41 protein-coding genes and 3 tRNA genes (1 of these 44 only partly in view) are annotated in these 43,519 nt (G+C 64.7%); 27 read left to right on the top strand and 17 right to left on the bottom strand.

What is annotated here, in order from left to right; translation table 11 throughout:
- Positions 1 to 187: 187 nt before the first annotated feature.
- The 4 genes from WCE05_RS12135 to WCE05_RS12120 all read right to left on the bottom strand — a co-directional run bounded on the left by WCE05_RS12135 (position 188) and on the right by WCE05_RS12120 (position 3,543).
- Positions 188 to 883, bottom strand: a complete 696-nt coding sequence (locus tag WCE05_RS12135) for a GntR family transcriptional regulator (protein WP_225790133.1) — start codon at positions 881 to 883, stop codon at positions 188 to 190.
- Between the two features lie 16 nt (positions 884 to 899).
- A complete protein-coding gene (locus tag WCE05_RS12130; protein ID WP_225790134.1) occupies positions 900 to 1,610 on the bottom strand; it encodes a FadR/GntR family transcriptional regulator in 711 nt (236 codons plus the stop codon).
- Between the two features lie 66 nt (positions 1,611 to 1,676).
- Positions 1,677 to 2,990: a C4-dicarboxylate transporter DctA gene (locus WCE05_RS12125; RefSeq protein ID WP_253091345.1), complete on the bottom strand. Its 1,314-nt coding sequence runs from the start codon at positions 2,988 to 2,990 to the stop codon at positions 1,677 to 1,679.
- 217 nt (positions 2,991 to 3,207) lie between these two features.
- Positions 3,208 to 3,543, bottom strand: a complete 336-nt coding sequence (locus WCE05_RS12120; protein ID WP_225790136.1) for a helix-turn-helix domain-containing protein — start codon at positions 3,541 to 3,543, stop codon at positions 3,208 to 3,210.
- A 407-nt stretch (positions 3,544 to 3,950) separates the two neighbouring features.
- On the opposite strand from WCE05_RS12120, the gene WCE05_RS12115 reads away from it, so the two are divergent.
- Positions 3,951 to 5,633, top strand: coding sequence for a putative bifunctional diguanylate cyclase/phosphodiesterase (locus tag WCE05_RS12115; protein WP_368815988.1), 1,683 nt, complete (start codon positions 3,951 to 3,953; stop codon positions 5,631 to 5,633).
- Positions 5,634 to 5,855: 222 nt separating this feature from the next.
- Here WCE05_RS12115 and WCE05_RS12110 read toward each other — a convergent pair whose 3' ends face one another.
- Positions 5,856 to 7,634, bottom strand: a complete 1,779-nt coding sequence (locus WCE05_RS12110; protein WP_368815987.1) for a sigma-54-dependent Fis family transcriptional regulator — start codon at positions 7,632 to 7,634, stop codon at positions 5,856 to 5,858.
- 223 nt (positions 7,635 to 7,857) lie between these two features.
- Between WCE05_RS12110 and WCE05_RS12105 the strand changes: the two genes are divergently transcribed.
- Genes WCE05_RS12105 through WCE05_RS12080 form a run of 6 tightly spaced genes read left to right on the top strand, consistent with a single transcriptional unit; the run spans position 7,858 to position 13,769 of the window.
- On the top strand, positions 7,858 to 8,952 hold the full coding sequence (locus tag WCE05_RS12105) for an ABC transporter ATP-binding protein (protein WP_368815986.1): 1,095 nt from the start codon (positions 7,858 to 7,860) through the stop codon (positions 8,950 to 8,952).
- On the top strand, positions 8,952 to 10,049 hold the full coding sequence (locus WCE05_RS12100) for an ABC transporter ATP-binding protein (RefSeq protein ID WP_368815985.1): 1,098 nt from the start codon (positions 8,952 to 8,954) through the stop codon (positions 10,047 to 10,049). The genes WCE05_RS12105 and WCE05_RS12100 overlap by 1 nt, the downstream gene beginning before the upstream one ends.
- Positions 10,046 to 10,909: a carbohydrate ABC transporter permease gene (locus WCE05_RS12095; RefSeq protein ID WP_225790141.1), complete on the top strand. Its 864-nt coding sequence runs from the start codon at positions 10,046 to 10,048 to the stop codon at positions 10,907 to 10,909. The genes WCE05_RS12100 and WCE05_RS12095 overlap by 4 nt, the downstream gene beginning before the upstream one ends.
- A 3-nt stretch (positions 10,910 to 10,912) precedes the next feature.
- Positions 10,913 to 11,713: a carbohydrate ABC transporter permease gene (locus WCE05_RS12090; RefSeq protein ID WP_225790142.1), complete on the top strand. Its 801-nt coding sequence runs from the start codon at positions 10,913 to 10,915 to the stop codon at positions 11,711 to 11,713.
- A gap of 12 nt (positions 11,714 to 11,725) precedes the next feature.
- Positions 11,726 to 11,998 (top strand): DUF2160 domain-containing protein, encoded by a 273-nt coding sequence (locus WCE05_RS12085; RefSeq protein WP_225790143.1) that lies wholly within the window; start codon positions 11,726 to 11,728, stop codon positions 11,996 to 11,998.
- 34 nt (positions 11,999 to 12,032) lie between these two features.
- The gene (locus WCE05_RS12080) at positions 12,033 to 13,769 is read left to right on the top strand and encodes an extracellular solute-binding protein (protein ID WP_368815984.1); all 1,737 of its coding nucleotides are present in this window, start codon (positions 12,033 to 12,035) and stop codon (positions 13,767 to 13,769) included.
- 325 nt (positions 13,770 to 14,094) lie between these two features.
- Here WCE05_RS12080 and WCE05_RS12075 read toward each other — a convergent pair.
- The 3 genes from WCE05_RS12075 to WCE05_RS12065 form a co-directional block, all read right to left on the bottom strand.
- A tRNA-Leu gene (locus WCE05_RS12075) sits at positions 14,095 to 14,179 on the bottom strand.
- Between the two features lie 57 nt (positions 14,180 to 14,236).
- Positions 14,237 to 14,312 (bottom strand) — tRNA-His (locus WCE05_RS12070).
- 50 nt (positions 14,313 to 14,362) lie between these two features.
- Positions 14,363 to 14,439, bottom strand: a tRNA-Arg gene (locus WCE05_RS12065).
- A 289-nt stretch (positions 14,440 to 14,728) separates the two neighbouring features.
- On the opposite strand from WCE05_RS12065, the gene folD reads away from it, so the two are divergent.
- The 8 genes from folD to WCE05_RS12025 all read left to right on the top strand — a co-directional run bounded on the left by folD (position 14,729) and on the right by WCE05_RS12025 (position 25,244).
- Positions 14,729 to 15,583 (top strand): bifunctional methylenetetrahydrofolate dehydrogenase/methenyltetrahydrofolate cyclohydrolase FolD, encoded by an 855-nt coding sequence (gene folD, locus WCE05_RS12060; RefSeq protein WP_368815983.1) that lies wholly within the window; start codon positions 14,729 to 14,731, stop codon positions 15,581 to 15,583.
- A gap of 642 nt (positions 15,584 to 16,225) precedes the next feature.
- The gene (locus tag WCE05_RS12055; RefSeq protein WP_225790146.1) at positions 16,226 to 16,525 is read left to right on the top strand and encodes a DUF6388 family protein; all 300 of its coding nucleotides are present in this window, start codon (positions 16,226 to 16,228) and stop codon (positions 16,523 to 16,525) included.
- 250 nt (positions 16,526 to 16,775) lie between these two features.
- Entirely contained in the window at positions 16,776 to 18,089 is a 1,314-nt protein-coding gene (gene tig, locus WCE05_RS12050) for a trigger factor (protein WP_225790147.1), read from the top strand.
- Between the two features lie 90 nt (positions 18,090 to 18,179).
- Positions 18,180 to 18,821 carry an ATP-dependent Clp endopeptidase proteolytic subunit ClpP gene (gene clpP / locus WCE05_RS12045; RefSeq protein ID WP_225790148.1) on the top strand — a complete coding sequence of 214 codons (642 nt, stop codon included), beginning with the start codon at positions 18,180 to 18,182 and terminating at the stop codon, positions 18,819 to 18,821.
- A 108-nt stretch (positions 18,822 to 18,929) separates the two neighbouring features.
- Positions 18,930 to 20,213, top strand: coding sequence for an ATP-dependent Clp protease ATP-binding subunit ClpX (gene clpX / locus WCE05_RS12040; RefSeq protein ID WP_043213487.1), 1,284 nt, complete (start codon positions 18,930 to 18,932; stop codon positions 20,211 to 20,213).
- A 153-nt stretch (positions 20,214 to 20,366) separates the two neighbouring features.
- Complete coding sequence (gene lon / locus WCE05_RS12035; protein WP_368815982.1) at positions 20,367 to 22,763, top strand: endopeptidase La; 2,397 nt, start codon at positions 20,367 to 20,369, stop codon at positions 22,761 to 22,763.
- A gap of 153 nt (positions 22,764 to 22,916) precedes the next feature.
- On the top strand, positions 22,917 to 23,189 hold the full coding sequence (hupB, locus tag WCE05_RS12030) for a nucleoid-associated protein HU-beta (protein WP_011533117.1): 273 nt from the start codon (positions 22,917 to 22,919) through the stop codon (positions 23,187 to 23,189).
- A gap of 183 nt (positions 23,190 to 23,372) precedes the next feature.
- Positions 23,373 to 25,244 (top strand): SurA N-terminal domain-containing protein, encoded by a 1,872-nt coding sequence (locus tag WCE05_RS12025; RefSeq protein WP_225790150.1) that lies wholly within the window; start codon positions 23,373 to 23,375, stop codon positions 25,242 to 25,244.
- A gap of 135 nt (positions 25,245 to 25,379) precedes the next feature.
- On the opposite strand, the gene WCE05_RS12020 is transcribed toward WCE05_RS12025, so the two are convergent.
- A complete protein-coding gene (locus WCE05_RS12020; RefSeq protein WP_225790151.1) occupies positions 25,380 to 26,420 on the bottom strand; it encodes a patatin-like phospholipase family protein in 1,041 nt (346 codons plus the stop codon).
- 156 nt (positions 26,421 to 26,576) lie between these two features.
- Between WCE05_RS12020 and WCE05_RS12015 the strand changes: the two genes are divergently transcribed.
- The 3 genes from WCE05_RS12015 to WCE05_RS12005 all read left to right on the top strand — a co-directional run bounded on the left by WCE05_RS12015 (position 26,577) and on the right by WCE05_RS12005 (position 28,536).
- On the top strand, positions 26,577 to 26,855 hold the full coding sequence (locus tag WCE05_RS12015; RefSeq protein ID WP_225790152.1) for a hypothetical protein: 279 nt from the start codon (positions 26,577 to 26,579) through the stop codon (positions 26,853 to 26,855).
- Between the two features lie 14 nt (positions 26,856 to 26,869).
- Positions 26,870 to 27,637, top strand: coding sequence for a CHAD domain-containing protein (locus WCE05_RS12010; RefSeq protein WP_225790153.1), 768 nt, complete (start codon positions 26,870 to 26,872; stop codon positions 27,635 to 27,637).
- Positions 27,638 to 27,738: 101 nt separating this feature from the next.
- Positions 27,739 to 28,536, top strand: coding sequence for an acyl-CoA thioesterase (locus tag WCE05_RS12005; RefSeq protein WP_368815981.1), 798 nt, complete (start codon positions 27,739 to 27,741; stop codon positions 28,534 to 28,536).
- A 94-nt stretch (positions 28,537 to 28,630) separates the two neighbouring features.
- On the opposite strand, the gene WCE05_RS12000 is transcribed toward WCE05_RS12005, so the two are convergent.
- The 3 genes from WCE05_RS12000 to WCE05_RS11990 form a co-directional block, all read right to left on the bottom strand.
- Positions 28,631 to 28,999: an Mpo1-like protein gene (locus WCE05_RS12000; RefSeq protein WP_225790155.1), complete on the bottom strand. Its 369-nt coding sequence runs from the start codon at positions 28,997 to 28,999 to the stop codon at positions 28,631 to 28,633.
- Positions 29,000 to 29,074: 75 nt separating this feature from the next.
- Positions 29,075 to 30,553: a methyl-accepting chemotaxis protein gene (locus tag WCE05_RS11995; protein ID WP_368815980.1), complete on the bottom strand. Its 1,479-nt coding sequence runs from the start codon at positions 30,551 to 30,553 to the stop codon at positions 29,075 to 29,077.
- A 114-nt stretch (positions 30,554 to 30,667) separates the two neighbouring features.
- The gene (locus WCE05_RS11990) at positions 30,668 to 31,465 is read right to left on the bottom strand and encodes a TatD family hydrolase (RefSeq protein ID WP_368815979.1); all 798 of its coding nucleotides are present in this window, start codon (positions 31,463 to 31,465) and stop codon (positions 30,668 to 30,670) included.
- Positions 31,466 to 31,625: 160 nt separating this feature from the next.
- Between WCE05_RS11990 and WCE05_RS11985 the strand changes: the two genes are divergently transcribed.
- The 4 genes from WCE05_RS11985 (at position 31,626) to greB (ending at position 34,748) form a co-directional block, all read left to right on the top strand.
- Positions 31,626 to 33,032 carry a transglycosylase SLT domain-containing protein gene (locus WCE05_RS11985; RefSeq protein ID WP_253081330.1) on the top strand — a complete coding sequence of 469 codons (1,407 nt, stop codon included), beginning with the start codon at positions 31,626 to 31,628 and terminating at the stop codon, positions 33,030 to 33,032.
- 109 nt (positions 33,033 to 33,141) lie between these two features.
- The gene (locus tag WCE05_RS11980) at positions 33,142 to 33,579 is read left to right on the top strand and encodes a DoxX family protein (protein ID WP_225790159.1); all 438 of its coding nucleotides are present in this window, start codon (positions 33,142 to 33,144) and stop codon (positions 33,577 to 33,579) included.
- A gap of 291 nt (positions 33,580 to 33,870) precedes the next feature.
- Positions 33,871 to 34,179: a hypothetical protein gene (locus tag WCE05_RS11975; protein WP_225790160.1), complete on the top strand. Its 309-nt coding sequence runs from the start codon at positions 33,871 to 33,873 to the stop codon at positions 34,177 to 34,179.
- A gap of 86 nt (positions 34,180 to 34,265) precedes the next feature.
- Positions 34,266 to 34,748: a transcription elongation factor GreB gene (gene greB / locus WCE05_RS11970; RefSeq protein ID WP_225790161.1), complete on the top strand. Its 483-nt coding sequence runs from the start codon at positions 34,266 to 34,268 to the stop codon at positions 34,746 to 34,748.
- 17 nt (positions 34,749 to 34,765) lie between these two features.
- On the opposite strand, the gene WCE05_RS11965 is transcribed toward greB, so the two are convergent.
- Together WCE05_RS11965 and WCE05_RS11960 are read right to left on the bottom strand one after the other, a co-directional pair.
- Complete coding sequence (locus WCE05_RS11965; RefSeq protein WP_368815978.1) at positions 34,766 to 37,273, bottom strand: ABC transporter permease; 2,508 nt, start codon at positions 37,271 to 37,273, stop codon at positions 34,766 to 34,768.
- Positions 37,273 to 37,956: an ABC transporter ATP-binding protein gene (locus WCE05_RS11960; RefSeq protein ID WP_225790163.1), complete on the bottom strand. Its 684-nt coding sequence runs from the start codon at positions 37,954 to 37,956 to the stop codon at positions 37,273 to 37,275. The genes WCE05_RS11965 and WCE05_RS11960 overlap by 1 nt, the downstream gene beginning before the upstream one ends.
- A gap of 10 nt (positions 37,957 to 37,966) precedes the next feature.
- On the opposite strand from WCE05_RS11960, the gene WCE05_RS11955 reads away from it, so the two are divergent.
- From WCE05_RS11955 to WCE05_RS11945, 3 genes are all read left to right on the top strand, one after another.
- The gene (locus WCE05_RS11955; RefSeq protein WP_225790164.1) at positions 37,967 to 38,572 is read left to right on the top strand and encodes an arylesterase; all 606 of its coding nucleotides are present in this window, start codon (positions 37,967 to 37,969) and stop codon (positions 38,570 to 38,572) included.
- 58 nt (positions 38,573 to 38,630) lie between these two features.
- Positions 38,631 to 38,912 (top strand): hypothetical protein, encoded by a 282-nt coding sequence (locus tag WCE05_RS11950; RefSeq protein WP_253081328.1) that lies wholly within the window; start codon positions 38,631 to 38,633, stop codon positions 38,910 to 38,912.
- A gap of 106 nt (positions 38,913 to 39,018) precedes the next feature.
- Positions 39,019 to 39,996, top strand: a complete 978-nt coding sequence (locus tag WCE05_RS11945; protein ID WP_225790166.1) for a L,D-transpeptidase family protein — start codon at positions 39,019 to 39,021, stop codon at positions 39,994 to 39,996.
- A 235-nt stretch (positions 39,997 to 40,231) separates the two neighbouring features.
- Here the strand turns inward: WCE05_RS11945 and oprI are convergent, their stop codons facing one another.
- The gene (gene oprI / locus WCE05_RS11940; protein WP_003259780.1) at positions 40,232 to 40,483 is read right to left on the bottom strand and encodes an outer membrane lipoprotei OprI; all 252 of its coding nucleotides are present in this window, start codon (positions 40,481 to 40,483) and stop codon (positions 40,232 to 40,234) included.
- Between the two features lie 505 nt (positions 40,484 to 40,988).
- On the opposite strand from oprI, the gene WCE05_RS11935 reads away from it, so the two are divergent.
- The gene (locus WCE05_RS11935; RefSeq protein WP_225790167.1) at positions 40,989 to 41,270 is read left to right on the top strand and encodes a GNAT family N-acetyltransferase; all 282 of its coding nucleotides are present in this window, start codon (positions 40,989 to 40,991) and stop codon (positions 41,268 to 41,270) included.
- A gap of 70 nt (positions 41,271 to 41,340) precedes the next feature.
- On the opposite strand, the gene WCE05_RS11930 is transcribed toward WCE05_RS11935, so the two are convergent.
- Together WCE05_RS11930 and WCE05_RS11925 are read right to left on the bottom strand one after the other, a co-directional pair.
- Positions 41,341 to 42,417 (bottom strand): 3-deoxy-7-phosphoheptulonate synthase, encoded by a 1,077-nt coding sequence (locus WCE05_RS11930; protein ID WP_225790168.1) that lies wholly within the window; start codon positions 42,415 to 42,417, stop codon positions 41,341 to 41,343.
- Between the two features lie 167 nt (positions 42,418 to 42,584).
- A complete protein-coding gene (locus tag WCE05_RS11925; RefSeq protein WP_253081326.1) occupies positions 42,585 to 43,010 on the bottom strand; it encodes a PilZ domain-containing protein in 426 nt (141 codons plus the stop codon).
- Positions 43,011 to 43,137: 127 nt separating this feature from the next.
- Here WCE05_RS11925 and WCE05_RS11920 point away from each other — a divergent pair, with 127 nt between their 5' ends.
- Positions 43,138 to 43,519 carry the 5' portion of a putative 2-dehydropantoate 2-reductase gene (locus WCE05_RS11920; protein ID WP_225790170.1) on the top strand. The gene runs 560 nt beyond the window's last position, so only the first 382 of its 942 coding nucleotides appear in the window; it begins with the start codon at positions 43,138 to 43,140; its stop codon lies off the right edge, out of view.

Here is a 43,519-nt window from a genome sequence, read left to right as displayed (position 1 = left end):
GTATAGGTGGGGGGAGGTGGGGGCTGATCAGTTAAGCGGGGCCTTGTCATGTTGGGGCTGCTTTGCAGCCCATCGCGGGCAAGCCCGCTCCTACAGGTTCGGCGCCGCTCTGAAGAATGGCGCAGTCTCTGTGGAGCGGGCTTGCCCGCGATGGGCCGCAAAGCGGCCCTGAATGGCTCGCCAGGGGTTACGCCTGGCCGCTCTCATCCAGGTCGAGCTTGGCCTCCAGGCGGTCCAGGTGTTCGTTCATCAGCGCCTGGGCCGTTTCGACGTCACCGCTTTCCACGGCATCGATGATCGCCGCATGCTCCTGCCAGGCGCAGTGCTCGCAGCAGGGCGACTCGTAGCGGGCGATGATCAGCGAGGTCATCGGCACCAGCCCGTTGAGAAAGCGCGCCAGCGGCGCATTGGCCGCCACCTGGGCCAGCTTGAGGTGGAACTCGCCGCCCAGGCGGATCGCCGCGCAGCGTTCGCCGTGTTCGTGGTGCAGGCGCTCGCGTTCGACCAACTGGCGCAATTGGCGGATCTGCGCCGGGCGGGCGCGCTGGGCGGCCAGGCTGATCAGCGTGCTCTCGGCCAGGCGCCGGGCGCTGAGCACCTGGCGCGCCTGCTGCGGATCGGGGGTGGCCAGGTGCGCGGTGTGGCTGGGGCGCTGGACCACCACCTGCTGGTCCGACAAGCGTCCCAGTACCCGGCGGATCACCGTGCGGCTGACCCCGAAGGCATTGCCCAGGGCCTGTTCGGGCAAGGCGCTGCCGGGCGGCAGGCGCTGCTCGAGGATGGCGTCGAACAGGCGCGGGTAGATCTGCTCGGCCGACAGGCGGGTCTCGCCGGCGGCGAGCAGGGCTGGCAGGTGAGGGGCGGCGTGGGCGCAGGCGGTCATGGTCGCTCTCCTGGGGTCATGGGCCCGGGTGTTCGTCGGGGATGTTCAGTTCGATGCCCATGCGCTGGCCCTCCTCGAGGATGTGCCGGCGCATCTGGGCACTGGCCTGGGCGCTGTTCTTGTCGCGGATGGCACGCACCACGGCTTCGTTCTCGGTCAGCCGCGCGGCCAGGTGTTCAGGCGAGTTGCGCAGCATCTCGGCGCTCTGCTTGAGGGCATTGCCGGTCTGCTGCACCACGCTCTGGAAGATCGGGTTGGTGGTCAGGGCGAACAGCGCCTCGTGGAAGGCGATGTAGGCGTTGACGCCGGCCTCGCTGTCACCGGCCTCCAGGGCCTCGCGCATGTCCATCAAGGTCAGGCGCAGTTGGCCGATGTCCTGGCTGTTGGCCGATTGGGCGACCAAGCCGACGATGAAGGGCTCGAGGGTGTAGCGCAGTTCCAGCACGTCGGCCAGGCTGGCCGTGGCCAGGGTGTCGGCGGCCTGTTCCTGCTCCTGGGCGGCGACCTCGGCCTCGAGCACCAGCACGCCCTTGCCGGGCAGCGAGCGTACCAGGCCCTGGGTTTCCAGCACGGTCACCGCTTCACGCAGGCTGGGCCGGCTGATGCCCAGCTGTTCGGCCAGCTCGCGTTGGCCGGGAAGCATCTCGCCGCTGCGCCACTGGCCGCGGGCCAAGGCCTGGCGGAGTTTTTCCACCACCGAATTGACGACGGTCGATGAGCTGATCACGGTTCGCTCCCTTGAAGTTGCATCGGGTCTCCTTGCGGCCGGCGCATCGCACCGGCCGCGGGTCATTCAGAATTCCTGCTGGTGGGCCTGGGGGGGCTGCTTGCGTGGCGTCGGGGCGAAGCCAGGCTTGCCGGACAGTACATTGTGCGCACGCTCCAGGTCGATGTCCTTCTCCCAGCGGGCGATGGCCACGGTGGCGACGCAGTTGCCGATCAGGTTGGTCAGCGCCCGGCCGATGCCCATGAACCAGTCCACCGCCAGCACCAGCACCAGGCCCACCACCGGGATCGCCGGCACGGCGGTCAGGGTCGCGGCGAGGATCACCAGGGCCGAACCTGGGATGCCATGGGCACCCTTGGACGTCACCAGCGACACCAGCAGGATGGTCAGCAGGTCGGTCATGGCCAGCGGCGTGCCGGTGGCGTTGGCGATGAACACGATGGCCAGGGTCAGGTAGATGGAGAAGCCGTCGAGGTTGAACGAGTAGCCGGTGGGGATCACCAGGCCCACGGTGGAGCTGCCGATGCCCAGGTGCTCGAGCTTGCGCATGATCTGCGGCAGCACGGCGTCGGAGGAGGCGGTACCGAGGACGATGGTCAGCTCCTCGCGCAGGTACTTGATGAACGGCAACAGCTTCATGCCCGACAGGCGCATCACCGTGCCGAGGATGATCAGCACGAAGCCCGCGCAGGTCAGGTAGAACAGCGCCACCAAGCCGCCCAGGTGCTGCAGCGACTCCAGGCCGTACTTGCTGGTGGTGAAGGCGATGGCGCCGAACACGCCCAGCGGCGCCAGGCGCACGATCATGCCCATGATGCGGAACACCACGTGGCTGAGCTCGTTGATCAACCGCGAGATACCCGAGGCCGACTCGCCTACCAGGTTCAGCGCGCTGCCGAACAGCACCGAGAACAGCAGCACCTGGAGGATGTTGTTGTCGGCGAAGGCGCCGACCACCGATGTCGGGATCAGGTCCATGAAGAATGCTGCTGCGCCGTGGATGTGTTGGCTGCGCTCGGCCAGGTTGCTGGCATCGGCGCTGGAGAGCTGGTCCAGGTGGATGTTGGCGCCGCTGCCGATGCCGGTGCTGAAGGCGAACACCAGGCCGATCACCAGGGCGATGGTGGTCAGCACTTCGAAGTAGATCACCGACTTCAGGCCGATGCGTCCGACCTTCTTCAGGTCGCCCGCGCCGGAAATGCCGCTGACCACCACGCAGAAGACGATCAGGCCGATGAGCATCTTGATCAGCTTGATGAAGCCGTCACCCAGGGGTTTGAGTTGCAGGGAAAGGTCGGGGAAGCTGAGACCGCAGGCAATGCCGAGGGCCAGGCCCAGCACGACTTGGAGGAAGATCGAACGCGAGCACCATTTGAGCATGGGAGGGATCTCTGGTCGGTGTCCTTGCTTCGATGCCGGGAGGGGCGAAAGAGCGCAGGACTTAATTATTGTGGTCTTACCGGTTTGTTCAGCGCCGGATCATAAAACCGTGAAATTTTCGTTTTTGCAAGGATTTTTGGCCTTACCGGTCTGACCAGTTGTGGTGCAGTCTGGTACAACACGCTCTGGGACGGTGCAGAGGGGTCAATGGGGCCGTTCATCGCTCCCGGGGCGGGGCTTCAGGCGTGGCCAAGGCCTGGTCGACGGCTGCAATTAGCTTGCCAAGGTCCTTGGGCGGGGCCTTGTGGATCACGCCGAACAGGTAGGCACGCTGCTCCTCTTCGTCGTCCGGTTCGGCGAAGAAGGCCTTGGGTTTGACGCCCAGCACCGTGGCGAATAGCAGGAGGGCATCGATGCTGGGGGTGTAGGTACCGGTCTCGAAGCGGCTGATGGTCTTGGGATCGAAGCCGGTCCGCTCGCCAAGTTGCGCCTGCGTGAGGCCCGCCAGCTTGCGATAGCGGCGCAGGGCAGAGCCCAGACCTGATCTCGTCATCGCTTGTTTCCCATTTGGAATCAAGAACTTAACGCTAAATTTCAGCGTAAGGCAACAGCATGCGGCATCACCTTTGTTGGCAAAATGTGATGGTGTTCGTAGAATTCGATTTTCGGCCGATCAGCCATCGTTGATGTACGGGCCTCGGCCGGGTTCGTGCCGGGCCGTAGGTGAAGGCGCCAGCGGATATTGGAACTGATCGAGGATGAACGGTTCCGGCCTGCCTCCGTCATGGGGCGGGGCGTCGGATCGTCAGTGAATGGAGTCTCATCGTGCCTCTCGACCTGCCGGGTTTCCCGGCCGAACACTGCGTTCCCGACCAGCCACGGCGTATGCTTCATTGGCATGGTCGGATCGGTGCCGGGCCTCGCGCCCTGGCACGGCGCTTCGAACGCTAGGGTGCCGCGATGGACGAAAACTACCGCGCCGCCGTGGATGCCGCCGCGATCTTCTCGGAAACCGACCTGCGCGGGCGGATCACCTATGTCAACCAGCAGTTTTGCCGTATCTCCGGCTACAGCCGCGAGGAGTTGCTCGGGGCCAACCATCGCATTCTCAATTCCGGCCTGCACGAGCCGGAGTTCTTCAGCGGCATGTGGCGTGCCCTGGTCGCCGGCAAAGTGTGGCGGGGCGAGATCTGCAACCGTGCCAAGGACGGTTCGTTGTATTGGGTCGACAGCACCATGGTACCGCTGCTCGATCCGCTCACCGGGACGGTGCGCAAGTACGTGTCGATCCGCTTCGACGTCACCGAGAAGCGCCAGTTGCTGCATACCCTGCAATGGCGGGTCGGTCACGATGTGCTGACCGGCCTGCCCAACCGCGCCTACCTCTGCGACCTGCTCAGCCAGGCCATGGCCTTTTCCCGCCGGGAAGACATTTCCCTGGCGGTCTGCATGCTCGACCTGGATGGCTTCAAGGCGGTCAACGACGGCTATGGTCATGCCATCGGCGACCTGCTGCTGGTCGAGGTGGCGCAGCGCCTGAAGGGTATCCTGCGCGGTGGCGATGCGGCGGCACGGCTGTCGGGCGACGAGTTCGTGCTGATCCTGCGGCATGTCGAAGGCAGCCGCCAGTTGCATGCCGCCCTGCAACGGATTCTCCGGGCCCTGGCTGCGCCCTATGTGATCCGTGGTCAGCCGTTGTCCTTGAGCGCCAGCATCGGCGTCACCCTGTTCCCCCAGGACGACGAGGATGCCGACACCCTGGTGCGCCATGCCGACCAGGCCATGTACGTGGCCAAGCAGCGCGGGCGCAATCGTTACCATGTGTTCGACGTGTCCCATGAGCTGGAACTCAGGGCTACCCACCAGGCCGTGGCCCGGGTGCGCAAGGCCTTGCGCCAGGACCAGCTGGTGTTGCACTACCAGCCCAAGGTGAACATGCGCAGTGGCCAGGTGCTCGGCTTCGAGGCGTTGCTGCGCTGGCTGCACCCGGACAAGGGGGCGGTACTGCCTGGCGAGCTCCTGTCGCAGGTGGAGCAGACCGACTTGGTCGTGGAAATCGGCGAATGGGCCATCGGCCAGGCCCTGGCACAGCTGCAGCGATGGCAGGGCTGCGGTTGGTCGGTGAGCGTCAACATCGCCGCACGACACCTGCACAGTGGCGACTTCGTCGAACGCCTGGAGAGGTTGCTGGCGCGGTACCCAAGCGTAGGCCCGGGGCAACTGGAGCTGGAGATCGTCGAGTCGGTGGCGGTCGACAACCTGCAGCACGTCAGCCGCTGCCTGGAGGCCTGCCGGGCGCTGGGGGTCGCGGTTTCCCTGGACAACTTCGGCACCGGCCATTCCTCGCTGAACCACCTCAGGTGCCTGCCGGCCCGGACTATCAAGATCGACAGCACGTTCGTGCGCGATATCCTGCATGACCCTGATGAGCGGGCGCTGGTCCGTGCGGTGCTCGGCCTGGCCCATGCCTTTGGCCGCAGGGTGATTGCCGAGGGGGTGGAGAGCCTGGAGCATGGGCAGGTGCTGATGGAGCTGGGGTGTGATCTGGGCCAGGGGCACGGCATTGCCCCGCCGATGCCGGCGCAGGCGGTGCCGGGATGGGTGCAGGGGTTCCGGCAGCCGGTGGCGTGGCGGCAGGTGTGAGTCGGGGGAGGGGATGGTAGGAGGAAGAGAGGGCTTGCGAGTACTGGGACCGCTTCGCCCCCCATCGTCGGCAAGCCCCACACAAGTTGGGCGTAAGCCTCAAGAGCGGCGCGGTCTCTGTGGGAGCGGCCTTGTCGGGGCGCCGTACCGGTCGAAAAGGGGCGCGAAGCGGCCCCAGATTTCAGGAAGTGGCCGCCACAGCAAGAAAGCCGGCTCACCCGCTCACTCGTTCGAGGCCGCCACCCCTCGCTCCCGCAGCCGCTTGTATAAAGTCGTGCGGCTGATCCCCAATGCCCGGGCCACCGACGAAAGATTGCCATTGGCCTGGCGCAGCAACTCGCCCAGGTCCGCCTCGCGTGGCGCTGCGCACACGGGGTACACGGACTCTTCCACCTCGGCCAGGAAGCTGCCGGGCAGATGCTCCACGCCAATGGGGGCCGGCCCCGCCAAGGCCAGGGCCACCTGCATCACGCTGACCAGCTCGCGCAGGTTGCCCGGCCAGGGATGGCGCTCGAACAAGACGAGGATCTCGGCCGGCAGGCGCTGCGGCTGGCCAGGCTCGCGGTAGCGCGCATGCACCTGTTCGATCAGCGCCCGCCGGTCGCTGCGCTCGCGCAAGGGCGGCAGCAGCACTGCCAGCCCGGCGATACGGTAGTACAGGTCCTGGCGGAAGCGCCCCGCCCGGACCTCGGCGGCCAGGTCGCGGTTGCTCGCCGAGACCACGCGAATGTCCACCGCCACCGGTTCGCCGCTGCCCAGCGGCTGGATGCTGCGCGTCTGCAGCACGCGCAGCAGGCGGGCCTGGGTCGGCAGGGGCATGTCGCCGATCTCGTCGAGGAACAGGATGCCCTGGTCGGCCTTGCGGATCAGCCCAGGGTTGCCCTTGTGATGGGCGCCGGTGAAGGCGCCTTTCTCGTAGCCGAACAGTTCCGACTCCACCAGTTCGGCAGGGATCGCCGCGCAGTTGACCGCCACCAGCGCTTGCCCGGCGCGGCTGCTGGCCTGGTGCAGGGCCTCGACGAAGACCTCCTTGCCAACGCCGGTCTCGCCCTGGACCAGCACCGGTATGTCCTTCTCCAGCAGCAGGCCGGCCTGGGCCAGGGCTTTTTCCAGCCGCGGGTCGCCGCTGCGGGGCGAAGGCGGGAGGGGCGCGCCATGCGGTGCATGCCATAGGCAATGGAAGCGATTGCGGCCGGTAGCCTGCAGGGCGAAGGCCTGGCCTTCGGCCTGTGCCAGGATCTGCCGCAGGGGGATCTGGAACAACTGCTCCAGGCTGTGTTGCAAGGGGTTGCGGCCGAGCAGGCTGTCGGCCCGGTGGTTGGCGGCCAGCACCCGGCCGCGCTCATCGAACACCAGCAGGCCGGCCCAGGGGCTGTCCAGGTTGTCCGGGGCGCTGTTGAACAATAGCTGCCGGTGCTGCCCGCCATGGCGAGCCAGGATCAGGCGGTTCTCCAGGCTCTGGCCCATCATGCGTACCAGGCCGAGGGTCTGGGCGGCGGGCAGGTAGCCGTCGCTGGCGACATCGAGCACACCCACCAGTTGGCGCTCGGCATCGAACAAGGGCGCCGCGGCGCTGGCCATGTAGCGGTTCTGGCGCAGGAAGTGCTCGTCCTGGCCCACATGCAGCGGCTCGCCGCAGACCAGCGCGGTGCCCAGGGCATTGGTGCCCACGCCGCGTTCGTGCCAATGGGCGCCGGCGACGAAGCCGTGTTGCTGGCGCGGGTCGACGAAGCGCCGCGTGCCCCATGCGTCGAGCAGGCAGCCGCTGGCATCGCCGAGCATCACCAGGTAGCTGGAGTTGCCCAGCAGGTGCGCGTAGTGCGGCAGGACCTCGTCGCGGGTCAGGCGCAGCAGGGCCTGGCGGCGTTCCAGCAGGGCGTTGAGCTCGGCCTTGGTGAGGCAGTCGAAGTCCGGCGCGCTCTGGGGCTCCAGGCCATGGTCGCGGCAACGCGCCCAGGAGGCCTGGATCAGTTGGGCATGGGTCGAAGCGGATGCGGCCATGGGCCTGTCCTTTAGGGTTATCGTTTTCTGCCGACCGCTGTTCAGTGTCGTCCAGGGTTGTTCATTGTCAAACCCACAGCTGTTCAGTTGTTCAGCGAATGTGTTCAGTTGCGAACCGGTGCTGGCCACTGTGAGCGCCCCACGCCCCGGGCCAGAGCGGGTGAGGGAAACTGGCACGGAACTGGCTTTTTTCGTCGGACGATCACCACAGGAAGGCCACGCCATGTCTCTGGTGCTGGAACAGGTCAGCCGTAGCGTCGACAACCAGGCATGGATCGCCGACGCCAGCCTGCGCCTGGAGCCCGGATCGTTCAATGTCCTGCTGGGCCGCACCCTGGCCGGCAAGACCAGCCTGATGCGCCTGATGGCCGGCCTCGACCGCCCGGACCGTGGCCGCGTGCTGATGGATGGCGAAGACGTCACTGGCCGGCCGGTACGCTCGCGCAACGTGTCGATGGTCTATCAGCAGTTCATCAACTACCCGACCCTCACGGTGTTCGAGAACATCGCCTCGCCCCTGCGCCAGGCGCGGCTGCCCGAGCAGCAGATCCGTCGCCGGGTACAGGAAACCGCCAAGATGCTGCACATCGAGCCCTACCTCCAGCGCCTGCCATTGGAGCTCTCCGGTGGCCAGCAGCAACGCACGGCGATGGCCCGGGCATTGGTCAAGGATGCCTCGCTGATCCTGTTCGACGAGCCGCTGGTCAACCTCGACTACAAGCTGCGCGAAGGCCTGCGCCAGGAGCTGCGCGCCCTGTTCGCCGCGCGCCGCTGCATCGCCGTGTACGCCACCACCGAGCCCAGCGAGGCCCTGGCCCTGGGGGGCACCACCACCCTCCTGCATGAGGGGCGCATCATCCAGAGTGGTCCCACGGCCGAGGTCTACCACCGCCCCTGCAACGTGCTCGCCGCCGAGCTGTTTTCCGAGCCGCCGATCAACCTGGTGCTCGGACGTATCAGTGGTAACGAGGTGAGCCTGGCCGAGGCCGTGCACTTCGCCCGCAATGCCGACCTGCGCCACCTGGGCGATGGTGGCTACCGCTTTGGCGTGCGGCCCAGCCACATCACCCTGGTGCCGTCCCACGATGACGACCTGGAGCTGGCGGTGCTGGTGGAACTGGCCGAGATCAGCGGTTCGGAGACCTTCCTGCATGTGCGCAACGAGCACTGGCGGATGGTCCTGCACCTGCCCGGCGTGCACGAATACCCGGTGGACACGCCGATACGCGTGTTCATCCCCACCCACAAGCTGTTCGTCTTCGACAGCGACGGGGCACTGGTGCAGGCACCGGGCCTGCGCGAAGCGAGGAGCGCCTGATGGCCGAGATCCGCCTGCGCCGACTGGCCCATAGCTACGAGCGTCGACCATCGACCCAAGCCGACTACGCCCTGCATGAGCTCGAACACGTGTGGGAGCAGGGCGGGGCCTACGCCTTGCTCGGGCCGTCGGGCTGTGGCAAGTCGACCCTGCTCAATATCATTTCTGGCCTGCTCAGCCCGTCCCAGGGCGAGGTGCTGTTCGATGACCAGCCGGTCAACCACCTCTCGCCCCAGGCGCGCAACATCGCCCAGGTGTTCCAGTTCCCGGTGGTGTACGACACCATGAGCGTCTTCGACAACCTGGCCTTTCCGCTGCGCAATCAGGGCCTGGATGAGGTGCGGGTGCGCGCCCGGGTCGAGGAAATCGCCGAGGTGCTCGAGCTCGCCGGGATGCTGGGCAAGAAGGCGCGCAACCTCAGCGCCGACGAGAAGCAGAAGGTCTCCATGGGCCGTGGCCTGGTGCGTGACGATGTCTCGGCGATCCTCTTCGACGAGCCGTTGACGGTGATCGACCCGCACCTGAAGTGGAAGCTGCGGCGCAAGCTCAAGCAGATCCACGAGCAGTTCAACATCACCATGATCTACGTCACCCATGACCAGTTGGAGGCTTCGACCTTCGCCGACAAGATCGCGGTGATGCATGGCGGGCGCATCGTCCAGTTCGGCACCCCGCGAGAATTGTTCGAGCGGCCTCGGCATACCTTCGTCGGTTATTTCATCGGCAGCCCGGGGATGAACCTGGTCGAGGTGCGTGCCGAGGGCCGCGGGGTGGCCTTCGGCGATGTGCACCTGACGCTGCCGGAGGGGATCGTCGAACGCCTCGCCGAGCGCCCCGGCGCGCGGCTGCAGGTCGGCATACGCCCAGAGTTCGTGCAGGTCTGGGACGGGCCGTTCGACGGTGCTTTCGAGGCCCGCGTGCTGGATGTGGAAGACTTGGGCACCTACCGCATTCTCACCTTCGCGCTGGGCGGTGCGACGCTCAAGGCGCGCCTGGGCGAGGATCGCACCTTCCCCACCGGGATGGCCTGGGTCAGCCTGCCGGCGCAATGGCTGATGCTCTATGCCGACGACGTGCTGGTGGAGACTCAGCCGTGAACAAGGTGCCGAACAACAAGGCCTGGTGGCTGGTGCTGCCGGTGTTCGTACTGGTGGCGTTCAGTGCCGTGGTGCCGATGATGACCGTGGTCAACTATTCGGTGCAGGACATTTTCGACCCGTCCAACCGCTATTTCGTCGGCACCGACTGGTATCGCCAGGTGCTGCGCGACCCGGCCCTGCACGATGCGCTGTTGCGTCAGTTCGTCTACTCGGGTTGCGTGCTGCTGATCGAGATTCCTCTGGGGATCGCCATCGCCCTGACCATGCCGGGCAAGGGGCGCCTGGCGTCGGCCTGCCTGATCGTCATGGCCATCCCGCTGCTGATCCCGTGGAACGTGGTGGGCACCATCTGGCAGATTTTCGGGCGTGCCGATATCGGCCTGCTCGGCGCGACCCTGGGGCAACTGGGGATCAACTACAACTATGCCAGCGACCCCTTCGATGCCTGGATCACCGTGCTGGTGATGGATGTCTGGCACTGGACGTCGCTGGTGGCGCTGCTGTGCTATTCCGGCCTGCGTGCGATACCCGACGTCTACTACCAGGCCGCGCGCATCGACCGTGCCTCGGCCTGGGCGGTGTTCCGGCACATCCAGTTGCCCAAGCTGAAGAACGTGCTGTTGATCGCGGTGATGCTGCGCTTCATGGACAGCTTCATGATCTACACCGAGCCGTTCGTGCTCACCGGCGGTGGGCCTGGCAACGCGACCACTTTCCTCAGCCAGACCCTCACGCGCATGGCGGTGGGGCAGTTCGACCTGGGGCCGGCGGCGGCGTTTTCGCTGGTGTATTTCCTGATCATCCTGCTGGTGTCCTGGCTGTTCTACACGGCCATGACCCATGCCGACAAGGACTAGGCCATGACCCTGCGCAAGGCGTTGCCGCTGCTCCTGTACGTGCTCTTCTTGCTGGTGCCGATCTACTGGCTGCTGAACATGTCGTTCAAGAGCAACAGCGAGATCCTCGGCGGCCTGACCCTGTGGCCACAGGACTTCACCCTCGACAACTATCGGGTGATCTTCACCGATGCCAGCTGGTACAGCGGCTACATCAATTCGCTGTACTACGTGTGCCTGAACACCCTGATCTCGCTGGCGGTGGCGCTGCCGGCGGCCTATGCCTTCTCGCGCTATCGTTTCCTGGGCGACCGTCACCTGTTCTTCTGGCTGCTGACCAACCGCATGGCGCCGCCGGCGGTGTTCCTGCTGCCGTTCTTCCAGCTGTATTCGTCCATCGGCCTGTTCGACACCCACATCGCCGTGGCCTTGGCCCATTGCCTGTTCAACGTGCCGCTGGCGGTGTGGATCCTCGAGGGGTTCATGTCTGGGGTGCCCAAGGAAATTGACGAAACCGCCTACATCGACGGCTACAGCTTCCCGCGCTTCTTCGTGAAGATCTTCATTCCGCTGATCGGCTCGGGGATTGGTGTCACGGCGTTCTTCTGCTTCATGTTTTCCTGGGTCGAGCTGCTGCTGGCGCGCACGCTGACCTCGGTGAGCGCCAAGCCGATCGCTGCGGTGATGACCCGCACCGTGTCGGCCTCGGGGATCGACTGGGGCGTGCTGGCCGCCGCTGGGGTGCTGACCATCCTGCCGGGCATGCTGGTGATCTGGTTCGTGCGCAACCATGTGGCCAAGGGTTTCGCCCTGGGCCGGGTGTGAGGAGGGCAGACGATGGAGTGGATGGCCTGGACCTTGCCCACGGCGCTGTTCTTCGCCGCCGTTGGCGTGCTGTTGGTGTGCATGACGTTTTACGAGCTGCGCCGCCCGTGCCTTGCGCGCCGCGGTTTCCTGCCGATCGCCACCACCCGCGGCGACCGGCTGTTCATCGGCCTGCTGGCCAGCGCTTACCTGCACTTGCTGGTGATCGGCGTCAGCGACTGGCCGCTGTGGGTAGCCTCGCTGCTGTCGCTGGCCTGGCTCGTGGTGGTGCTGCGCTGGGGCTGACCGGCGCCGTGGATCAATCAATCGGGAGAGCACAATGTTCGATAACGACAAGAACCGGCGACATCTGACCCTGGCCGTGCTGCTGCTCGTCGGCGTGCAGGGTTCGGCCTGGGCCGACCAGTACGAGGACGCGGCGAAGAAGTGGATCGACAGCGAATTCAAACCCTCGACCCTGACGCCGGAGCAGCAGTTGGCTGAGCTCAAGTGGTTCATCAAGGCGGCCGAGCCGTTCCGTGGGATGAAGATCAACGTGGTGTCGGAAACCATCACCACCCACGAATACGAGTCCAAGGTGCTGGCCAAGGCCTTCAGCGAGATCACCGGTATCCAGCTGACCCACGACCTGCTCCAGGAGGGCGACGTGGTGGAGAAGCTGCAGACCCAGATGCAGTCGGACAAGAACATCTATGACGGCTGGGTCAATGATTCCGACCTGATCGGTACCCACTTTCGCTATGGCAAGGTGGAGTCGATCACTGACCTGATGGCCAATGAAGGCAAGGCCTACACCTCGCCGACCCTGGACCTGCAGGATTTCATCGGCCTTTCCTTCACCACCGCGCCAGATGGCAAGGTCTACCAGTTGCCGGACCAGCAGTTCGCCAACCTCTACTGGTTCCGTGCCGACTGGTTCGAGCGGCCGGAGCTCAAGGCCAGGTTCAAGGAGAAGTACGGCTACGAGCTGGGGGTGCCGGTGAACTGGTCGGCCTACGAGGACATCGCCCAGTTCTTCAGCGAGGACGTCAAGGAAATCGATGGCAAGCGCGTCTACGGGCACATGGACTACGGCAAGAAGGATCCATCCCTGGGCTGGCGCTTCACCGACGCCTGGTTTTCCATGGCCGGTGGCGGCGACAAGGGCCTGCCCAACGGCCTGCCGGTGGACGAGTGGGGGATTCGCGTCGAGGACTGCCATCCGGTCGGCTCCAGCGTCACCCGTGGCGGCGACACCAATGGCCCGGCGGCGGTGTATGCCACGCAGAAGTACGTGGACTGGATGCGCGCCTATGCGCCCAGGGAGGCGCAGGGCATGACCTTCTCCGAGGCAGGGCCGGTCCCGGCCCAGGGCAACATCGCCCAGCAGATCTTCTGGTACACCGCTTTTACCGCCGACATGACCAAGCCTGGTCTGCCGGTGGTCAACGCCGATGGCACACCGAAATGGCGCATGGCGCCGTCGCCCAAGGGGCCGTACTGGGAGGAGGGGATGAAGCTGGGCTACCAGGATGCCGGCTCGTGGACCTTCTTCAAGTCCACCCCCGAGAAGCAGCGCCTGGCCGCCTGGCTGTACGCCCAGTTCGTCACCTCCAAGACCGTGTCGCTGAAGAAGACCATCGTCGGCCTGACACCGATCCGCGAGTCGGACATCAACTCCCAGGCCATGACCGACCTGGCGCCCAAGCTCGGTGGGCTGGTGGAGTTCTACCGCAGCCCGGCGCGGGTGCAGTGGACGCCCACCGGCACCAACGTGCCTGACTATCCGCGCCTGGCCCAGCTGTGGTGGAGCCACATCGCCGAAGTGGCCAGCGGCGAGAAGACCCCGCAACAAGCCCTGGATGGCCTGGCCCGCGACCAGGACCGCATGCTCGAACGCCTGCAGCGCTCCAACGCCCAGGCCACCTGTGCACCCAAGCTCAACCCCGAGCGCGGTGCCCAGTACTGGTTCGACCAGCCGGGTGCGCCGAAGCCGAAACTGGCCAACGAGAAGCCCAAGGGGGAGACGGTGAGCTATAGCGAACTGCTCAAGTCGTGGGAGGCGGCGCGCAAGTGATCGGGTGGGGAACCCTGGTTGTTCCGTCGCCGGCTTTCAGCGGTTTCGTCATTTGAGGCCGCTTCGCGGCTCATCGCCGGCAAGCCGGCTCCCACAGGGGGCCGGTAGCGCTCACGAATCACGTGTCATGCCCAGGGCTCTGTGGGGCGGCCTTGCTGGGGGAGGGGCATGATCGACATGCTTGAGCACGCATTCAAACTGGAGAAATCGACCTTCCAGATACGACAAAGGCAGCTAAAAAGCTGCCTTTGCGTGCCCGAGATTCTCAAGGTCTTCCCAATCTTGTGAGCGGCTGGGGAGAAGCCTTTGAAAACGGGCAGTCATATGGTGCGGACGAAGAGACTCGAACTCTTACAGCTTGCGCCGCTGGAACCTAAATCCAGTGTGTCTACCAATTTCACCACGTCCGCGTGGAGCACTTAAAGCAAAGGCGCCAGATTATACAATCAAGGCGCCTTTGTGGAATATGGGGTGGACGATGGGAATCGAACCCACGACAACTGGAATCACAATCCAGCGCTCTACCAACTGAGCTACGCCCACCATATTGCGGTACTGCGTTACAACTTCACTTGCGTGCCAAAGCTGCCTAATGGCGCACCCGGCAGGACTCGAACCTGCGACCATCCGCTTAGAAGGCGGATGCTCTATCCAGCTGAGCTACGGGCGCATATTCAATCTGCTTTCTGTTACGATTGCAAATCAACTTTCAGCCCTACCGAACAAGCTAGCAAATCCGCTCATTCTGCCTGACCTTGCTAACCAGTGCTAGGCTCTGCCCGACAAGTGCGACGAATGTTATAGACGAGCCGAAAGGTCGTCAACACTTTTTTCAAAAAAATTTAGTTTATTTAAGGGGTTAGGGGATTTGCCCGACCACCCGCCTTTGCCCTCGGGCCGTGTCGTGCGAGAATGCGCCCTCTTTTTATGTTCCCTTCTCGATGGTTAATCACGCGTCTATGACTGCACACCTAATCGATGGCAAGGCGATCGCCGCCAACCTGCGCCAGCAGATCGCTCAACGTGTCGTGGAGCGTCGCCAGCAAGGCCTGCGCACGCCTGGCCTGGCGGTGATCCTGGTCGGTACCGACCCCGCCTCCCAAGTCTATGTCTCGCACAAGCGCAAGGACTGCGAGGAGGTCGGCTTCATTTCCCAGGCCTTCGACCTGCCCAGCGATACCACGCAGCAAGCCCTGAGCGACCTGATCGACCGCCTCAACGACGACCCGGCCGTCGACGGCATCCTCCTGCAGCTGCCACTGCCCGCGCACCTGGACGCCTCGCTGCTGCTCGAGCGCATTCGCCCAGATAAAGATGTCGACGGCTTCCACCCCTACAACATCGGCCGCCTGGCCCAGCGCATTCCACTGCTGCGCCCCTGCACCCCCAAGGGCATCATGACCCTGCTGCACAGCACCGGCCAGGACCTGTATGGCATGAACGCGGTGATCGTCGGCGCCTCGAACATCGTTGGCCGCCCGATGGCGATGGAGTTGCTGCTGGCCGGCTGCACCGTCACCGTCTGCCACCGCTTCACCAAGGACCTGGCCGGCCACGTCGGTCGCGCCGACCTGGTGGTGGTGGCCGCCGGTAAACCGGGCCTGGTCAAGGGTGAGTGGATCAAGGAAGGTGCCATCGTCATCGACGTCGGCATCAACCGCCAGGAAGACGGCAAGCTGGTGGGCGACGTGGTGTTCGAAACCGCCCTGCCGCGCGCGGCTTGGATCACCCCGGTGCCAGGCGGCGTCGGCCCGATGACCCGGGCGTGCCTGTTGGAAAACACCCTGTATGCAGCGGAAGAGCTGCATAAGTAAGACGGCGCGTGGCGATTTTTCTTATCGCCGCCGCAGGTCCTGTGGGGCCAGGCTTGGCGCAATGCCAGCCAATCAAGTGGCATTGGGGCTGCAAGGCAGCCCCCTTGGCCCACGGCTCAAACACCTCGTCTTACACCTCCCCATAACGCTCGCTCGAATCGCGCACCCCTGGCCTTTGCGTACGCGATAATTGGCGAGCCCAAAAATAATTGATTTTCATTTCCTTTTTCCGACCTTCGCGTGACCTCTCTTGCAAGAACATTTCAATCTGCAAGGGAGCGCTACGTGGAAAGCACACAGCCGATGCGATTACGCAAGTGGTAAAGCCAGCGGTGATGGTCGTTGTACAGCGTGCCCAGGTGGGCATTGAGCGCAGACGGGGAGTGACTGGTGTCCATTTGGAGCGAGACCGGCGTCGGCAAATCGAGTGCTCATTATATCGAGATTTATTCTCATATGAGAGTGACTGTTATTTTAGATGTGGTGCTCCACTTTGCCGTGGGCTCGAGTCGGACGGTTTCAGTGCTCCAGGCAGACCCGGGCGTGCCGATTGGCGTGCGGAGCTGGTGGCGGCCTGGTAAAAACTGATAGATTTCAGCCGGTTGAAAAGGGGGCTCGCAGCCCCGATAAAGGAAGAGTCGCATGATCGCAAAAGAAGCCCGCCAGGCATTGGCGCTGCAGCGCTTCGCCGAGGCCAATCCGCAGCTGCTCGAGGAAATCCGCGAACTGGATGCGCGCGAGCAGGCCCAGCAGATCCAGTGGGCTTTCGAGGATGCGGCCGATGAGCAGGGGGTCGAGCCCTGGGAACTGGCCCTGCAACTGATCGCCGAGAGCCCTGAGCAACTGAAGGCCATGCGCCTTGAGGTGCACCGCGAGGTGGCCGAGGCGCTGGGCTTGGCGTGGGAAGAGTACTGCCAGTTCAACGAGATCGATGCCCAATAGGCACTCCCTGCGTTTCGCTGCATTTGTTTGACAAGTTTTTACAACCCGCGCGATGACCAACCACCGCCGCGCGGCCAGCATCTGGAAAGGGTCCGACGGCGCGCCGTGCGGGCTTTTCAATGAAATCGACCGGCGTGGTTTCCCATCGTCCCGGGTGGGGTGACTTCTGGTGCGCGAGTCACTAGAATGCTTGCCCTTGATTCTGGAGTCGGGCTATCGCCGGCTAACGTCTGTGCAACGAGGAATATCCATGCAAGTTTCTGTTGAAAACACTTCCGCTCTCGAGCGTCGCATGACCATCGCCGTTCCGGCCGAGCGCGTCGAGACCGAAGTCAACAAGCGTCTGCAACAGACTGCCCGTCGCGCCAAGGTTCCAGGCTTCCGTCCTGGCAAAGTGCCTATGAGCGTGATCCGTCAGCGTTACGAAGACGCCGCCCGTCAGGAAGCCTTCGGTGACCTGGTCCAGGCTTCCTTCTATGAAGCCGTGGTCGAGCAGAAGCTGAACCCGGCTGGCGCCCCCGCGGTAGAGCCGAAGTCCTTCGAGAAGGGCAAGGACCTGGAATTCGTCGCCATCTTCGAAGTCTTCCCCGAGTTCACCGTTGCCGGTTTCGAGTCGATCAACGTCGAGCGCCTGAGCGCCGAAGTGGCCGACGCCGACCTGGACAACATGCTGGAAGTGCTGCGCAAGCAGAACGTGCGTTTCGAGGCCGTCGAGCGCGCCGCGCAGAACGACGACCAGGTCAACATCGACTTCGTCGGCAAGATCGACGGTGAAACCTTCGCCGGCGGTTCGGCCAAGGGCACCCAGCTGGTGCTGGGCTCCGGCCGCATGATCCCGGGCTTCGAAGACGGCCTGGTCGGCGCCAAGGCCGGTGAAGAGCGCGTCGTCAACGTGACCTTCCCCGAGGACTACCAGAACCTCGACCTGGCCGGCAAGGCCGCCGAGTTCACCATCACCGTCAACAGCGTCGCTGCTCCGCAACTGCCGGAATTGAACGAAGAGTTCTTCGCCCAGTTCGGCATCAAGGAGTCTACCCTGGAAGGTTTCCGCGCCGAAGTCCGCAAGAACATGGAGCGCGAGCTGCGCCAGGCGATCAAGGCCAAGGTCAAGAACCAGGTCATGGACGGTCTGTTGGCCGCCAACCCGATCGAAGTGCCCAAGGCGCTGCTGGAAAACGAAGTCAACCGTCTGCGCGTGCAGGCCGTCCAGCAGTTCGGTGGCAACATCAAGCCAGAGCAACTGCCGGCCGAGCTGTTCGAAGAGCAGGCCAAGCGTCGCGTGGTCCTGGGCCTGATCGTCGCCGAAGTGGTCAAGCAATTCGAGCTCAAGCCGGACGAAGCCAAGGTTCGCGAGATGATCGAGGAAATGGCCTCGGCCTACCAAGAGCCTGAGCAGGTCATCTCCTGGTACTACAAGAACGACCAGCAGCTGAACGAAGTCCGTTCGGTTGTGCTGGAAGAACAAGTTGTAGATACTGTCCTGCAGAAAGCGACTGTGACCGACAAGTCGGTCTCGTACGAGGAAGCCGTCAAGCCAGCGCAGGCACCTGCCGCCGCTGAGTGATTTCCTCCCTCGTAGGAAACCCCCACAAGCCAGCCTTCGCGCTGGCTTGTGCGTATTCAAGCCATGACTATTTGGGAGTGAGTGCAGGACATGTCCCGCAATTCTTATATTCAGCAGAGCTCTGACATCCAGGCCGCAGGCGGCCTGGTCCCGATGGTTATCGAGCAGTCCGCCCGTGGCGAGCGCGCCTACGACATCTACTCGCGCCTGTTGAAGGAGCGGGTGATCTTCCTGGTCGGCCCCGTCGAGGACTACATGGCCAACCTGGTAGTGGCGCAACTGCTGTTCCTTGAAGCGGAAAACCCGGACAAGGATATCCATCTGTACATCAACTCGCCGGGTGGCTCGGTCACTGCCGGGATGTCGATCTACGACACCATGCAGTTCATCAAGCCGGACGTCTCGACCATCTGCATCGGCCAGGCCTGCAGCATGGGCGCCTTCCTGCTGGCTGCCGGTGCCCGTGGCAAGCGTCACTGCCTGCCGAACTCGCGCGTGATGATCCACCAGCCGCTCGGCGGCTTCCAGGGCCAGGCGACCGACATCGAGATCCATGCCCAGGAAATCCTCAACATCAAGGCGCGCCTGAACGAGCTGCTGGCCTACCACACCGGCCAGGACCTCGAGACCATCAAGCGCGACACCGAACGCGACAACTTCATGAGCGCCTCGCGCGCGGCCGAGTACGGCCTGATCGACTCGGTCTACGACAAGCGGCAACTGGCGTCCTGAACCAAGGTGCCAGAGCGGGTGGGCGCGGAATGCGCCTACCTGCGGACTTGAAAAAGCCCGCGATTGCCTTCATCTTGTGTTTCATGCCTACCGGATTGGATCGATCGAATGACTGACACCCGTAACGGCGAGGACAGCGGCAAATTGCTCTATTGCTCCTTCTGCGGCAAAAGCCAGCACGAAGTGCGCAAATTGATTGCCGGGCCCTCGGTATTTATCTGCGACGAGTGCGTCGACCTGTGCAACGACATCATCCGTGAGGAGGTGCAGGAAGCCCAGGCCGAGAGCAACGCGCACAAATTGCCATCGCCGAAAGAAATCAGCGGCATCCTGGACCAGTACGTCATTGGTCAGGAGCGCGCGAAGAAGGTGCTGTCCGTAGCGGTGTACAACCACTACAAGCGCCTGAACCAGCGTGACAAGAAGGGCGACGAAGTCGAACTCGGCAAGAGCAACATCCTGCTGATCGGGCCGACCGGCTCGGGCAAGACCCTGCTCGCCGAAACCCTTGCACGCCTGTTGAACGTACCGTTCACGATTGCCGACGCCACCACCCTGACCGAAGCCGGCTACGTGGGCGAGGACGTCGAGAACATCATCCAGAAACTGCTGCAGAAGTGCGACTACGACGTGGAAAAGGCCCAGATGGGCATCGTCTACATCGACGAGATCGACAAGATCTCGCGCAAGTCGGACAACCCGTCCATCACCCGTGACGTCTCGGGCGAGGGCGTGCAGCAGGCACTGCTGAAGCTGATCGAGGGCACCGTGGCCTCCGTGCCGCCCCAGGGTGGCCGCAAGCACCCGCAACAGGAATTCCTGCAGGTCGATACCCGCAACATCCTGTTCATCTGCGGTGGCGCGTTCTCGGGCCTGGAAAAGGTCATCCAGAACCGCTCCACCAAGGGTGGTATCGGTTTTGGTGCGGAAGTGCGCAGCAAGCAGGAAGGCAAGAAGGTTGGCGAGTCCCTGCGCGAGGTCGAGCCGGACGATCTGGTCAAGTTCGGCCTGATCCCCGAGTTCGTCGGCCGTCTGCCGGTGCTGGCGACCCTCGACGAGCTGGACGAGGCGGCGCTGATGCAGATCCTCACCGAGCCGAAGAACGCCCTGACCAAGCAGTACGCCAAGCTGTTCGAGATGGAAGACGTCGACCTGGAGTTCCGCAGCGATGCGCTCAAGGCCGTTGCCCGCAAGGCCTTGGAGCGCAAGACCGGCGCCCGTGGCCTGCGTTCGATCCTCGAGGGCGTGCTGCTCGACACCATGTACGAGATCCCTTCGCAGAAGGACGTCTCCAAGGTGGTGATCGACGAGAGCGTCATCGATGGCACCTCGCAGCCGCTGCTGATCTACGAGAACAGCGAGCCGCAGGCCAAGGCCGCGCCTGACGCCTGAGTCGGAGCGTGACAGCGTGCAAGAAAGGGGCCTACGGGCCCCTTTCTGCTTTTCCTATCTCAGCGCTTGTATTTTCCCGGGCCTGCCCCCACATTAGGTCCAAGCATCATTTCCACCGGTTTCCGGCCACAAGGCCGCTGTAGAGGCGAAATCATGAAGACCACCCTCGACTTGCCTCTTTTGCCATTGCGCGATGTCGTAGTCTACCCGCACATGGTCATCCCGCTGTTCGTGGGGCGTGAGAAGTCCATCGAAGCCCTCGAGGCCGCGATGACGGGCGAGAAGCAGATCCTCCTGCTGGCCCAGAAGAATCCAGCCGACGACGATCCGGGCGAAGACGCCCTGTACCGCGTCGGCACTATCGCTACCGTTCTGCAACTGCTGAAGCTGCCCGATGGCACCGTCAAGGTGCTGGTCGAGGGCGAGCAGCGCGGCGCGGTCGAGCGTTTCAGCGAAGTGGACGGGCACGTGCGTGCCGAAGTCAGCCTGATCGACGAGGTCGAGGCGCCCGAGCGCGAGTCGGAAGTCTTCGTGCGCAGCCTGCTCTCGCAGTTCGAGCAATACGTGCAGTTGGGCAAGAAGGTCCCGGCCGAAGTGCTGTCCTCGCTCAACAGCATCGAGGAGCCGGGGCGCCTGGTCGATACCATGGCCGCGCACATGGCGCTGAAGATCGAGCAGAAGCAGGAGATCCTCGAGATCGTCGACCTGCCGACCCGCGTCGAGCATGTCCTGGCGCTGCTGGATGCGGAAATCGACCTGTTGCAGGTGGAGAAGCGCATCCGTGGCCGGGTCAAGAAGCAGATGGAGCGCAGCCAGCGCGAGTACTACCTGAATGAGCAGATGAAGGCCATTCAGAAGGAGCTCGGCGATGGCGACGAAGGGCACAACGAGGTCGAGGAGCTGAAAAAGCGTATCGACGCTGCCGGCCTGCCCAAGGACGCCCTGGCCAAGGCCCAGGCCGAGCTGAACAAGCTCAAGCAGATGTCGCCGATGTCTGCCGAGGCCACCGTGGTCCGCTCGTACCTCGACTGGCTGGTGCAGGTGCCGTGGAAGGCCCAGAGCAAGGTGCGCCTGGACCTGGCCAAGGCCGAGGAGATCCTCGATGCCGACCATTACGGCCTGGAGGAGGTCAAGGAGCGCATCCTTGAGTACCTCGCCGTGCAGAAGCGCGTCAAGAAGATCCGTGGCCCGGTACTGTGCCTGGTCGGCCCGCCCGGGGTCGGCAAGACCTCCCTGGCCGAGTCCATCGCCTCCGCCACCAACCGCAAGTTCGTACGCATGGCCCTGGGCGGCGTGCGTGACGAAGCCGAGATTCGTGGTCACCGGCGGACCTACATCGGTTCGATGCCGGGCCGCCTGGTCCAGAAGATGACCAAGGTGGGCGTGCGCAACCCGCTGTTCCTGCTCGACGAGATCGACAAGATGGGCAGCGACATGCGTGGCGACCCGGCCTCGGCGTTGCTGGAGGTGCTCGACCCCGAGCAGAACCACAATTTCAACGATCACTACCTGGAGGTCGACTACGACCTTTCGGACGTGATGTTCCTGTGCACCTCGAACTCGATGAACATCCCGCCGGCGCTGCTCGACCGTATGGAGATCATCCGCCTGCCTGGCTACACCGAGGACGAGAAGGTCAACATCGCGGTCAAGTACCTGACGCCCAAGCAGGTCAAGGCCAATGGCCTGAAGAAGGACGAGCTGGAGATCGATGTTTCGGCGATCCGCGACATCATCCGCTACTACACCCGTGAAGCGGGCGTGCGGAGCCTGGAGCGGCAGATCGCCAAGGTCTGCCGCAAGGTGGTCAAGGAACACGCCGGCCAGAAGCAGGTGAAGGTCAAGGTCACCAGCGAGCAGCTCGAGCACTTGCTCGGCGTGCGCAAGTTCCGCTACGGCCTGGCCGAGCAGCAGGACCAGATCGGCCAGGTCACCGGCCTTGCCTGGACCCAGGTGGGCGGCGAGCTGCTGACCATCGAGGCGGTGGTCATCCCCGGCAAGGGCCAGTTGATCAAGACCGGCTCGCTCGGCGACGTCATGGTCGAATCGATCACCGCGGCGCAGACCGTGGTGCGCAGCCGCGCGCGCAGCCTGGGCATCGCTGCCGATTTCCACGAGAAGCACGACGTGCACATCCACATGCCCGAGGGCGCCACGCCCAAGGATGGCCCTAGCGCCGGCATCGGCATGTGCACCGCGCTGGTCTCGGCGCTGACCCAGATCCCGGTACGTGCCGACGTGGCCATGACCGGCGAAATCACCCTGCGCGGCCAGGTCCTGGCCATCGGCGGGCTGAAGGAAAAGCTGCTGGCGGCGCACCGCGGTGGGATCAAGACGGTCATCATTCCCGAGGAAAATGTCCGCGACCTGAAGGAGATTCCGGAAAACATCAAAGAGGATCTTCAGATCAAACCGGTCAAATGGATTGACGAAGTCCTCCAAATTGCGCTGCAATACGCCCCGGAGCCCTTGCCAGATGTGGCTCCGGAGATTGTCGCGAAAGATGAAAAGCGCGACGGCGATGCTAAGGAAAGAATCAGCACGCACTAGTACGTATTTCGCTGGGGGGCTTTCCTTGACAGTTTTTTCGGGCCCTTGTTATAAAGCGGCACGCCAGTGTCAACAGGCCGCCCAGCGCTCGTTTCATAAGCTTTTCATTAAATACTTAGAAACAAACTCAATAGAGATATAAGGGGACTTAGAGTGAACAAGTCGGAACTGATTGACGCTATTGCCGCATCCGCTGACATCCCGAAAGCTGTAGCCGGCCGTGCGCTGGACGCAGTCATCGAATCCGTCACCGGCGCCCTGAAGCAAGGTGACGATGTTGTACTGGTTGGCTTCGGTACCTTCTCGGTCAAGGAGCGCGCCGAGCGTACCGGCCGCAACCCGCAGACCGGCAAGGCGATCAAGATCGCTGCCGCCAAGGTTCCAGGTTTCAAGGCTGGCAAGGGCCTGAAAGACGCCGTCAACTAAGTCGTCTCTTTCAGCCGGACCTGGTCACGCCAGGCCCGACCGCGTGACGAAGGGGGCGCAAACGTTCCCGTTGGCACGCTCGCTTTGAAAAGGCGCATCCACAGGATGCGCCTTTCTTCTATCAGGATTCTACCCACGCTCCGCGGTTGTCGACGCAGTGGTACAACCGTTTCTGGGGGACGCATGCTGCAGAATATCAGGGACAATTCACAAGGTTGGATTGCCAAGACCATCATCGGCCTTATCGTCGTGCTGATGGCGCTGACCGGCTTCGAGGCCATTTTCCAGGCCACCAGCCATAGCCAGGACGCCGCCAAGGTGAACGGCCAGACCATCAGCCAGAACGAGCTGAGCCAGGCTGTCGACATGCAGCGCCGCCAGCTGATGCAACAGCTGGGCAAGGATTTCGACCCAGCGCTGCTGGACGAGAAAATGCTGCGCGAAGCCGCGCTCAAGGGGCTGATCGACCGCAAGCTGCTGTTGCAGGGCGCCGAGGATGCCAAGTTCGCCTTTTCCGAGGCCGCGCTGGATCAGTTGATCCTGCAGACGCCAGAGTTCCAGGTCGACGGCAAGTTCAGTGCCGAACGATTCGACTCGGTCATTCGCCAGATGGGCTACGGGCGCATGCAGTTCCGCGAGATGCTGGCCGAGGAAATGCTCATCGGGCAGCTGCGCACCGGCCTTGCCGGCAGCAGCTTCGTCACCGACAAGCAGGTCGAGGCCTTCGCCCGCCTGGAGAAACAGACCCGCGACTTCGCCTCGCTGACCTTCAAGGCCGACGCGGCCGTGGCCCACGTCAGCGACGACGAGGTCAAGGCGCACTACGACCAGCACGCCAAGGAGTTCATGACCCCCGACCAGGTGGTCATCGACTACATCGAGCTGAAGAAGTCGGCCTTCTTCGACCAGGTCACGGTCGACGAGGACGCGCTCAGGAACCTCTACGAGAAGGAAATCGCCAACCTGGCCGAACAACGCCATGCCGCGCACATCCTCATCGAGGTCGACGACAAGACCTCCGATGCCCAGGCCAAGGCCCGCATCGAGGAAATCCAGCAGCGCCTGGCCAAGGGTGAAGACTTCGCCGCGCTGGCCAAGGAGTTCTCCCAGGATCCGGGTTCGGCCAGCAGTGGCGGTGACCTGGGTTTCGCAGGCCCCGGCGTCTATGACCCGGCCTTCGAGGAGGCGCTGTACAAGCTGGGCGAGGGGCAGGTCTCGGCGCCGGTGCGTACCGAGTTCGGCTACCACCTGATCAAGCTGTTGGGCGTCGAGGCGCCGGAAGTACCGACCTTCGCCAGCCTGCAGGACAAGCTGACCCGCGAGCTTAAGACCCAGCAGGTCGAGCAGCGCTTCGTGGAAGTGACCAAGCAGTTGGAAGATGCTGCCTTCGAGGCGTCCGACCTGGCCCAGCCGGCCCAGGACCTGGGCTTGAAGGTACAGACCTCGGCGCCGTTCGGTCGTGAAGGCGGCGAGGGCATCACTGCCAACCGTGCGGTGATTCAGGCCGCCTTCAGCGAGGAGGTGCTGGACGAAGGCGCCAACAGCAACGCCATCGAGCTGGACCCGGAGACCGTGGTCGTGCTGCGCGTCAAGGAGCATCGCAAGCCCGAGCAACTGCCGCTGGACGCCGTGGCCAAGAGCATCCACGAGCACCTGGCCAAGGAGAAGGCGATCGCCGAGCTCAAGGCCAAGGCCGACAAGCTGATTGCCGAACTGCGTGATGGCTCCCGGACGCCGGACGCTGCGGTCGAGGGCCAGGCCTGGAAGGTCCAGGAGGCCGTCACCCGTGGCCAGGACGGTATCGACCCGGCTGAACTGCAGGCGGTGTTCCGCCTGGCCAAGCCCGAGGCCAAGGACAAGCCGGTCTATGGCAGCGTGGTCCTGGCCGATGGCAGCCTGGTGCTGCTGCAGCTCAAGGGCGTCAACGAAGGTGCCGCGGCTACCGACGAGGAGAAGGAGCAGATCCGTCGCTACCTCGCCTCGCGCGCTGGCCAGCAGGATTTCGCGGCCTACCGCAAGCAGCTGGAAGCCAACGCCGAGATCACTCGCTACTGAGTGCATCCCTCCAACGAAACAGGCCGCGTATGCGGCCTGTTTCGTTTCTGTCCCAGTGCTACCTGTCCCGGTCCATTCTTGGGGCTGCTTTGCAGCCCATCGCCGGCAAGCCGAACACCTTGAGCTTCCGCGGGCTCACCGCCGCTCCCCCTCGTAGTTGTCCAGGGTATCCCTGGCAATCTCCCGCCCCAGGGCGATCAGCTCCGGTGCCTTGTAGAACTCGAAGAACCGGCACACCCGCTTGGGTACGTTGATCAGCACGTCCGGTGGATAGCCGGCGATCTTGTACTGGGCCAGGGACGTCTGCATCACCTCGAAGCTCTGGTTGATCAGGTCGAGCAGCGAGGCCGGGCCAACGTTGTCGATGATGAACGAGCCGGTGGCGGAGCGGGGGGCGCCGTCGCTCTCTGGGGCCGCCGCCGGTTGCTGGCTTTCCGGATTGGCCGAATCGGCGAGCCAGGGGTTGGGCCGCCCCAGACCCTCGGCAACGATCTCCTGCTCGATGCGCATCAGTTCCTCCGCCGGCTTGCGCCGGAAGGGCAGGCGCGAGCCCAGGGAGCTGATCAGGGCATCGAAACGCATCTTGAACGCCGCCGGGCGTTCGATCACCGGCAACTGGTACTGCTTCTGGTTGGTGGCGTTGAGGTTCACCGCGATGATCAGGTCGCAGTGGCTGGACACCACCGGGACGATCGGCAGCGGATTGAGGATGCCGCCATCCACCAGCATGCGGTTGCCCTGCATCACCGGGGTGAACAGGCTGGGGATCGCCGCCGAGGCACGCATGGCCTGGTGCAGGCAGCCTTCCTGGAACCAGATTTCCTGCTGGTTGGTGAGGTCGGCCGCCACCGCGGTATAGGGAATGGACAGTTGCTCGATGTTCACGTCGCCGACGATCTTGCGGATCTGCCCGAACACCTTGTCGCCACGGATCGCGCCCAGGCGAAAGCTCACGTCCACCAGGCGCAGCACGTCCAGGTAGTCCAGGCTCTCGATCCAGTTGCGGTAATCGTCGAGCTTGCCAGCGGCGTAGATGCCACCGATCACCGCTCCCATGGAACAGCCGGCGATGCAGGCGATCTCGTAGCCGCGCCGTTCGATTTCCTCTATCACGCCGATGTGCGCGTAACCCCGGGCGCCACCCGACCCCAGGACCAATGCCACGCGTTTGCTCATGATGTCTCCCCCACGGCTGTGCAACCATGGTCCAACAATGCACCCATTGCGGCCCATGCTTCAATGTACACCGTGCTGGGCTACGCTGAGCAGGGCACTTTTCGTTTGCCTGGGCGTCGAATGGCCACACTTTTTTCACCTTCGAGGTTACTACCGATGAAAGCCTGGATCTGCCTTCCCCTGATCGCCCTGGCCCTTGCTGGCTGCGCGGGCAAGACGGCCTACCGTGACAGCTGCGCGACCCAGCTGGATGCCGCCTGGAAGGAACTCGACCTGGCCAAGGCCGAAGGCTTCGCCGGCACCGTCAGTTATTCCAAGGCCCTGTCGCTGTTGACCGGGGCCAAGACCCAGCAGCAGTTCGAGGCCTTCGAAGGTTGCACCAGCAAGGCGCAGAAGGCGCGTTTCTATATCCGTGAGTCTCGCGCCGGGCGCTGAACGAGGAGCGTCGTATGTCCGCCATGCTCGATCACGTGATCACCCAAGTGCTGGCCCTGCAGGTGCGCCTGCTGGCCTGTCGCGAGCGGTTGGCCGCCGATGTCGACAGCGAGGCGTTGCACGACCTGCGCATCGCCCTGCGGCGGCTGCGCAGCCTGCTGCGCCCTTTGCGCGGGCTGCCAGGTGTCGACCAGTTGGAGGGGGCGGCCAAGTCCCTGGGCACCCTGACCACGCCCCTGCGCGATCGTGAGGTGCTGGCAGCCCAGTTGCTCAGGCAGGGCCACGAGCAGGCCGGGCAACGGCGCCTGGAGGGCAGGGCGCGGACATTCGCCAGCGTGGCCGGCAGCCGCCAGCTCGACCGTGTGCTGGCCATTCTCGACAGCTTCCCGCTGTTTCTGCGTGCCTGCGACCGCGAAGGCCTGGCTCGCGGCCTGGAAAAACGCATCGACAAGCGCCTGGACAAGCAATGGCGCAAGCTGCGCAAGGCCCTGGAAGACCCTGCCCACGACCGCCACCGCTTGCGCTTGCTGATCAAGCGCGTGCGCTATGGCGATGAGGCCTATCCGCAGCTGGACTCGGCCGGGAAGAAGCTGCGCCGCCTGCTCAAGCGGGCCCAGGGCGACCTGGGCGAATGGCACGATCGCCTGCAATGGCTGTTGCAGGCCCGCGACCATGCGGACCTGGCGCCGTGCAAGGCCGCCTGGGAGCGCGAGCTGCACGAGGCCGAGCAGAAGGCCGATGCCACCCTGGAGGTGCTGCTGGCGGCCCTGGCGCGTCGATAGCCGCCAGAATTGACCGATATGCGGGCTGCCAGGAGGGGGCTCGCTGGCTAAGATCGGGAGCATCGACGTAGCCGATTTTTCTGCAGGAGCGAAAGGACGCCATGAATTTCACGCAATTGCTTGCCGCCGTGCGCGAGCGCCCCGAGGCGGTCAGCGTGCCGGCCAATTGGGCCCAGGGGCGTGCCGCGTTCGGTGGGCTGATGGCCGCGTTGGTCTATGAGGCCATGCGCGCCAGGCTCGACGATGCCCGTCCGGTGCGTTCGCTGGCCATCACCTTCGTCGGCCCCGCCGCGCCGGAGGTCCCGATCCGCTTCGAGGTCGAGGTGTTGCGCCAGGGCAAGGCGGTCAGCACACTGCTGGGGCGCGCCGTGCAGGATGGCCAGGTGGTGACCTTGGTGCAGGGCAGCTTCGGTTTCGGGCGGGCGTCGGAGGTCGAGTTTTCGGCGCTGCCAGCGGTGCCGATGAAACCCTTGGAGCAGGCTGCGGCGGAGTTGCCCTACATCCAGGGTGTGACACCGGAATTCATGCGCCATGTGGCCTTGCGCTGGGCCATTGGCGGCCTGCCGTTCACCGGCGATGCCTCGCGGCAGATGGGCGGCTGGGTGCGCTTGCGCGATGTCGCCGAGGAGCCGGTCAACGAAGCGCACCTGCTGGCCCTGGTTGACGCCTGGCCGCCCAGCCTGTTGCCCAGCCTCAAGCGGCCTGCCGCCGGCAGTACGCTGACCTGGACCATCGAATTCGTCCAGCCTACGCCACGGCTGTCGACCCTGGACTGGTGCCGCTACTGTGTCGAGACCGAGCATGCCCGCGATGGTTACGGGCACGCCTCGGCGGCCCTGTGGACGGCCGAGGGCGAGCTGTTGGCCTTGAGCCGGCAGACGGTGACGGTGTTTGCCTAGGGCCTTGGCTCGTGGTTGAGCCGATGCTGGTCAGTTCAGCGTTTCAGTTGCCATTTGGGGCTGCGAAGCAGCCCTAAAAAGGGGGGCGCCGTTTTCAGCGCCGATGCTTGTGCCGCTCCCGCCAGGCGCGCCACCAGGCGCCGCTGAGGACGAAGCGCGGAAAGGTGATGAACTGCTCGGTGAGCAGGCGTTGCACGGCATCCTTGCGGTCAGCGAAGGGCTCCGGTTGTTCGGCTTCCAGGCGATGGCCCTGGCGCTGCAGGCCCAGGCTGGCGGCCAGGGCGATGATGCCCACGGCGATCTGGGAAAGGTCCAGGCCGAACAGGCCCGAGAGCACCAGCAGCACGCCCAGGATGAACAGCGGCACGGCAATCAGGTGCAGCACCAGGTTGGCCGGGTGCCGGTGGTTGTTGTGATAACCGCGCCATTGCCAGGCGGGCAGGTTGGGCAGGCGTTTGCTCATGGACATTTCCTCTGGCTCATGTCCAAAGCTTAGTGCGGCCCTCGGACGAGGGCCAATCGAGGCGGGCTATGGCGGCTATAGCTTGAGCTGGCCAATGGCCTTGTTCAGTTCGCCGGCCAGGGTCGCCAGTTCGACGCTGGTGGTGGCCGAGCCGATTGTCTGCTGCACGGTCTGCTCGGTGACGTCGCGGATGCTCACCACCGCCCGGTTCATCTCCTCGGCCACCTGGCTCTGCTGCTCGGCGGCGACGGCGATCTGCGTGTTGCTTTCGCGCATCTGCGCCACGGCGCTGGTGATCTCGGCCAGGGCTTCGCCGGCTTCCTGGGCCTGCTTGACGCAATCGTCGGCCTTGTACGAACTCTCCTGCATGAACTCCACTGCATCGCGGGTACCGGCCTGCAAGGCCGAGACCATGCCGGTGATTTCGTCGGTGGAGGTCTGCACGCGCTTGGCCAGGTTGCGCACCTCATCGGCCACCACGGCGAAGCCGCGGCCCAGCTCACCGGCACGGGCCGCTTCGATGGCGGCATTGAGGGCCAGCAGGTTGGTCTGTTCGGCGATGCTGTGGATCACCCCGACCACGCCGTTGATCCGCTGGCTGTCCTCGGCCAGTTGGTGGATCATTTCGGCGGTCTGCTGCACACCGCTGGACAGCCCGGCGATCGAGTCCTGCACCCGGCTGACGACCTGCTGGCCGCTGCCGGCCAGGCTGTCGGCGGTCTGCGACAGGTCGCGGGTGGCGCCGGCGTGCTGGGCGATGTGGTGAACGGTCGCGGACATCTCGTTGATCGCCGTGGCCGCCTGGTCGGTCTCGCTCTGCTGGCCGATCATGCCGTGGCGCACTTCGTTCATGCTCGCCGCCAGGCGTGCGGCGCCCGAGTCGAGCTGGGCGGCGGTGCGCGCCACGGTGCTGACCACGCGATGGTAGGTGGCCTGCATGGCATTGAAGGCGCCTGCCATCTGGCCGACTTCGTCGCCGCAGGACAGCGGCACGCGAGCTGCCAGGTCGCCGGTCTTCTCCACGTGCAGCATCACGTCCTTGAGGGTGTTGAGCTGGCTGAGCAGGAAGCGGATCAGCAACTGCGAGGCGCACAGCATGGCCAGCATCAGGACCAGGACACAGACGGCATAGTTGCCGAAACGCTCGAAGAATACCTGGCGCAGGCTGGGCGACTGGGCCAGCACGGCGATGCGCTGCTCGCCCTGGTACAGCACCTGGGCCCCCTGCAACGGGTTGTCGCCGAGCAGCCAGGCACCGGGCAGGTCGACCCAGCCTTGGCTACCCTCCAGGGCCTGGAGGGGTTCTCCGGCGAAGGTCGGTGTCTGTCCTGCCTGCCAGGTGACCAGGTGGGGCAGGCTGGGCAGGGCTTGCCCGGCGGGCCAGGCGGCGATCAGCGAGGCCTCGGTGACGGCCTGGCTGCGGGCGCCCTCGGCCCGGGCCTGTTGCTCCAGATACACGGCATAGAGCACCAGCAGCAAGGTCGTGACGAAGGCCACCGCATTGACGGCCCAGAACTTGTACTTCAGGGAAATATTGCTAAGCCAGGCACCCATTAGGTCTTCTCTGAGTTGAGCGGAAACATTATTGGCAAAGTGCCATCATTGTGCCCGCTCAAGCCAGGCGTTGTCTTGATATGTGTCAAGGAAGACTGGGGGGCACCACAGGATTCAGGGCAACCGAAAGAACGCCCTGGCGCTGGCCGTGGTATGGGTTGCCGTGTGCTCCAGGGACTCCCCTCGATGCAACGCCACCTCGCGCAGGACCTCGGGCAGGAAGGCCGGTTCGTTGCGGCCGTTCTTCGGCTTGGGCCGCAGGCTGCGTGGCAGCAGGTAGGGCGCATCGCTCTCCAGCATCAGGCGGCCCTCGGGGATGTTGCCGACCAGCGGATGCAGGTGAGTGCCGCGGCGCTCGTCGCAGATCCAGCCGGTGATGCCGATGTGCAGGTCCATGTCCAGGTAGGCGAACAGGGCCTGGCGTTCGCCGGTGAAGCAATGCACCACCGCGGCGGGCAGGTGATCGCGGTAGTCCTTGAGGATCGCCAACAGGCGCTCGCTGGCCTCGCGTTCGTGGAGGAACACCGGCAGGTGCAGTTCGGCGGCCAGGGCCAGTTGCGCCTCCAGGGCCTTTTCCTGCTGTGGGCGAGGGGAGAAGTCGCGGTTGAAGTCCAGCCCGCATTCGCCCACGGCCCGGGCCCGTGGTTGCGCCAGCAACTGACGCAACCGCCGGTCGCTGGCGCCGTCCCAACTGCTGGCATCATGGGGGTGTACGCCTGCCGTGGTGAACAGGCATTGGCCGTCAGGGTCCAGTTGCCCGGCCAGTTCCTGGGCCTGTTCGCTGACCTCCAGGCTGGTGCCCGTGAGGATCATCTGCGCCACACCGGCCTGCACCGCCCGCTCGACGATGGCGGCTTGCTGGTCATGGAAGCTGCTGTTGGTCAGGTTGACGCCGATATCGATCAATTGCATGGTGCTACCTCGTGCCGCGGGCCGGCCAGCATAGCAAAAACCGGGAAAATCCAGAAAAAGCCAAGAACTTCAAGCGGTTGTCATGGTCTTCTGCGGTCATTCGCCACGGATCGGACCTTTTTGCATGGCGCCAGCCCACAGCCCACGGACACGTTCTCGCATGCTGCGTTCGCTGCTGACCTTCCTGCTGATGTTCGGCCTGGCCATGGCCGGCCCAGCCAGCGCGCGCTTGCCAGGGCCGCAGCACAACGTGCCGGCCAGCCAGGTTCGCGACCTTGCGCAGATCCGTGAGAGCAAGGTGCTGCGGGTGCTGGTCAACCAGAGCCGCAACAGTTCCGGGGAGGTCAAGGGCGAGCCGGTAGGCGTCGAATACCATCGCCTGCGCGGCCTCGAACATCATCTCAACGCCCGGGCCCGCGACGGCCAGGCAATTCGCTTCAAGCTCATCCCCCGCGCCAAGGAACAACTGCTCGCCGCCCTGCAGCGGGGCGAAGGTGACCTGGCCGCCCCTGGCGAGCTGCTCGACCCTGGCCTGGTGCGCGGCGTGAGCGCCAGCGCGCCGGTGGTCGATCAGGTGTCGCTGGTGCTGGTGGGGCGCAAGGGCGAGCGCAGCTTCAGCCGGGTGGAGCAGTTGTCCGGGCGCACCATTGCGTTGACCAGCGCCAGTGCCGCCGGTGCGCTGGTCCGCCAGCTCAACCAGCAACTGGCTCTGCGCAAACGTGCGCCGATCAAAATCGAGTGGGTCGATCCCACGCTGGCAGTGGAGGATGTGCTGGAGATGGTCCAGGCCGGCATCTATCGCCTGACGCTGGTGGAGCGTCCCATCGCCCAGCGCTGGGCCCGGGTGATGCCGCGCCTGCGCCTGGACACCCGCCTGAAGCTGGGCCAGCCCCAGGCCATACGCTGGTATGTGCGGCGCGACGCGAACATGCTCCTGGCCACGGTCGATCGCTTCCTGGCCGGCTACCGTGCACCGCAGAACCAGGATGCCGCCTTCGAGCGGATCTACCGGCGCCAGTACCGGGTGCACAACCCCTTGGCGCGTCGCGACCGGCAGCGCCTGGCGTCGTTGCGGGCGGTCTTGCAGAAACATGGCAGCGCACAGCAGATCGACTGGCTGAACCTGGCGGCACTGGCGTTCAAGGAGTCGACCCTCAACCCGGCGGCGCGTGGCAGCGGCGGCGCCCATGGGCTGATGCAGATCACCCCGGCGGCGGCCCGGCGAGTCGGGGTGAGCAACACGGCGACGGTCGATGGCAATGTCCTGGCCGGTGCCCGCTACCTGGCGCTGATTCGTCGCAAGTTCTTCTCCAGCGCCCAGCTCAACGAACGCGAGCGCATGGCATTCGTGCTGGCCGCCTACAACCTGGGGCCGGAGCGGGTCCAGGCCATGCGTGCCGAGGCCCGGCGACGAGGGCTCAACAGCAACCAATGGTTCTTCCAGACCGAACGCATCGCCATGGAGCAGATGGGCATGGGGCCGGTCAACTTCGTCAACAGCGTCAATAAGTACTTCCTGGCGTTCAATCGGGAGCGGGCATCGTTGGAGCGGGTGGGCAAGCGCTGAATTAATCTAATTTGTAGATGTATAAGTGCGTAAATTTGCGCTTTTTGAATCTTATTTGTTGATTAATATGGCGCCCATCCCAACCAACATTTACTCAGGACGCTTCGACATGAACAACCCCCTCAACGCTATCTTCGTTACCCGTGCAGGTCTTGGCCTGAGTGTCATCCGCATCCTCGTGGGCATCATCTTCATGGCCCACGGTGCCCAGAAGTTGTTCGGTCTGTTCGGCGGCTACGGGCTGGAAGGCACCGGCCAGTGGATGGAAAGCATCGGCTTGGCGCCCGGTTACCTGATGGCGTTGTTGTCTGGCAGCGCCGAGTTCTTCGGTGGCCTGGCCCTCGTGGTCGGCTTGCTGGCACGGCCGGCGGCGCTGGCGCTGACCGTGACGCTGGTGGTGGCGATCTTCTCGGTGCACATCGGCAATGGCCTGTTCATGTCCAACAACGGCTACGAGTTCGCCCTGGCCCTGCTGGCCGGTACCGTGGCGGTGCTGATCGAGGGCGCGGGTCGCTTCTCTCTGGACCGGCTGATCGCCCACGACTGAACGGCATCCTGATGTGACTGACCCGCTTCCCAGGGGCCCTGGGAAGCGGGTTTTCTCCATGCCGTGGGGTAGTGCGAAAAACCGCCGGGCGACGCCCAGGCTGGGCCACCTTCAATAGGCGGCTTGTATCTTGTCGCTTGACGCTCTAGCATACCGCCTGCGCCGATTTAAACAGCTACTTGCGGGGCGCGGGAGGCATCCACTCGGGTCATCCGAAATACCGCTAAAGCGCTGGTTCGGTGACGCCTCCCACCGCTGCCCAGCGGGATCTGCGAGGCGGAGAGATACTCCATGAGTTGCCCACGTACCAGTGTCTGCCTGAGTCCGTTGCCTGCCAACCAGGCCTCGCGTACACCGCGCATCCTGCTCGGCGGCCAGCATCAGCCCACCCTTTTGCGTAACCTCGACGGCTTGTCGCGACGCAAGGGCCAAGCGCGTGCCTTCCTTGTCCAGTTCGCCGAAACCTGCGATGGCCTTGCCCAGCACGCCAACGATCGCTTCGATCTCGCGGTGATCCAAGCCCCCTTGGCGGCCGATGCCGCGGCAGTCATCGGTCACCTGACCCGCATCGCCCGCCAGGGCCTGATCACCCGCCGTTGAGGCGCGTGCCGCCGTGGGGATTTTTCGCTAAGCTCGGTGCCTCGGCAGGCTTGCGCCGGCCGTGGAGGCACTGAGGAGAACGCTGCTTGAGCACCAACATCATCACGACGGAAGGTCACGAGGCCCTGAAGAAGGAGCTCGACCACCTGTGGCGGGTCTACCGGCCCGAGATCACCCAGAAGGTCACCTGGGCCGCATCCCTGGGCGACCGCAGCGAGAACGCCGACTACCAGTACAACAAGAAGCTGCTGCGTGAGATCGATCGGCGGGTGCGCTACCTGCGCAAACGGCTCGAGGACGTCAAGGTCGTGGCCTATTCACCGCAGCAGGAAGGCAAGGTGTTCTTCGGCGCCTGGGTGGAGATCGAGAACGACGAGGGGCAGACCCTGACGTTTCGTATCGTCGGTTACGACGAGATCCATGGGCGCAACGACTACATCTCCATCGATTCGCCCATGGCCCGGGCGCTGCTCAAGAAGGAAGAGGGGGACGAGGTCGTGGTGCACACGCCAACCGGCGAGGCGACCTGGTACGTCAACCGTATTCGCTATGAGGGGAGCGGGGGGTAGCTACAGGCCCCCTGCGCTCACCCTTCCCGCAACACCGCCAGTGGGCTGGCATTCAATGCCCGTCGCGTCCCGAGCACCCCGGCGGCACCCACCAGCACGGCTCCCGCCACCGGCAGCACCAGCAACCAGGGGTGCGGCGTCCAGGCCAGGTCGAAGGCATGGCGATACAGGACCAGGGTGATCAGCTCGCACCCCACCGCCGCCAGCACGCCACTCACCGCACCCAGCAGCCCGAACTCGATCCGCCGTGCCTTGACCAGCAGCGGCCGTGCAGCGCCCAGGGCACGCAGCAGGGCGCCTTGGCGCAGGCGTTCGTCGAGGGTTGCCTGGAGTCCTGCGAACAGCACCGCCAAGCCCGCCGCCAGCACGAACAACAGCACATACTCCACCGCCACGGTCACCTGGGCCAGGATGCTGCGCAACTGGGCCAGCAGCGCATCGACCTGGAGGATGGTCGCTGCCGGAAACGCGCGTGACAGGGCGACCACTTCCTGGTCATGGCCCGGCGCCAGGTAGAAGCTGGTCAGGTAGGTGGCTGGCAGCCCTTGCAGGGTGCCGGGCTGGAAGATCATGTAGAAGTTGGGCTGGAAGCTGTCCCAGTGCACCGTGCGCAAGCTGCTGACCCGGGCCTGGCGCTGCTGGCCACCGATGTCGAAGGTGAGCAGGTCGCCCAGCTCGAGCTTCAGGCTCTGGGCAAGCTCCGCTTCCACCGACACACCGGGCACGCCGTCAGCGGGTGGCGGTGCGTCCCACCAGCGCCCAGCGCTCAGGGCGTTGCCCTGGGGCAGGTCGGCCGCCCAGGTCAGGCTCAGGTCGCGTTGCACGGCGCGTTCGCCGGTGGACTCCTTGCTGACCAGTTGCCGCACCGGCTGCTCGTTGATATGGGTCAGGCGCCCGGGGATCACCGGGTACAGCGGTGCTGACGTGGCATTGACCGCCTGCAACTGGCGGGCGAAGGGCTCGCGGTCGTCGGGCAGGATGTTCAGGGCGAAATGGTTGGGCGCGTCCTTGGGCAACTGGGCCTGCCAGGTATCGAGCAGTTCGGCACGCAGCAGTGCCACCAGGCCCATGGCCAGCAGGATCAGGCCGAAGGCCAGGGCCTGGCCGGCAGCGGCCAGCGGATGGCGCAGCAGTTGCCCCAAGCCCAGGCGCCAGGCCAGCGGTGCACCGGCCAGCAAACGCCGCAGGCTGCGCAGGCCGAGCAGGAGCAGGCCGCCCAGCAGCAGGGCAGCGAGCAGCCCACCACCGAGCAGGGCGAAGGTCAGCAACAGGTCCAGGCTCAGCCGCCACATGATCAGGCCCAGGGCCAGCAGGGCGGCGCCGTAGACCAGCCAGCCACTGGGTGGCAGCGGCAGCAGGTCGCGGCGCAGGACCCGCAACGGCGGCACGCGCCCGAGGGCGGCCAAGGGCGGCAGGGCGAATCCGGCGAGGGCCACCAGCCCGGTGCCGATGCCGGCGAGCGCGGGCGCGATGCCGCCAGGTGGCACCACGCTCGGCATCAGCCCCTGCAACAAGCGGAACAGGCCCAGTTGCGCCAGCCAGCCGAGCAGGGCGCCGGCCAGTGCCGCCGCCAGGCCGAGCACTGCCAGTTGCAGGCAATACAGGCCCAGCGCCTGGTGTCGCGACAGCCCCAGGCAACGCAGCAGGGCGCTGGCGTCCAGGCGGCGGCTGGCATAGCGGCTGGCCGACAGGGCCACGGCCACGCCGGCCAGCAGCACCGCCACCAGGCTGGCCATGTTCAGGTAGCGTTCGGCCTTGCCCAGCGCGCCGCCGATCTGCCGATTGCCGTCGCGCGTGTCGAGCAGGCGCTGATGCGCCGCCAGGCCCTTGGCCACCGCCTGGCGATACCGCGCCAGGGCCTCGGGCTCGCCACGCCAGAGGTCGCGGTAGGTGACCCGGCTGCCAGGCTGGATCACACCCGTGGCGTCCAGGTCGGCGAGGTTCATCAATACCCGTGGGGTCAGGCTATAGAAATTGCCGGCGCGGTCCGGTTCGTAGGTCAGCACCCGGCTCATGCGCAGGGTCTTCATGCCCACGTCGATGCTGTCGCCGATCGACAGCCCCAGGGCCGCCAGCAGGCGTGGTTCGACCCAGGCCTCGCCCGGCGCCGGGCCACCGCCGGGGGACTCCTCGGCGTAGGGGGCCGCGGCGCTGCGCAGTTGGCCACGCAAGGGGTAGCTGGCGTCGGCCGCCTTGATGCTCGACAACTGGATCCCCACCTGTGCGCCCACCACGCTGGTGAACTCGACCACCCGGGCGTGGCGCAGGCCAGCGGCCGTGCCGGCGGCGACCTGCGCCTCACTGGCCGGCGAGCTGCCCCGCAGCACCAGGTCGGCCCCGAGGAACTCGCCGGCGCGCAGTTGCATGGCGTCGTTCAGGCGCGCGCCGAAATAGCCGATGGCGGTGCTGGCCGCCACTGCCACCAGCAGGGCGAAGAACAGCACCCGCACCTCGCTGGCGCGGGCATCGCGCAGCAACTGGCGCAGGGCCAGGCCGCACAGGCGGGAGAAGGGCAGGCGGCCCATCAGGGCTCCAGGGGCTCGACCAGGCGGCCGGCATCCAGGCGGATCAGGCGGCGGCAGCGCTTGGCCAGGCGTTCGTCATGGGTGACCAGCACCAGGGTGGTGTCGCGCTCCTTGTTCAGCTCGAACAGCAGGTCGCTGATGCGCTCGCCGGTGTGGCTGTCCAGGTTGCCCGTGGGCTCGTCGGCGAACAGCACCGCAGGCTCGGCGGCGAAGGCGCGGGCGATCGCCACCCGCTGCTGCTCGCCCCCGGACAGCTGGCGTGGCGTGTGGCTCAGGCGCTTGCCCAGGCCGACCCGCTCCAGCAGGTCGCGGGCATGTTCGCGGGCGTCGCGACGGCCGTCCAGCTCCAGCGGCAGCATGACGTTCTCCAGGGCATTGAGGCTGTCGAGCAGCTGGAACGACTGGAACACGAAGCCGACGTGCTCGGCCCGTACCCGGGCGCGCTGGTCTTCGTCCAGCGGGCCGAGGTCATGCCCGGCGAGGATGACCTGGCCGGCGCTGGGCCGGTCGAGGCCAGCGAGCAGGCCCAGCAAGGTCGACTTGCCGGAGCCGGAGGCGCCGACGATGGCCAGGCTGTCGCCTTGGTCGAGGGAAAGGGAGAGCGCGTGGAGGATGGTCAGGTCGCCTTCCGCGCTGGGGACCACTTTGCTAAGGTTCTGCGCAACGAGAATGCTGGGGCCCATGGAGAATCCAATGCGAGTGTGGTGGTTGAGTGCCGGTCTGGCCCTGTTTTGCCTGGCCCAGGGCGCGGCGGCGGGAACGCTGCTGGTCGTCGGCGATAGTATCAGCGCCGGTTTTGGCCTGGATAGCCGCCAGGGGTGGGTTGCCCTGTTGCAGCAGCGCCTGGAGGAGGAGGGTTACGACGACCAGGTGGTCAATGCCTCGATCAGCGGCGACACCAGTGCAGGCGGCCAGGCGCGGCTGCCGGCGCTGCTTGCCGAGCACAAGCCGAGCCTGGTGGTGCTGGAGTTGGGGGGCAACGATGGCCTGCGCGGGCAGCCGCCCGAGCAATTGCAACAAAATCTTGCCTCGATGATCGATCGCTCCCGCGACGCGGGGGCGAAGGTGGTGTTGCTGGGAATGCGCCTGCCCCCCAACTACGGGGTGCGCTACACCACGGCCTTCGCCCAGGTCTATGAGCAACTGGCAGCACAGAAGCAGGTGCCGCTGGTGCCGTTTTTCCTCGAGGGCGTCGGTGGGGTGGCGCAGATGATGCAGGCCGACGGCATCCATCCGGCCCAGGGGGCGCAGCAGCGCCTGCTGGAAAATGCCTGGCCGGCGATAAAACCCTTGCTGTGACGCTTTTATCGGGACGGGCTTTCGGCTAATGTTGCGCCCCCCGTTCCGAGAGCCCCCGATGCCGCGCCCCGCCTGGTCCTTGTATGCCTATCAACTGATCGAGCCCGATGAGCAGCTCGACCTGTTCGCCTGCCAGGAGGTTCGCGTTCACCTGGTGGCCCGCCAGCTCGAGCTTGGCGCGCCCGCCGACCGCACCCTGTGCGGCGGCCTGCTGCCGGCCCAGCCGCGCTGGTCGATGGTCGAGCGCAGCATCTACCGCGATGGCCGCCTGTGCCCGCTGTGCCGGGCGATCCTCGACGCCCAGCGGCGTGGCACGCGTCCGGTGTGGCCGGAACTCTGAGCGCCTTTCATCATCTGAAACGCTTGCCCATGGTCGATGCCTCCCGCTTGTATCGGGGTGGGTGTACAATCGACCCTCTTGACCCATCTTTCGAAGGATTTACCGGATGTTGCCGCGCCTTCCCGCCGTCACCCGTAGCCTGTCCATGGCCGCCCTGCTGGTAGCGGGCCCTGCCGTTGCGCTGGAACTGCCGTTGCCACCACCCGGTGAGGACATCGTCGGCCAGGTCCAGGTGATCAAGGCCAAGTACGAGGACACCTTCGCCGACATCGGCACCGCCAATGACCTCGGCTACCTGGAGATGATCGCCGCCAACCCGGGCATCGACCCGTGGCTGCCGGGTGCCGGCAGCGAGATCATCCTGCCGACCCGCTACATCCTGCCGCCGGGCCCGCGCGAGGGGATCGTCATCAACCTGGCCGAGTACCGCATGTACTACTACCCGAAAGGGCAGAACGTGGTGCACACCTACCCGTTGGGCATCGGTCGCGAAGGCTGGGGTTCGCCGATCGCCAACACCAGGATCACCGCCAAGACACCGAACCCGACCTGGACGCCGCCGGCCTCGATCCGCGCCGAGCATGCCGCCGATGGCGACATCCTGCCGGCCGTGGTGCCCGCAGGGCCCGACAACCCGCTGGGGCCGTTCAAGTTCACCCTGGGCGTGCCGGGCTACCTGATCCACGGTTCGAACAAGAAGTTCGGCATTGGCATGCGCACCAGCCACGGCTGCTTCCGCATGTTCAACAACAATGTGCTGGAGTTGTCGAAAATGGTGCCGGTGGGGACATCGGTACGCATCATCAACGAGCCCTACAAGTTCGGTATCAGTGGTGGCAAGGTCTACCTGGAAGCCCACACGCCGTTGGACGACCATGGCGATCCGTCGGTGGTGGACAAGCACACCGCGGTCATCAATGCCCTGCTCAAGCGCGAAGACCTGGCCAACAACCTGCGCATGAACTGGGACATGGTGCGCGATGTGGTGGCCGCTGAAGACGGCATGCCGGTGGAAATCGCCGTGCCGGTCAATGCCGACGTTAGCGCGCCGATGGTGTCGAGCATTCCGCCTGAGTTGCAGTAAGCACGCTCAAGGTGTTTTGAACTAACACGCCATCGAGCTTTGCAGCCTCTCGCGGCACAAGGCCGCTCCCACAGGTGCAGCGCTGACTTACAGAACAGTGCCGTACCTGTGGGAGCGGCCTTGTCGCGAAAGGAGCACGTAGCGGCCCCAGCAGTTTCTTACCGGTCGCTTTTGCCGCGGCAATAAAAAAGCCGACCCACTAGTGGGTCGGCTCCATAACAATCCGTGAGGATTATTACTTGCGGCTGGCTTTGTCCAGCATGCGCAGAGCGCGCTCATTGGCTTCGTCAGCGGTTTGCTGAGCTTTCTGAGCGGCAGCCAGAGCGTCGTCAGCCTTACGGTAGGCTTCGTCAGCACGGGCTTGGGCGCGAGCTGCTGCGTCTTCGGTAGCAGTCAGGCGAGCTTCGGTTTCTTTGGATACGCTGCTGCAACCGGTAGCCAGAACTGCGGCCAGAGCCAGAGCAGAGAATTTCAGAACGTTGTTCATCGTGTTCCCCTTCAAGGACTTTCTATTAAATAGCCATCTCTCGGAAAAGAGAAACTGGCCGGCGTACATAGTACCCATTACTTGTAGTAAGTAAACTGACTGAGCGCAAGAACTGCAAAAAAAATGTTGCCAGCCCTGGCAAGCGACATGGGTTGTAGGGCATTTTTGAAACTCGTGCAGAGGGTTTCGCAAGCGATTGTAGAACAGGAACTTTTTGTTGAACTAAAGGTGACTTTAACGGTCGGCTGGCGTCATAGCCCTGGAACATCCGGCGGCTGTTCCGAGTGCCCGGCACAGGGGGGCAAGGTGGGGCTTGCGTATTTTTACCGGCGGGCACCTTGAGCAATCCCGCTTGTGGCGCCTACTATTTGTAGGGTGCCGCGCCGCAGAACGAACCAGATCGCCCTGCGGTCCAATAGGGCACCGGGTGGCGTAGAGGTTCCTCCGCCGGATAAAATCATCGGTCAAGGTAAGGGTCTGCCGAGAAGACCTGCGAGGAGTAGTGATGAGCGAAGCGCTGACCATCCATCATGACCAGGCCGGTCATCAGTTCGAGACCAACGTGGACGGTCATCGTGCCTACCTGACGTACATGGACCTGGGTAAACAGACGCTGGACATCTACCGCACCTTCGTGCCCAATGCCCTGCGTGGCCGCGGCATTGCCGCCGCCCTGACCGAACGGGCCCTGGAGTATGCCGAGCAGATGGGGTACACGGTCATTCCCTCGTGCTCCTATGTCGAACGCTACATGGAGCGCCAGCAGCGCCAGTCGAGCAAGGTCTGATTTCTGGCGAGCGATCGCCGCACACGAAAACGCCGGGCAATGCCCGGCGTTTTCGTGCCTGCCCTGGCCCTCAGCCGCGCTGGCGCTGGGGCAGGACATCCTTGAGCTTGGCGCGCATGCTGCGCAGGGCCTTCTCGGTGGCGCTCCAGTCGATGCAGGCATCGGTGACGGACACGCCGTACTGCAGGTCGTCCAAGTTCTTCGGAATGGCCTGGCAGCCCCAGTTCAGGTGGCTTTCGACCATCAGGCCGATGATCGACTGGTTGCCCTCGAGGATCTGGTTGGCCACGTTCTCCATGACCAGCGGCTGCAGGGCCGGATCCTTGTTGGAATTGGCGTGGCTGCAATCGACCATGATGTTGGCCTTGATCTTGGCCTTGGCCAGGTCCTGCTCGCACAGGGCGACGCTGACCGAGTCGTAGTTCGGCTTGCCGTTGCCGCCGCGCAGCACCACGTGACCGTAGGCGTTGCCCTTGGTGGTGACGATGGACACGCCGCCTTCCTGGTTGATGCCGAGGAAGCGGTGGGGCTTGGAGACCGACTGCAGGGCATTGATGGCGACGGTCAGGCCACCGTCGGTGCCGTTCTTGAAGCCCACCGCCGAGGACAGGCCGGAAGCCATTTCCCGGTGGGTCTGGGATTCGGTGGTACGGGCGCCGATGGCCGACCAACTGATCAGGTCCTGCAGGTATTGCGGGGAGATCGGGTCGAGCGCCTCGGTGGCGGTCGGCAGGCCCATCTCGGCCAGGTCCAGCAGCAGCTTGCGGCCGATGTGCAGGCCATCCTGGATCTTGAACGAGTCGTCCAGGTATGGGTCGTTGATCAGGCCTTTCCAGCCGACGGTGGTGCGCGGCTTCTCGAAGTACACGCGCATCACCAGGTACAGGGTGTCGGACACTTCTTCGGCCAGGGCCTTGAGGCGCTCGGCATATTCGTGGGCGGCCTTGATGTCGTGGATGGAGCAGGGGCCGACCACGACGAACAGGCGATGGTCCTTGCCGTCGAGGATATTGCGCACCACTTCGCGGCCGGCAGTCACGGTCTGCAGGGCCTTGGCGCTCAGGGGGAGTTCCTTCTTGAGCTGATCGGGGGTGATCAAGGTCTCGTTGGAAGCAACGTTAAGGTCGTCGATCGGTAAATCAGCCATCGTGTTACTCGTCAGGTCACGGGTGCCGGCCGCCAGCAATCCCCGTGCGGCCCAGCAGCAAGATTGTTCGCAACGGGGAGCCGAACCTTAGCGCGTTACAGGGGGCTCGACAATGGGCTGGCCCCCGTCGGCGCGGGGTTTTTACCGGATGGCTGGTTTTTTCCGCCTCAGGTGGCGTGCAGGTTCGCCTCGGAGAAGGCTTCGGCGTGCAGGCCGACCCATTGTGCGGCCAACGCCTGGGCAGCATTGCTGTCGAGGTCGGGCTGCTGATGTTGCAGGCAGTAGTGGCGAATCTGGCAGACCTGCTCGCCCATGCGAGCGCCGAACAGTGCCTGGGCATCGGTGAAGGCAATGCCCACCCGGTAGCCTTCGTCGAGTTTCTGACACCAGGCGATATAACCAGGATAGCGGGCCTCGCTGCCCAGGGAGGGAATTGCGACTTCCACCGCCATGCCGCGCCGGTAGGCGCGCAACTGCTTGCAAGCGATGCCGCCCAGGCCCAGTGTATGCAGGTGGCGGCGGAACAGGCTGGGGAATGGACGCAGGGTCAATTCGACCGGAATGTCTTCGGGATGAGGCAGGTATCCACACATGGCCGACTCCGTGCCGGTTATTTGACCTTCTTCGCTCCAGTATAGTGAAAGATCGAAAACCGGCTGATTTACGTGTAAAAAAACCGGACGACGAGCATAGGTATTTTCGACAAGGGGCAGGGTGAGCATGCGCAATGCACGGATCGGCATCATCGGCAGTGGTGCCATTGGCGGCTTCTATGGGGTGATGCTGGCACGCGCCGGCTTCGATGTGCATTTTCTGTTGCGCAGCGAGTATGCCGCCGTACGCGACCAGGGCCTGGTGGTGGAGAGTGCGGTGCACGGCCAGGTGCGGATGAAGGTGCAGGCTTATGCCGCGGCTGCCGACCTGCCACCGTGCGACTGGCTGCTGGTGGGCGCCAAGGCCACCAGCAATGCCGAACTGGCACCGCTGATCGTCCAGGCCGCGGCGCCGGGCGCCAAGGTGGTCTTGCTGCAGAACGGCCTGGGCGTGGAAGCGCAGTTGCGCCCGGACTTGCGCTCGGACATGCACCTGTTGGGCGGGTTGT

This window comes from Pseudomonas sp. I2 (genome assembly GCF_040984075.1).
Lineage (GTDB): Bacteria > Pseudomonadota > Gammaproteobacteria > Pseudomonadales > Pseudomonadaceae > Aquipseudomonas > Aquipseudomonas guariconensis_B.
This window is presented reverse-complemented; position numbering and strand designations above follow the sequence as displayed.

Excerpts from the sequence above, each read along its gene's own strand:
- WCE05_RS12125 (WP_253091345.1), bottom strand. The coding sequence starts at position 2,990 with ATGCTCAAATGGTGCTCGCGTTCGATCTTCCTCCAAGTCGTGCTGGGC.
- WCE05_RS11945 (WP_225790166.1), top strand. The coding sequence starts at position 39,019 with ATGTTGCCGCGCCTTCCCGCCGTCACCCGTAGCCTGTCCATGGCCGCC.
- WCE05_RS11960 (WP_225790163.1), bottom strand. The coding sequence starts at position 37,956 with ATGGGCCCCAGCATTCTCGTTGCGCAGAACCTTAGCAAAGTGGTCCCC.
- WCE05_RS11995 (WP_368815980.1), bottom strand. The coding sequence starts at position 30,553 with ATGGGTGCCTGGCTTAGCAATATTTCCCTGAAGTACAAGTTCTGGGCC.
- WCE05_RS12120 (WP_225790136.1), bottom strand. The coding sequence starts at position 3,543 with ATGACGAGATCAGGTCTGGGCTCTGCCCTGCGCCGCTATCGCAAGCTG.
- WCE05_RS12000 (WP_225790155.1), bottom strand. The coding sequence starts at position 28,999 with ATGAGCAAACGCCTGCCCAACCTGCCCGCCTGGCAATGGCGCGGTTAT.
- WCE05_RS11955 (WP_225790164.1), top strand. The coding sequence starts at position 37,967 with ATGCGAGTGTGGTGGTTGAGTGCCGGTCTGGCCCTGTTTTGCCTGGCC.
- WCE05_RS12055 (WP_225790146.1), top strand. The coding sequence starts at position 16,226 with ATGATCGCAAAAGAAGCCCGCCAGGCATTGGCGCTGCAGCGCTTCGCC.
- WCE05_RS12025 (WP_225790150.1), top strand. The coding sequence starts at position 23,373 with ATGCTGCAGAATATCAGGGACAATTCACAAGGTTGGATTGCCAAGACC.
- WCE05_RS11925 (WP_253081326.1), bottom strand. The coding sequence starts at position 43,010 with ATGTGTGGATACCTGCCTCATCCCGAAGACATTCCGGTCGAATTGACC.
- WCE05_RS11985 (WP_253081330.1), top strand. The coding sequence starts at position 31,626 with ATGCTGCGTTCGCTGCTGACCTTCCTGCTGATGTTCGGCCTGGCCATG.
- WCE05_RS12005 (WP_368815981.1), top strand. The coding sequence starts at position 27,739 with ATGAATTTCACGCAATTGCTTGCCGCCGTGCGCGAGCGCCCCGAGGCG.
- WCE05_RS11950 (WP_253081328.1), top strand. The coding sequence starts at position 38,631 with ATGCCGCGCCCCGCCTGGTCCTTGTATGCCTATCAACTGATCGAGCCC.
- WCE05_RS11930 (WP_225790168.1), bottom strand. The coding sequence starts at position 42,417 with ATGGCTGATTTACCGATCGACGACCTTAACGTTGCTTCCAACGAGACC.
- lon (WP_368815982.1), top strand. The coding sequence starts at position 20,367 with ATGAAGACCACCCTCGACTTGCCTCTTTTGCCATTGCGCGATGTCGTA.
- WCE05_RS12115 (WP_368815988.1), top strand. The coding sequence starts at position 3,951 with ATGGACGAAAACTACCGCGCCGCCGTGGATGCCGCCGCGATCTTCTCG.
- WCE05_RS11975 (WP_225790160.1), top strand. The coding sequence starts at position 33,871 with ATGAGTTGCCCACGTACCAGTGTCTGCCTGAGTCCGTTGCCTGCCAAC.
- WCE05_RS12010 (WP_225790153.1), top strand. The coding sequence starts at position 26,870 with ATGTCCGCCATGCTCGATCACGTGATCACCCAAGTGCTGGCCCTGCAG.
- clpP (WP_225790148.1), top strand. The coding sequence starts at position 18,180 with ATGTCCCGCAATTCTTATATTCAGCAGAGCTCTGACATCCAGGCCGCA.
- tig (WP_225790147.1), top strand. The coding sequence starts at position 16,776 with ATGCAAGTTTCTGTTGAAAACACTTCCGCTCTCGAGCGTCGCATGACC.
- oprI (WP_003259780.1), bottom strand. The coding sequence starts at position 40,483 with ATGAACAACGTTCTGAAATTCTCTGCTCTGGCTCTGGCCGCAGTTCTG.
- WCE05_RS11990 (WP_368815979.1), bottom strand. The coding sequence starts at position 31,465 with ATGCAATTGATCGATATCGGCGTCAACCTGACCAACAGCAGCTTCCAT.
- WCE05_RS12110 (WP_368815987.1), bottom strand. The coding sequence starts at position 7,634 with ATGGCCGCATCCGCTTCGACCCATGCCCAACTGATCCAGGCCTCCTGG.
- clpX (WP_043213487.1), top strand. The coding sequence starts at position 18,930 with ATGACTGACACCCGTAACGGCGAGGACAGCGGCAAATTGCTCTATTGC.
- WCE05_RS12080 (WP_368815984.1), top strand. The coding sequence starts at position 12,033 with ATGTTCGATAACGACAAGAACCGGCGACATCTGACCCTGGCCGTGCTG.
- WCE05_RS12090 (WP_225790142.1), top strand. The coding sequence starts at position 10,913 with ATGACCCTGCGCAAGGCGTTGCCGCTGCTCCTGTACGTGCTCTTCTTG.
- WCE05_RS12085 (WP_225790143.1), top strand. The coding sequence starts at position 11,726 with ATGGAGTGGATGGCCTGGACCTTGCCCACGGCGCTGTTCTTCGCCGCC.
- WCE05_RS12020 (WP_225790151.1), bottom strand. The coding sequence starts at position 26,420 with ATGAGCAAACGCGTGGCATTGGTCCTGGGGTCGGGTGGCGCCCGGGGT.
- folD (WP_368815983.1), top strand. The coding sequence starts at position 14,729 with ATGACTGCACACCTAATCGATGGCAAGGCGATCGCCGCCAACCTGCGC.
- WCE05_RS11965 (WP_368815978.1), bottom strand. The coding sequence starts at position 37,273 with ATGGGCCGCCTGCCCTTCTCCCGCCTGTGCGGCCTGGCCCTGCGCCAG.
- WCE05_RS11935 (WP_225790167.1), top strand. The coding sequence starts at position 40,989 with ATGAGCGAAGCGCTGACCATCCATCATGACCAGGCCGGTCATCAGTTC.
- WCE05_RS12135 (WP_225790133.1), bottom strand. The coding sequence starts at position 883 with ATGACCGCCTGCGCCCACGCCGCCCCTCACCTGCCAGCCCTGCTCGCC.
- WCE05_RS12015 (WP_225790152.1), top strand. The coding sequence starts at position 26,577 with ATGAAAGCCTGGATCTGCCTTCCCCTGATCGCCCTGGCCCTTGCTGGC.
- WCE05_RS11980 (WP_225790159.1), top strand. The coding sequence starts at position 33,142 with ATGAACAACCCCCTCAACGCTATCTTCGTTACCCGTGCAGGTCTTGGC.
- WCE05_RS12100 (WP_368815985.1), top strand. The coding sequence starts at position 8,952 with ATGGCCGAGATCCGCCTGCGCCGACTGGCCCATAGCTACGAGCGTCGA.
- WCE05_RS12105 (WP_368815986.1), top strand. The coding sequence starts at position 7,858 with ATGTCTCTGGTGCTGGAACAGGTCAGCCGTAGCGTCGACAACCAGGCA.